Annotated in this window: 58 protein-coding genes and 1 pseudogene (2 of these 59 running past the window's edge); 24 read left to right on the top strand and 35 right to left on the bottom strand. The window is 71.3% G+C overall.

Features of this window, described 5'->3' with window-relative positions:
• Positions 1-3, bottom strand: the 5' portion of a protein-coding gene (locus tag CSX12_RS15505) for a YbdK family carboxylate-amine ligase (protein WP_124896370.1). It extends 1,086 nt beyond the left edge of the window; the window shows 3 of its 1,089 coding nt (coding positions 1-3); the start codon lies at positions 1-3; its stop codon lies off the left edge, out of view.
• Positions 4-10: 7 nt separating this feature from the next.
• Positions 11-277: a Rho termination factor N-terminal domain-containing protein gene (locus tag CSX12_RS15500; protein WP_017201714.1), complete on the bottom strand. Its 267-nt coding sequence runs from the start codon at positions 275-277 to the stop codon at positions 11-13.
• Between the two features lie 121 nt (positions 278-398).
• Here CSX12_RS15500 and CSX12_RS18530 point away from each other — a divergent pair, with 121 nt between their 5' ends.
• The gene (locus tag CSX12_RS18530) at positions 399-563 is read left to right on the top strand and encodes a hypothetical protein (protein WP_017201713.1); all 165 of its coding nucleotides are present in this window, start codon (positions 399-401) and stop codon (positions 561-563) included.
• Between the two features lie 55 nt (positions 564-618).
• Here the strand turns inward: CSX12_RS18530 and CSX12_RS15495 are convergent, their stop codons facing one another.
• Positions 619-825, bottom strand: a complete 207-nt coding sequence (locus CSX12_RS15495; RefSeq protein ID WP_017201712.1) for a CsbD family protein — start codon at positions 823-825, stop codon at positions 619-621.
• 238 nt (positions 826-1,063) lie between these two features.
• Between CSX12_RS15495 and CSX12_RS15490 the strand changes: the two genes are divergently transcribed.
• On the top strand, positions 1,064-1,420 hold the full coding sequence (locus CSX12_RS15490; RefSeq protein WP_241160484.1) for a hypothetical protein: 357 nt from the start codon (positions 1,064-1,066) through the stop codon (positions 1,418-1,420).
• A gap of 21 nt (positions 1,421-1,441) precedes the next feature.
• Here the strand turns inward: CSX12_RS15490 and CSX12_RS15485 are convergent, their stop codons facing one another.
• Positions 1,442-1,789 (bottom strand): hypothetical protein, encoded by a 348-nt coding sequence (locus CSX12_RS15485; protein WP_124896368.1) that lies wholly within the window; start codon positions 1,787-1,789, stop codon positions 1,442-1,444.
• Positions 1,790-2,088: 299 nt separating this feature from the next.
• On the opposite strand from CSX12_RS15485, the gene CSX12_RS15480 reads away from it, so the two are divergent.
• A complete protein-coding gene (locus tag CSX12_RS15480) occupies positions 2,089-2,574 on the top strand; it encodes an FBP domain-containing protein (RefSeq protein ID WP_017201709.1) in 486 nt (161 codons plus the stop codon).
• Between the two features lie 101 nt (positions 2,575-2,675).
• On the opposite strand, the gene CSX12_RS15475 is transcribed toward CSX12_RS15480, so the two are convergent.
• The 6 genes from CSX12_RS15475 to CSX12_RS15450 form a co-directional block, all read right to left on the bottom strand.
• A complete protein-coding gene (locus CSX12_RS15475) occupies positions 2,676-3,512 on the bottom strand; it encodes a PaaX family transcriptional regulator C-terminal domain-containing protein (protein ID WP_124896367.1) in 837 nt (278 codons plus the stop codon).
• Positions 3,502-4,914, bottom strand: coding sequence for an aminotransferase class V-fold PLP-dependent enzyme (locus CSX12_RS15470; protein WP_124896366.1), 1,413 nt, complete (start codon positions 4,912-4,914; stop codon positions 3,502-3,504). The genes CSX12_RS15475 and CSX12_RS15470 overlap by 11 nt, the downstream gene beginning before the upstream one ends.
• A 1-nt stretch (position 4,915) precedes the next feature.
• Entirely contained in the window at positions 4,916-5,866 is a 951-nt protein-coding gene (locus CSX12_RS15465) for an amidohydrolase family protein (RefSeq protein WP_124896365.1), read from the bottom strand.
• Positions 5,866-6,717: a tryptophan 2,3-dioxygenase family protein gene (locus CSX12_RS15460; protein WP_124896364.1), complete on the bottom strand. Its 852-nt coding sequence runs from the start codon at positions 6,715-6,717 to the stop codon at positions 5,866-5,868. The genes CSX12_RS15465 and CSX12_RS15460 overlap by 1 nt, the downstream gene beginning before the upstream one ends.
• A gap of 296 nt (positions 6,718-7,013) precedes the next feature.
• Positions 7,014-8,069, bottom strand: coding sequence for an alpha/beta hydrolase (locus CSX12_RS15455; RefSeq protein WP_124896363.1), 1,056 nt, complete (start codon positions 8,067-8,069; stop codon positions 7,014-7,016).
• Positions 8,070-8,152: 83 nt separating this feature from the next.
• The gene (locus CSX12_RS15450; RefSeq protein WP_124896362.1) at positions 8,153-8,677 is read right to left on the bottom strand and encodes a TetR-like C-terminal domain-containing protein; all 525 of its coding nucleotides are present in this window, start codon (positions 8,675-8,677) and stop codon (positions 8,153-8,155) included.
• 83 nt (positions 8,678-8,760) lie between these two features.
• On the opposite strand from CSX12_RS15450, the gene CSX12_RS15445 reads away from it, so the two are divergent.
• Positions 8,761-9,471 carry an MBL fold metallo-hydrolase gene (locus tag CSX12_RS15445; protein WP_124896361.1) on the top strand — a complete coding sequence of 237 codons (711 nt, stop codon included), beginning with the start codon at positions 8,761-8,763 and terminating at the stop codon, positions 9,469-9,471.
• A 325-nt stretch (positions 9,472-9,796) separates the two neighbouring features.
• On the opposite strand, the gene CSX12_RS15440 is transcribed toward CSX12_RS15445, so the two are convergent.
• The 3 genes from CSX12_RS15440 to CSX12_RS15425 form a co-directional block, all read right to left on the bottom strand.
• Positions 9,797-10,327, bottom strand: coding sequence for an isochorismatase family protein (locus tag CSX12_RS15440; RefSeq protein ID WP_124896941.1), 531 nt, complete (start codon positions 10,325-10,327; stop codon positions 9,797-9,799).
• Positions 10,328-10,539: 212 nt separating this feature from the next.
• On the bottom strand, positions 10,540-11,982 hold the full coding sequence (locus CSX12_RS15430; protein ID WP_124896360.1) for a cytosine permease: 1,443 nt from the start codon (positions 11,980-11,982) through the stop codon (positions 10,540-10,542).
• A 35-nt stretch (positions 11,983-12,017) separates the two neighbouring features.
• Positions 12,018-13,301, bottom strand: a complete 1,284-nt coding sequence (locus CSX12_RS15425) for a M18 family aminopeptidase (protein ID WP_124896359.1) — start codon at positions 13,299-13,301, stop codon at positions 12,018-12,020.
• Positions 13,302-13,555: 254 nt separating this feature from the next.
• Between CSX12_RS15425 and CSX12_RS15420 the strand changes: the two genes are divergently transcribed.
• Together CSX12_RS15420 and CSX12_RS15415 are read left to right on the top strand one after the other, a co-directional pair.
• The gene (locus CSX12_RS15420; RefSeq protein WP_124896358.1) at positions 13,556-14,419 is read left to right on the top strand and encodes an EamA family transporter; all 864 of its coding nucleotides are present in this window, start codon (positions 13,556-13,558) and stop codon (positions 14,417-14,419) included.
• Between the two features lie 107 nt (positions 14,420-14,526).
• Positions 14,527-16,059, top strand: coding sequence for an HNH endonuclease signature motif containing protein (locus tag CSX12_RS15415; RefSeq protein ID WP_124896357.1), 1,533 nt, complete (start codon positions 14,527-14,529; stop codon positions 16,057-16,059).
• A gap of 12 nt (positions 16,060-16,071) precedes the next feature.
• Here CSX12_RS15415 and CSX12_RS15410 read toward each other — a convergent pair whose 3' ends face one another.
• The gene (locus CSX12_RS15410; RefSeq protein ID WP_225855729.1) at positions 16,072-16,728 is read right to left on the bottom strand and encodes a response regulator transcription factor; all 657 of its coding nucleotides are present in this window, start codon (positions 16,726-16,728) and stop codon (positions 16,072-16,074) included.
• Positions 16,729-16,955: 227 nt separating this feature from the next.
• Between CSX12_RS15410 and CSX12_RS15405 the strand changes: the two genes are divergently transcribed.
• Complete coding sequence (locus CSX12_RS15405) at positions 16,956-18,095, top strand: histidine kinase (protein WP_051000783.1); 1,140 nt, start codon at positions 16,956-16,958, stop codon at positions 18,093-18,095.
• A 265-nt stretch (positions 18,096-18,360) separates the two neighbouring features.
• Here CSX12_RS15405 and CSX12_RS15400 read toward each other — a convergent pair whose 3' ends face one another.
• Positions 18,361-19,104: a GntR family transcriptional regulator gene (locus CSX12_RS15400; RefSeq protein ID WP_241160483.1), complete on the bottom strand. Its 744-nt coding sequence runs from the start codon at positions 19,102-19,104 to the stop codon at positions 18,361-18,363.
• Between the two features lie 169 nt (positions 19,105-19,273).
• On the opposite strand from CSX12_RS15400, the gene CSX12_RS15395 reads away from it, so the two are divergent.
• From CSX12_RS15395 to CSX12_RS15370, 6 genes are all read left to right on the top strand, one after another.
• A complete protein-coding gene (locus tag CSX12_RS15395; RefSeq protein WP_124896356.1) occupies positions 19,274-20,203 on the top strand; it encodes a phosphate/phosphite/phosphonate ABC transporter substrate-binding protein in 930 nt (309 codons plus the stop codon).
• Positions 20,204-20,347: 144 nt separating this feature from the next.
• Positions 20,348-21,178: a phosphonate ABC transporter ATP-binding protein gene (phnC, locus tag CSX12_RS15390; RefSeq protein WP_124896355.1), complete on the top strand. Its 831-nt coding sequence runs from the start codon at positions 20,348-20,350 to the stop codon at positions 21,176-21,178.
• A gap of 326 nt (positions 21,179-21,504) precedes the next feature.
• Entirely contained in the window at positions 21,505-23,124 is a 1,620-nt protein-coding gene (gene phnE, locus CSX12_RS15385; RefSeq protein ID WP_241160482.1) for a phosphonate ABC transporter, permease protein PhnE, read from the top strand.
• Positions 23,121-24,257 carry a TIGR03364 family FAD-dependent oxidoreductase gene (locus tag CSX12_RS15380; protein ID WP_124896354.1) on the top strand — a complete coding sequence of 379 codons (1,137 nt, stop codon included), beginning with the start codon at positions 23,121-23,123 and terminating at the stop codon, positions 24,255-24,257. Before phnE ends, CSX12_RS15380 begins: the two co-directional genes overlap by 4 nt.
• Positions 24,254-24,961, top strand: coding sequence for a phosphonatase-like hydrolase (locus CSX12_RS15375; RefSeq protein WP_124896353.1), 708 nt, complete (start codon positions 24,254-24,256; stop codon positions 24,959-24,961). Before CSX12_RS15380 ends, CSX12_RS15375 begins: the two co-directional genes overlap by 4 nt.
• An 11-nt stretch (positions 24,962-24,972) precedes the next feature.
• Complete coding sequence (locus CSX12_RS15370) at positions 24,973-26,061, top strand: alcohol dehydrogenase catalytic domain-containing protein (RefSeq protein ID WP_124896352.1); 1,089 nt, start codon at positions 24,973-24,975, stop codon at positions 26,059-26,061.
• On the opposite strand, the gene CSX12_RS15365 is transcribed toward CSX12_RS15370, so the two are convergent.
• Complete coding sequence (locus CSX12_RS15365) at positions 26,055-26,582, bottom strand: CinA family protein (RefSeq protein WP_124896351.1); 528 nt, start codon at positions 26,580-26,582, stop codon at positions 26,055-26,057. The two genes, CSX12_RS15370 and CSX12_RS15365, sit on opposite strands and share 7 nt — an antisense overlap.
• On the bottom strand, positions 26,579-26,992 hold the full coding sequence (locus CSX12_RS15360) for a CBS domain-containing protein (RefSeq protein ID WP_017201687.1): 414 nt from the start codon (positions 26,990-26,992) through the stop codon (positions 26,579-26,581). Before CSX12_RS15360 ends, CSX12_RS15365 begins: the two co-directional genes overlap by 4 nt.
• Positions 26,993-27,313: 321 nt before the next feature.
• Here CSX12_RS15360 and CSX12_RS15355 point away from each other — a divergent pair, with 321 nt between their 5' ends.
• On the top strand, positions 27,314-27,991 hold the full coding sequence (locus tag CSX12_RS15355; RefSeq protein ID WP_017201686.1) for a DUF6766 family protein: 678 nt from the start codon (positions 27,314-27,316) through the stop codon (positions 27,989-27,991).
• On the opposite strand, the gene CSX12_RS15350 is transcribed toward CSX12_RS15355, so the two are convergent.
• Positions 27,964-28,467, bottom strand: a complete 504-nt coding sequence (locus CSX12_RS15350; RefSeq protein WP_017201685.1) for an FHA domain-containing protein — start codon at positions 28,465-28,467, stop codon at positions 27,964-27,966. The two genes, CSX12_RS15355 and CSX12_RS15350, sit on opposite strands and share 28 nt — an antisense overlap.
• A gap of 70 nt (positions 28,468-28,537) precedes the next feature.
• Positions 28,538-28,894 (bottom strand): hypothetical protein, encoded by a 357-nt coding sequence (locus CSX12_RS15345; protein ID WP_017201684.1) that lies wholly within the window; start codon positions 28,892-28,894, stop codon positions 28,538-28,540.
• 81 nt (positions 28,895-28,975) lie between these two features.
• Between CSX12_RS15345 and CSX12_RS15340 the strand changes: the two genes are divergently transcribed.
• Entirely contained in the window at positions 28,976-29,362 is a 387-nt protein-coding gene (locus tag CSX12_RS15340; protein WP_241160481.1) for an ATP-dependent DNA ligase, read from the top strand.
• On the opposite strand, the gene CSX12_RS15335 is transcribed toward CSX12_RS15340, so the two are convergent.
• Together CSX12_RS15335 and CSX12_RS15330 are read right to left on the bottom strand one after the other, a co-directional pair.
• Positions 29,316-30,074: a 5'/3'-nucleotidase SurE gene (locus tag CSX12_RS15335; RefSeq protein WP_124896350.1), complete on the bottom strand. Its 759-nt coding sequence runs from the start codon at positions 30,072-30,074 to the stop codon at positions 29,316-29,318. The two genes, CSX12_RS15340 and CSX12_RS15335, sit on opposite strands and share 47 nt — an antisense overlap.
• Positions 30,071-31,105 carry a PfkB family carbohydrate kinase gene (locus CSX12_RS15330; protein ID WP_124896349.1) on the bottom strand — a complete coding sequence of 345 codons (1,035 nt, stop codon included), beginning with the start codon at positions 31,103-31,105 and terminating at the stop codon, positions 30,071-30,073. Before CSX12_RS15330 ends, CSX12_RS15335 begins: the two co-directional genes overlap by 4 nt.
• Positions 31,106-31,297: 192 nt before the next feature.
• Here CSX12_RS15330 and CSX12_RS15325 point away from each other — a divergent pair, with 192 nt between their 5' ends.
• Positions 31,298-32,218 (top strand): SDR family oxidoreductase, encoded by a 921-nt coding sequence (locus CSX12_RS15325; RefSeq protein ID WP_017201680.1) that lies wholly within the window; start codon positions 31,298-31,300, stop codon positions 32,216-32,218.
• Positions 32,219-32,267: 49 nt separating this feature from the next.
• Positions 32,268-33,182, top strand: a complete 915-nt coding sequence (locus CSX12_RS15320) for an EamA family transporter (protein WP_017201679.1) — start codon at positions 32,268-32,270, stop codon at positions 33,180-33,182.
• Between the two features lie 51 nt (positions 33,183-33,233).
• On the opposite strand, the gene yidC is transcribed toward CSX12_RS15320, so the two are convergent.
• Positions 33,234-33,998 (bottom strand): membrane protein insertase YidC, encoded by a 765-nt coding sequence (gene yidC, locus CSX12_RS15315; RefSeq protein WP_124896348.1) that lies wholly within the window; start codon positions 33,996-33,998, stop codon positions 33,234-33,236.
• Between the two features lie 63 nt (positions 33,999-34,061).
• Positions 34,062-34,334: a DUF6412 domain-containing protein gene (locus CSX12_RS15310; protein WP_017201676.1), complete on the bottom strand. Its 273-nt coding sequence runs from the start codon at positions 34,332-34,334 to the stop codon at positions 34,062-34,064.
• 95 nt (positions 34,335-34,429) lie between these two features.
• On the opposite strand from CSX12_RS15310, the gene CSX12_RS15305 reads away from it, so the two are divergent.
• A complete protein-coding gene (locus CSX12_RS15305) occupies positions 34,430-35,473 on the top strand; it encodes a nitronate monooxygenase (protein WP_124896347.1) in 1,044 nt (347 codons plus the stop codon).
• A gap of 9 nt (positions 35,474-35,482) precedes the next feature.
• Here CSX12_RS15305 and purU read toward each other — a convergent pair whose 3' ends face one another.
• Entirely contained in the window at positions 35,483-36,334 is an 852-nt protein-coding gene (gene purU, locus CSX12_RS15300; protein ID WP_124896346.1) for a formyltetrahydrofolate deformylase, read from the bottom strand.
• A gap of 85 nt (positions 36,335-36,419) precedes the next feature.
• On the opposite strand from purU, the gene CSX12_RS15295 reads away from it, so the two are divergent.
• Positions 36,420-37,634 (top strand): cation:proton antiporter, encoded by a 1,215-nt coding sequence (locus tag CSX12_RS15295; protein ID WP_124896345.1) that lies wholly within the window; start codon positions 36,420-36,422, stop codon positions 37,632-37,634.
• Entirely contained in the window at positions 37,631-38,101 is a 471-nt protein-coding gene (locus CSX12_RS15290; protein WP_124896344.1) for a glutaminase, read from the top strand. The genes CSX12_RS15295 and CSX12_RS15290 overlap by 4 nt, the downstream gene beginning before the upstream one ends.
• Here CSX12_RS15290 and CSX12_RS15285 read toward each other — a convergent pair.
• The 4 genes from CSX12_RS15285 to CSX12_RS15270 all read right to left on the bottom strand — a co-directional run bounded on the left by CSX12_RS15285 (position 38,053) and on the right by CSX12_RS15270 (position 41,497).
• Positions 38,053-38,820, bottom strand: a complete 768-nt coding sequence (locus tag CSX12_RS15285) for a GMP synthase (RefSeq protein WP_124896343.1) — start codon at positions 38,818-38,820, stop codon at positions 38,053-38,055. The two genes, CSX12_RS15290 and CSX12_RS15285, sit on opposite strands and share 49 nt — an antisense overlap.
• A gap of 40 nt (positions 38,821-38,860) precedes the next feature.
• Complete coding sequence (locus tag CSX12_RS15280; protein ID WP_124896342.1) at positions 38,861-39,550, bottom strand: substrate-binding domain-containing protein; 690 nt, start codon at positions 39,548-39,550, stop codon at positions 38,861-38,863.
• Between the two features lie 61 nt (positions 39,551-39,611).
• On the bottom strand, positions 39,612-39,935 hold the full coding sequence (locus CSX12_RS15275) for a hypothetical protein (RefSeq protein ID WP_124896341.1): 324 nt from the start codon (positions 39,933-39,935) through the stop codon (positions 39,612-39,614).
• Positions 39,932-41,497 carry a PspC domain-containing protein gene (locus CSX12_RS15270; protein WP_124896340.1) on the bottom strand — a complete coding sequence of 522 codons (1,566 nt, stop codon included), beginning with the start codon at positions 41,495-41,497 and terminating at the stop codon, positions 39,932-39,934. The genes CSX12_RS15275 and CSX12_RS15270 overlap by 4 nt, the downstream gene beginning before the upstream one ends.
• 114 nt (positions 41,498-41,611) lie before the next feature.
• On the opposite strand from CSX12_RS15270, the gene CSX12_RS15265 reads away from it, so the two are divergent.
• Together CSX12_RS15265 and CSX12_RS15260 are read left to right on the top strand one after the other, a co-directional pair.
• Positions 41,612-42,859: an ATP-binding protein gene (locus CSX12_RS15265; protein ID WP_241160480.1), complete on the top strand. Its 1,248-nt coding sequence runs from the start codon at positions 41,612-41,614 to the stop codon at positions 42,857-42,859.
• Entirely contained in the window at positions 42,852-43,511 is a 660-nt protein-coding gene (locus CSX12_RS15260) for a response regulator transcription factor (RefSeq protein WP_124896339.1), read from the top strand. The genes CSX12_RS15265 and CSX12_RS15260 overlap by 8 nt, the downstream gene beginning before the upstream one ends.
• A gap of 18 nt (positions 43,512-43,529) precedes the next feature.
• On the opposite strand, the gene CSX12_RS15255 is transcribed toward CSX12_RS15260, so the two are convergent.
• From CSX12_RS15255 to CSX12_RS15230, 6 genes and pseudogenes are all read right to left on the bottom strand, one after another.
• Complete coding sequence (locus CSX12_RS15255; protein WP_017201665.1) at positions 43,530-43,937, bottom strand: DapH/DapD/GlmU-related protein; 408 nt, start codon at positions 43,935-43,937, stop codon at positions 43,530-43,532.
• 80 nt (positions 43,938-44,017) lie between these two features.
• Positions 44,018-44,791 (bottom strand): DNA-formamidopyrimidine glycosylase family protein, encoded by a 774-nt coding sequence (locus tag CSX12_RS15250; protein WP_124896338.1) that lies wholly within the window; start codon positions 44,789-44,791, stop codon positions 44,018-44,020.
• A complete protein-coding gene (locus tag CSX12_RS15245) occupies positions 44,784-45,701 on the bottom strand; it encodes an EI24 domain-containing protein (RefSeq protein ID WP_124896337.1) in 918 nt (305 codons plus the stop codon). Before CSX12_RS15245 ends, CSX12_RS15250 begins: the two co-directional genes overlap by 8 nt.
• Before the next feature lie 22 nt (positions 45,702-45,723).
• Positions 45,724-50,366 (bottom strand): annotated as a pseudogene (locus tag CSX12_RS15240) (ATP-dependent helicase).
• A gap of 94 nt (positions 50,367-50,460) precedes the next feature.
• The gene (locus CSX12_RS15235) at positions 50,461-52,077 is read right to left on the bottom strand and encodes an ATP-binding cassette domain-containing protein (protein ID WP_124896336.1); all 1,617 of its coding nucleotides are present in this window, start codon (positions 52,075-52,077) and stop codon (positions 50,461-50,463) included.
• Between the two features lie 275 nt (positions 52,078-52,352).
• Complete coding sequence (locus CSX12_RS15230) at positions 52,353-53,033, bottom strand: alpha/beta fold hydrolase (RefSeq protein ID WP_040568139.1); 681 nt, start codon at positions 53,031-53,033, stop codon at positions 52,353-52,355.
• Between the two features lie 76 nt (positions 53,034-53,109).
• Here CSX12_RS15230 and CSX12_RS15225 point away from each other — a divergent pair, with 76 nt between their 5' ends.
• The gene (locus tag CSX12_RS15225) at positions 53,110-53,715 is read left to right on the top strand and encodes a DUF4916 domain-containing protein (protein ID WP_017201660.1); all 606 of its coding nucleotides are present in this window, start codon (positions 53,110-53,112) and stop codon (positions 53,713-53,715) included.
• A gap of 20 nt (positions 53,716-53,735) precedes the next feature.
• Here the strand turns inward: CSX12_RS15225 and CSX12_RS15220 are convergent, their stop codons facing one another.
• Entirely contained in the window at positions 53,736-54,812 is a 1,077-nt protein-coding gene (locus CSX12_RS15220) for a low specificity L-threonine aldolase (RefSeq protein WP_124896335.1), read from the bottom strand.
• Between the two features lie 55 nt (positions 54,813-54,867).
• On the opposite strand from CSX12_RS15220, the gene CSX12_RS15215 reads away from it, so the two are divergent.
• Positions 54,868-54,927 carry the 5' end (the start) of an MFS transporter gene (locus CSX12_RS15215; protein ID WP_124896334.1) on the top strand. Its footprint extends 1,386 nt past the window's final position, so only the first 60 of its 1,446 coding nucleotides appear in the window; its start codon is at positions 54,868-54,870; the stop codon falls past the right edge of the window.

Below are 54,927 nucleotides of genomic sequence, written 5' to 3'. Positions count from 1 at the left end.
CACGCAGCCCTCAGTGGTTCCGCAGGGCGGAGATCAGCTCGGACTTCCGCTTGCCGCTGTAGCCCGTCAGTCCGAGTTCCTTCGCGCGCTTGCGCAGCTCGGGGACCGTCCAGTCCTCGTAGTCGCCGTGCTCTCCGCCGCGTCGACCGACCGTGCTCCGGCCCTCCTTCGCCGCGGCGTTCGAGATGCGCGCGGCCTTCTCCTTCGAGGCTCCGTCGTCCCGCAGCTCCTCGTAGAGCTTCGGGTCCTTCAGCGAGTTGTTGCGTCTTCCTGGCATGGCGGTGCTCCTTCGCGCACTCGGAGGGTCGAAGTCAACCCCCTCTGTCTGCGGGGTCCGCCCGGTCTACTGTGAGGACACCGCAGTCGGGCGCTTGCGCCCAGAGAGAAGGGAAAGACCGATGAACATCCTCCTGATCATCGTCATCGTCGTCGCTGTGATCCTTGCGATCACCGGAGGTCTGGTGCAGTCGCTCCAGTTCCTGTTGTGGGTCGGACTCGTCCTCCTGGCAATCGCCGTGATCGCCTGGCTGATCCGAGCCATCAGCGGCAGCCGCAAGGTCTGACCGACCTGTCGAAGGGGAGGCCCGCCCATCCGGCGGGCCTCCCCTTCTTCATGGGTCAGCGGTCGAACGCGTCGCGGACGTTCTCACCGGTCTTCTCGGCGGCGTCCTTCACGTTCTCGCCGGCCTGCTTGGCAGACGCCTTGACCTGGTCGCCCTTGCCCTCGGCTTCGAGCTTCTCGTTGTCGGTCAGCTTGCCGAAGCCTTCCTTGGCCTTGCCGGCCAGCTTCTCGGCGTTGTTCTTGATGTCATCTCCGGCACTCATGTGCTGCTCCTCTCGTCGAAGGATCGATTGTCCTTCGACCCTCGCAGGGCCCCGCCGAACGGTCCACGGGATTGACAATCGGGCGGTGCCGTGTCAACCTCCTTCCCCCCGTCGACGGCGGGCCGAGGAACGGCTAGCCTGGCGCCAGGCGGGTGGTCCTGCCCGCGGACCTCGACGAAGGAAGCGGTGTGCGATGGACTCGATGATGATGGGCGCGATGTCGAAGAACATGGAGTCGATGCCCGACATGGCGATGATGGACATGTCCGTCCTGCAGGCGTGCATGGACGCCTGCGCGGCCTGCGAACAGGCCTGCACGGTGTGCTCGACGCAGATGATGGACTGTGCGCCGGCGTGCATGAACTGCGCCGACATGTGCCACACGATGATGCGGTCGATGCTGCGCATGCAGGGCATGACGCCCGCGTCGATGATGGCCATGCTCGACGCCTGCATCGCGATGTGCCAGATGTGCATGGACGAGTGCATGGAGCACGCCGACATGAGCGAGGTCTGCCGCCTCTGCGCTCAGGCGTGCCAGGCGTGCATGGACGCGTGCACGGCTGTCAAGGACAGGATGATGGCGAGCGCCTGAGCGCCGTCCCGTCCCGCGTCGTCAGAGCACGGCGACGTTGAACTGCGTGCGCCCGACCGCGAGCACCGCATAGCGCGTGTGCAACGCGACCGGCGCGCCGGCTTCGGCCTCGAGCGCGGCGCCCGAGGCATTCCAGAGCACGTGCGTCTCCCCGTCGAGCGTGCGCACGACGAGGTCGCCCGATCCGGCGTCCGCGGTCTCGACGATCCCGTCCACCCATTCGGATGCCGTCGCTGCGGCGACGCGCGCCTGGATCAGGTGGAGCGCGTGTCCCGGCGCGAACGAGGAGCAGCGACCGCCCGTGCTGCACATGCACGCCGCACGCTCCCGCACCGGGACGGGCGAAAGGCGGTTGAGCGGCGTGGACACGGGGGTCTCCTTCGGGTTCGACGTTCCCGGAAGACTACGTCGCCGCGCTCGCGGAGCCCAGGGCGCGGGACACGGAGCGAAACAAACGGGTGTAGGCTCGCCGGGTGCTGTCGTCGATGAGCGCCCCTCGGGCGCGGAACGGAGCCGCAGGCGCTTTCCGCGCCGCGGACAGAGGCTGAGGACCCACCGGAGGCGGAACCCCCGTCCCCGGTGCCGAGCCGTACCCGGCCTTCTCGCCCGGGCCTCCTCTCCTCATCCGACTCGCCGTCTCCGGCGACCACCCCGAAAGCACTCCGCTCATGCGTCCCATCGACGAGCGCGACATCCGCGCCTCCTTCCTCAACGCCTCCCGCAAGGAGGTCTCCGACCTGAACCTTCCGCCCGGCTTCGCCGACCTCGACTTCGACCGGCTGGACTTCCTCGGCTGGACCGACCCGAAGATGCCGCGGCGCGCCTATGTCGTCACCTGGGTCGACGATGCGCCCGTCGGCGTCTTCCTGCAGCGCGCCGAGCAGCGCGTCCTCGCCAGGGCGCAGTGCTCCTGGTGCGAGGACGTCACGCTCCGCAACGATGTGCAGCTGTTCGTCGCCCGCCGTGCCGGCGCCGCGGGGCGCAAGGGCGACTCGGTCGGCGTCCTCGCCTGCGCCGAGTTCGGCTGCAACCGGAACGTCCGCGTCCTGCCGCCGCTGGCCTACCAGGGCTTCGACCGGGAGTTCGCGCGCGACCTGCGCATCCTGCGGCTGCAGGAGCATGTCGCCGGTTTCCTCGCGGAGGTCGCCGGCTGATCCGCCCCGCGCTTCGCTCCCGTCGCACTTCCTGTCGCTCTCGATCCGCTCAGGCGGCGAGAAGTGCGACGGGAGCAGGTTCAGGGGCAGAAAGCTGGCGGCTAGGCGGGGTGTGCGGGAACGGTCACTCTGGCGCGGACGTGCTCCCAGGCGGGGGCTGACAGCTCGGCGGAGCGCCGGGCGAACTCGTCGAAGCTGCGCCGGCCCGGCCAGTCCGCCGGAAGCAGGGACGGGGGAAGCCCGGGGTCGGTGTACGGCAGCACCCGCCAGCGGTCGATGAGCTGCACATGCGCTGCGAAGGGCTCAGCGGGCAGATCCGACAGCGAGTCCTGGAACGCGAGGTGCTCGGCCCGCAGCGCCTCGAGGTCCCACCACTGCGCCGCGGCGTCGGGGAGGGTGCCGGTGGGCGCAGGCGCGGAGGCCTGGAAGAGCGTGGCCCATCGGCGAGCGCCCAGTTCCGCGAGGATCTGCTCGATCTCTCCGCGGAGGTGGCCGGGGCAGATCCACAGCGCGGGGGAGACCACGCCCGCGCCGATCCACTGCAGACGGCGCCGCAGCTGGTGTCGCACGCTTCTGGCGCTCTCCGGGATCGAGAACGACACCAGACACCACGGGTCCTCGTCGGTCATCTCCCGCATCTGGAAGATCCGACGGTCGCCCCGCTCCAGCATCCCGCTCGCGGCCGGGTTCAACCGGTATCCGATCGCGTCGCCGCGCTCCGCCAGCAGGAGCCCCTTCTGCTTGATGCGGGTGATCCCGGTGCGCGTCTGGGCGGCCGGGATGCCGAGATCGCCGGCCAGGGTCACGAGGTCGGCGGCAGCGATCCAGCCGCCGAGCGGGCGCAGGTACAGGCCGATCAGCGTCCGCAGCAGCGAGGCGGTGCTGCCCGGCCGCGCATCGAGGTCGTCCAGCACCACGTCGGCCGGGTCAGCGGTCATGGGACTCCAGGGCGTCGCGGACGGCCAGGACGCCGGTGACGGTCTCCCGGTGAGAGGTGCTGAGCGGGGAGAGGCCGAGGCGGATGCCGTCGGGGAAGCGGAAGTCCGGGATGATGCCGTCGGCCCAGAGCCGCGCCGTGACCGCGCGGAAGTCGGGGTGGCCGATCGTGACGTGACCGCCGCGGAGCGCCGAGTCACGCGGGCTCAGGAGCCGGACGCCGATCGGCGCGAGCAGTTCGTCGTACGCGCGCACCGCGAGATCGGTCAGAGACTGCGACTTCGCGCGCACCGCCTCGATCGTGGACTGCTCGATCAGGTCGAGCATGCCCTGCATCGCCAGCATCGACGTCACCGGCGGCGTGCCGCTGAGGAGTTGGCGGATGTCGGACGACGGCTCGTACTCCGGGCCCATCGCGAAGATGTCGGCCGCGCTCCACCAGCCCTGGATCGGCTGCCGCAGCACGCCCTGCAGGTCGCGGCGCAGGTACGCGAACGCCGGCGACCCCGGGCCGCCGTTGAGGTACTTGTAGGTGCACCCGACGGCCATGTCGACACCCCACTCGTCGAGCTGCATCGGGACGACGCCGACCGAGTGGCACAGATCCCACATCATGAGCGCGCCCGCGTCGTGGGCGGCCGCGGTGATGGCCGGCATGTCGGCGAGGGCGCCCGAGCGGTAGTCGACGTGGCTCAGCGAGACGAGAGCCGTGCGGTCGGACACCACGGCCTCGACGTCGGCGACGGTGACGCCCAGGACCGGGTCCGGTTCGATCCAGCGCAGCGTCATGCCGGTCTCGGCGGCGACCCCTTCGGCGAGGAACCGGTCGGTGGGGAAGTTCCCCGCCTCGATCACGATCTCCGTGCGCCGCCCCTGCCCTTCGTCCCCGTTGGGTCCCTGAGTCTTCGCCCCGTTGGGTCCCTGAGCCTTCGCCCCGTTGGGTCCCTGAGTCTTCGCCCCGTTGGGTCCCTGAGTCTTCGCCCCGTTGGGTCCCTGAGCCTTCGCCCCGTTGGGTCCCTGAGCCTTCGCCCCGTTGGGTCCCTGAGCTTGTCGAAGGGCAGCCCGCATGAGTTTGTAGATCAGCACGCTCGTCGAGTCCGCCACGACGGTCTGTCCCGCCGCCGCGCCGAGGGCCACACGGCCGATGCGGTCTCCGAGTTCCATCGGCAGCGCCATCCACTGCTCGTCCCAGGACCGGATGAGTCGCGTCCCCCAGTCGTCGCGCACGAACGCCGCGAGCTTGTCCGGGATGTCGCGCAGCGGGCGGCCGAGCGAGTTGCCGTCGAGGTACGCGGTCACACCCGGGGCGTCGGCGAAGGCGTCGAGGTGCCCGTGCAGCGGGTCGGCGGCGTCGAGCGTGCGCGCGGCGTCGAGCAGCGCGTCGTCGGAGGATCGATCGGTCATGTCACACCTTCAGGTCGGCGGCGGTCAGCGGTCGGGCGGAGAACGGATCGGCGGTCGCGGGGGACCCGCCGGGGACGAGCAGCAGCGCCGCGGAGGGCGTGAGCGGGTCCACCGGGGCGAGGGCGCGCAGGAGAGCGTCGTCGTCGAGGCCGGCCTCGCGCAGAGCCGTGATCTCGGCGGGGTTCAGGTCGACGGGCGTGGGGCCGTTGCCCATGTCGGTGCCGTAGCGCACGGTCCCCCCGGCGGCGTGGAAGCGGCGCACGTTGTCGATGGCCACGGCGCGCTGGCCGTCGGCGTGGATCGCGAGGGTCGAGATCCACGAGGCGGCTGCGGCCTGGCGGGCGATCTCCTCGTCGTCGAGCCGCTGCGTGAAGGGGGCGTGCGCGAGCACGGCGGCGCCGGCACGGACGACGCGCTCTGCTTCGCCCGCTCCCTCGGCGTGTGCGACGACGGCGAGGCCGCGGTCCGCCGCGAGCGCGACGATCGTGCGGAGGAGCTCGTCGGAGAACACCGGTCCCGCGGTGCTGTTGCTCGTGACCTTGATGCACGAGGCTCCGCCGTCGACCATCTCGGCGACGGCGTCGACGGCGGATGCGGCATCCGCGATCTCCCGCACCGATCCCTCCGGTGCCCAGTCGCGATCGGACGGGTATCCACCGGGCGCGGTGAGGAAGGCGCCCGCGACGTCGATCCGCACGCCGGGGAGTGCTGTCCGTCGGAGCTCGTCGGGGTTGCCGCCGAGGTCGACCACCCGGCCGAGGCGGGAGCCGGCCAGGCCGGCGGGATCCACGAGCTGGAGGTGCACATGGTGGTCGGTGAATCCGCCGAGGACGACTCCGTCGAGTCGCGGGAGTGCGGAGGGGCTCCCGGAGCGCAGCCGCACCCGTCCGTCGGCGAGCTCGACGACGCCCTCGCGCCATCCGGTGCCGTCGAAGAACGTCGCGGCGTGCATCAGCGGCCGATCTCGGTGCGCACCGTGTAGAGCTCGGGGAAGAATGTCAGATCGAGAGCGCGCTGCAGGAAGCCGACGCCGCTGGAGCCGCCGGTGCCGACCTTCATGCCGATCGTGCGTGCGACCGTCTTGAGGTGCCGGAACCGCCAGAACTGGAAGTTGTCCTCGAGGTCGACCAGGTCTTCGCACGCCTCGTACAGGTCCCAGTACCGGCTCGGGTCCTGGTAGATCTCGCGGATCGCCGGCACGAGCTCCGGGGTCTCCCGGTAGGGCTCCCGCACGTCGCGGTCGAGGATCTCGGTCGGCACCGGCAGTCCGCGCCGGGCGGCGAAGCGCAGGAACTCGTCGTACAGGGTGGGCTTCTCCCACTCGGCGGTGAGCAGGGCCAGGTTGGCGGGGTGGTCGGCGAACACCGTCAGCATCTTCTCGTTCTTGTTGCCGAGGGCGAACTCCACCGCCCGGTACTGCACGGACTGGAAGCCGGACGAGTTGCCCAGCGCCCCGCGGAACTGCGCGTACTCGGTGGGGGTGAGGGTGGCGAGCACCGACCACTGCTGCGTCATCACATCCTGGATGCGCTTGACGCGGGCGATGCGCTTGAGCGCTTCCCGCAGGTCGTCGCGGGCGAGCAGCTCCCGCGCGGAGGACAGCTCGTGCAGCAGCTGCTTGAGCCACAGCTCCGTGGTCTGGTGCTGGATGATGAACAGCATCTCGTCGTGGTGCTCCGGCTCGCTCACCGGGTGCTGCGCCGTGAGCAGTTGGTCCAGCGCCAGGTACGAGCCGTACGTCATCCGCCCCGACAGATCGGTCACGATGCCGGACTCGAGGGCGCGCTCGTTCTCGCTGTGCATGCGCCGAACATATCACTTCTGTGCCGACCGTCATAGAAGTGAAATGTTCTCCCTACGCCCGCGCCCGCGTCCGGGGCGTATGCCGGGATGCGCGGACGGATGTCGGGTGATCGGACGGATGTCGGGCCGCATCGCCGTGTGCCGTCCGACATCCGTCCCCACGCCCGACAAGTGTCCCGGGGGGGGGGGCACCGGGGTGCCGGGGCACCGGGGTGCCGGGACACCCGGAGCATCCGGGGGTGTCGGGGTCAGGGGGTGTCGGGGTCAGGGGGTGTCGGGGTCAGGGGGTGTCGGGGTCAGGGGGCGGTGTGCGCGTCGAGGAAGTCGATGGTCTTCTGCAGGGCGGTGCGCGCGTCCGGCATGTCCAGGTGGAACTGGTACTCGTGCGGAAGCGCGGGCTCGTGGGGTGCGGGCCAGAAGAGCGTCGTGACGTCGACGCCGAGCTGGTCGAGGCGCTTCGCCAGGGGGATGGACTGCAGCCAGGTGAGGCCGTCGCCGTTGCCGCCGGAGATGTAGGTGGCGGGGAAGTCCGCCGTGACCCAGTCGATCGTCGACATCGTCGCGCCGGTCGAGTCCTCCGCCCACGTCTTGGTGCCCGAGTACGCCCACATCGCCGACTTGAACCCCCATCCGGGGATGCCGTCGAGCTCGGCGAGCGCTGCCAGGTCGTAGACGCCGCAGTTGAGGACGGTCGCCACGAGCTGATCGGACTTCAGTGACGGTGTGATGCCCATGATGTCGGCGTAGTCGGGACTCGTGATGAGCGTCGCCATCTGGCTCGCGAGCTGCGCACCCGCGGAGTCGCCGGCCAGCACGATCCGGCTCGCGTCGACGCCCAGCTCTGCTGCGTGCTCGTCGATGTACGCGAGGGCCGCGTCGAGCTGATGCACGGCGAGCGGATAGACGCCTTCCGGCCCTATCGTGTAGTTCACGGCGATGGTCGTGTAGCCCTCGGCGGCGAGGATCCGCATGTATGGGTCGACGTTCTCCTTGGCCCCGGAGATCCAGGCACCGCCGTGGATCCAGACCACCGTCGGGAGGGGGCCGGACGCGGAGGCCGGGCGGAAGACGTCCATCGTGGTGTCCGCGCCGCTGTCGCCGTAGGCGACGTCCTTCCGCACGTCGAGCTTCGTCTCGGGCACGTGCTTGTCCATCTCGGCGGCGGTCTCGTCGCCGCCCTTGGCGAACACGGCACGGATCACCATCGCGGAGGGCCACGGCGTGAGCGAGCCGATGATCGCGACCACCGCGACGACGGCGACGATGACGCCGAGCACGATCTTCGTCCGGTGCCACGGCGTGCGCGTCCGTTTCGGGCGGGTGGATGCTGTGGACTGCGCCTGGCTGCTCATGGACCCCTCTCCAGGCAACAGTGTGCCAGTATTCCGGGGCGGCGCGGTGAACGTCGCGCCGGGCCTGCCTGTGAGGCGCGCGCCTAGGCGGCGAGGGACGCCGTGAGACGACGGAGACCGTACTCGAACGCGCGGTCGACATCGCCGCCGAGGCGGAACGCGCCGGAGAGCTCCATCTGCAGGAAGCCGGTGGCCCACGCGGTGACGAGCCGGGCGGCGTCGAGCGCATCGTCCTCGCCGACCTGTGCGGCAGCGGCGCGGATCAACGGTGCCGCCGAGCGCTCCAGGGCGTCGTGCGGTGCCGCGCTCGTGAACATGATCCGGAAGCCCTCCGGATGGTCGCGGGCGAAGTCGCGGTAGGCGTGCGCGATCGCCTCCAGATCGTCGCCGGCCGCTTCGAGGCGGGCGGTGAGCGCGTCGATGGTCGCCGCGGCGACCGCGGCGAACAGAGCATCCCGATCGCGCAGGCGCTTGTAGAGCGAGGGGGCGCGGACGCCCACGCGTGTCGCGACCGCCTGCATCGTGAGACCGCCGGCGCCGCTCGCCTCGAGGATCTCCCTGCCGGCGGCCACGATCTCCTCGACGGATGTGCGTTCCGGTGTCGGCATGTCGGTCCCTCCTCGATGGCTATTGACAATAGCCATGATAGCTACGTAACGTAGCCATCGCAATCTCTCGGAGAGGATCCCCCATGAAGCTCGCCCCGCACCTGCACCGGATCGGCAACGACATCGTCGCCGCCTATCTCGTCGACCTCCCGGAAGGCATCACGCTGATCGACGCGGGCCTGCCCGGTCACTGGCACGATCTGCAGCGCGAGCTCGCAGAGATCGGGCGTCCGCTGTCCGACGTCCGCGGCCTCGTCCTGACCCACGGCGACAGCGACCACATCGGCTTCGCGGAGCGGCTGCGCCGGGAGGCGGGCGTCCCCGTGTTCATCCATGCCGCTGATGCGCACCGGGTGCGCACGGGGGAGAAGCCGAAGACCGCGATGGGGCCGGCTCGTCTGGGGCCGACGCTGGGCTTCTTCGCGTACGGCCTCCGCAAGAACGCGCTGCGCACGCCCCACGTCTCCGAGGTGACGGAGGTTTCGGACGGGCAGGTGCTCGATCTGCCCGGCGCGCCGGTGGTGATCGGGATGCCGGGGCATTCGCCGGGCAGCATCGCGGTGCATGTGCCGGCAGCGGACGCCGTGTTCGTGGGCGACGCTCTCACGACCCGCCACGTCCTGACCGGCCGGACGGGCGCGCAGCCGGCTCCGTTCACCGACGAGCCGGCGGAGGCCCTCGCCTCGCTCGACCGGCTGTCCGCGATCCCCGCGTCGTGGGTGCTCCCCGGTCACGGCGCTCCCTGGCACGGCTCTCCCTCCGACATCGCCACCGCGGTCCGCGCCTCCGCCTGAGTCCCGCCGCACCCGCCGGACACGCCCGTCGCCCGCACACGCCCGGACACGCCCGCCGCACCCGCCCGTCGCCCGCCCGTCGCCCGCCCGCACCCGCCCGCACCCGCCCGTCGCCCGCACAACTTCGGAGATCCGACCCGACACGCCGCAGGGAGCGCGCGAGCACCGGCGTGTCGTCGCGCATCTCCGAAGTTGTGCAGGGCGCAGGGCGTGGGGCAGGGCGGGGGCGTGGGGGCAGGGCGGGGGCGTGGGGGCAGGGCGGGGGCGGCGGGGCAGGGCGTGAGGGCAGGGCGTGGGGGCAGGGCGCAGGGCAGGGTGCGGGGCGTCAGAGTGCGGAGAGGATGGCGGCGGTGTCGCTGATCGTGAGCTGCGGGGGATAGAGGCTCATCACGTGCAGGGCGGCGGCGTGGTTCTCGGCGGTCGAGCCGGCGCAGGCATCGGCGGCGACGATGACGTGGGCGCCGGCGTCCGCTGCGGCCAGGGCGGTGGAGATCACGCAGCAGTCCGTGGAGACTCCGGCGAGCACGACATGCGCCCCGCGTCCGACGACCGCCTCGATCTCGGGTCCCCACTTGCCGAAGGTCGGCAGATCGATGGTCGGATGCGGGGTCAGGGCGGTGGCTTCCGGCACCAGGTCGTAGAGCGGGTGGTTCGGCGGCTGATCGGCGAACGGCCAGGCGGCGAAGTAGTCGCCCCAGGACGTGGAGCGGTCGGCGGTCGGCATCCACCGCGTCACCAGCACCCGGTCGCCGAACGCGTCAGCGAGGGCCCGGATGTGCGGCATCGCCTCACCGAAGAACGGAGAGCCCCACGGGGACTCCGCCGAGGCGAAGATCGCCTGCGGGTCGATCACCACCAGCCAGCTCGCCGCCGCCTGAGCCCCTGTGCCCGGTTCCCCCTGGGTCCCTGTGCCCGGTTCCCCCTGGGTCCCTGCGCCCGGTTCCCCCTGGGTCCCTGCGCCCGGTTCCCCCTGGGGCCCTGAGCCCGGTTCCCCCTGGGTCCCTGAGCCCGGTTCCCCCTGGGTCCCTGGGCCCGGTTCCCCCTGGGTCCCTGAGCCTGTCGAAGGGATCACGCGTTCTCCTGACGACGGATCTTCCCCGCTCTGGCGAAGTACGTCACGAGGAACGACAGCACGAGCGCGACGAAGACGCCGAGGTTCGCGTAGGCCCAGTCGCCGTCGGTCCCGCCGACGAGGAACAGCAGGTAGCCCTGCCAGTTGTTCCACGGCGCCGCTTCCGCGAATCCGTTCAGGACCAGGCCCCAGCCGATCACGCTCGCGACGACCAGGGTGCCGATCGAGGTCCAGTCCCACGCGCCGTAGCGGCCGCGGCTGTCGAACAGCGCTTCCTCGTCGTAGTCCTTGCGACGGCGAAGGATGTCGGCGATCAGGATGCCGGCCCACGAGGCGAGCGGAACGCCGAGCGTGATCAGGAAGCTCTGGAACGGGCCGAGGAAGTCCGTCGCGAAGAACACCACGAAGATCGTGCCGATCGTCAGGATCACGCCGTCGATCGCTGCCGCGGAGGGGCGCGGGATGCGGATCCCGAGGCTGAGCAGGGTCAATCCGGAGGAGTAGATGCCCAGCACCGCGCCGGACACGAGCGCGAGCACGGCGGTGAGCAGGAACGGCACGAGCACCCATACGGGCAGGATCGAGGCGAGAGCACCGATCGGGTCGGCGGCGATCGCGTTCATGAGGTCTTCGTCGGAGCCGCCCAGCAGCAGACCGAAGACCACGAGGATGACGGGGGCCACCGAGCCGCCGATCGTGTTCCAGGCGACGATCGCGCCATCGGATGCCGTGCGCTTCTGGTAGCGCGACCAGTCCGCCGCGATGTTGATCCAGCCGAGACCGAATCCGGTCATGACCATCACGAGCGCACCGATGACCTGTCCGATGCCGCCGTCGGGGCGCGCCATGACGGCGGCGAGGTCGATGCTCGGTGCCGCCAGGATGATGTAGAGCACCGTGACGACGCCCGTGATCCAGGTCAGCACCGACTGCAGCTTCATGATCGTGTGGTACCCGAGCACGGAGGCCGTGACGATCAGGGCGGCGACGATCACGGTCGCGACGATCTTCAGCGCGATGCTGTCGCCGTCGCCGCCGAGCTGGGTGATCACGGTCGCCGTGGCGAGCACGGCCATGATCGCGAGGAACGTCTCCCAGCCGATCGAGGTGAGCCACGAGACGATGCCGGGAACCTTCTGGCCCTGCACGCCGAACGCTGCGCGCGAGAGCACCATGGTCGGCGCCGATCCGCGCTTTCCCGCGATCGCGATGAGCCCGCACAGCAGGAACGACACCACGATGCCGATGACCGAGACGATCGTCGCCTGCCAGAACGAGATGCCGAAGCCGAGCACGAAGGAGCCGTACGACATCCCGAACACGGACACGTTCGCGGCGAACCACGGCCAGAAGAGATCGCGCGGCTTCGCGGTGCGCTCGGACTCGGGGATGATCTCGATGCCCGCGCGCTCGATGAGGCCGGGTGCGTTCTGCGTCATGTGCTCATGATGGCACTGACCGGGGGTGGCGGGGATCAGCCGGCGAAGAACGCCTCCGCGGCGCGGGCGAGGTCGTGCAGGTCGGAGACGCCGGCGAGCTCCCGAGCGGAGTGCATGGACAGGATCGGGATGCCGACGTCGACCGTGCGGATGCCGAGCCTGGTCGCGGTGATCGGGCCGATCGTCGAGCCGCAGGGCACGCTGTTGTTCGACACGAACTCCTGCGTCACGACCCCGGCCGTGTCGCACCAGGTGCGCCAGGACGCGGTTCCGACGGCATCCGTGGCGTACCGCTGGTTCGCGTTGAGCTTCAGGATCGGGCCGGAGCCGAGGACCGGCTGCACGACGGGGTCGTGCTTGGCCGCGTAGTTGGGGTGCACCGAGTGGCCCACATCGCTCGACAGGCACCAGGAGGAGGCGTAGGCCTGCCGTCGGGCGGAGCCGTCGGCGCCCAGGCCCGCGTAGAGCCGCTCGAGCACGTCCTCCAGGAAGGGGCCTGCGGCGCCGGAGCGGGATTCGGAGCCGAGCTCCTCGTGGTCGAAGGCGGCGAGCACCGCGATCGGTCCTCCGTCCTGCGGCTCGTGCGCTGCGAGCGCGACCACGCCGGCGTGCACGGAGGCGAGGTCGTCGAGGCGGCCGGAGGCGAAGAACGCGTCACCCTTGCCGAACACGGCGCCGCGCGCGGAGTCGGCCACCACCACGTCGTAACCGCGGATCTCGGTCGCCGAGATGCCGGCGGACGAGGCGAGTTCGGCGAGGACGTCGGCCTCGGTCGGATCGCCGAGGCCCCACACGGGCTGCGTCTCGGTCTGCTTGTCGAGGGCGAGCCCGTTGTTCACGCCGCGGTCGAGGTGGATCGCCAGCTGCGGCAGGCGCAGGAGCGCCCCGGTGTCCGCGAGCACGACGCGGCCGTCGGCCAGGGCGAGTCGTCCGGCCAGGCGCAGTTCGCGGTCGAGCCAGGAGTTGAGCAGCGGTCCGCCGTACACCTCGACGGCGGCCTGCAGCCAGCCGCGCGAGCCGGTGGTCGGCTGAGGCTTGAGCTTGAAGCCGGGGGAGTCGGTGTGCGCGCCGAAGATCTGCACGGGCGTCGTCGCGGTGGCATCCGCCGGTACGCTCCAGGCGATCGCGGCGCCGTCGCGCACGACGACGTATCGTCCTCCGGTGAGCGCGGGCCAGGCGTCCTCCTCGTGCAGGCGGGTGAAGCCGGCGGATTCGAGGCGTCGGGCGACTTCCGCCGCGGCGTGGTAGCTCGAGGGGGAGGCGGCGATGAAGTCCGCGAGGTCCTCGGCGTGGGAGAGGGCGACCGGGGTGACGGGCATGATGTGCCTTCCTGAAGACGGGCGTGCTTCGAGCGTAGTCGCGGTCGCGGGCGCTCCTGGCGCGCCCTGCTCGTTTGCCGCCCGTTCATCGTCGCGGGTTAGGGTGGTCCTGATAGCGCCTAGGGTTCCGGGGTTCGCGCCCGACTGGTCCGAGCGGCGCCACGGCCCTCCTCCGCAGGAGGGGCGTCATCTGACAGGACAAAAGCCCGGAGGACCCTGTTCGTCGCGCCCGCGTCGGACGGAAGGGTCTCGACGTGTCTCCTCTCGCCTTCGTCCTCGTCTTCGGCGCAGCGATCGCGCATGCGTCGTGGAACATCGTCGCCCACGGCATCAGCCGGGCCGGTGCTCCCTTCCTCTGGTGGGGTGCCGTGGCCAGCACGGCGGTGTGGATCGGGGTCGTGCCGTTCACGGGCGGCCTCGGCACCGAAGACCTCGCGTCCTTCGCGCTCGGGGTCGTGGTGTCGGCGGTGCTGCACGTCGGCTACATGGCGGTGCTGCAGCGCGGATACCGCGAGGGGAATCTCTCGACCGTGTATGCGACCGCGCGCGGCACGGGCCCGTTCCTGTCGGTGATCGTGGCCGTGCTGTTCCTGGGCGAACGGCCGTCGATCGTCGCGTTGATCGGGGTCACCGCCGTGATCGCCGGCGTCGTCGCGATCGGACTCGTCGACCGGAGCAGCGGAGGCGGCGCTCGCCGCCTCGACCCCGGCATCGTGTTCGGTCTGCTCACCGGCGTCGCGATCGCCGTGTACACGATCTGGGACGCGCACGCGGTGCGTACGTGGAGCCTCGCGCCTGTGGCGTTCATGGTCGGGACGACCCTGCTGCAGGTGCCGTTCTACTCGTTCGCGGTGCGGCGTCGGTGGAGAGCCGTCTGGGCGCTCGGCCGCACGCAGTGGCGCCGCATCCTCGTCTTCGGGGTGCTGTCGCCGTTGTCCTACATCCTGGTGCTGACGGCCATCCAGATCGCGCCGGTCGCGCTGGTCGCGCCCTTGCGGGAGGTGAGCGTCGTGCTGGTCAGCCTGTTCGGGGTGGTCATCCTCCGGGAATCGCGCCCCGGCTGGCGGATCGGGGCCTCGCTCGTCGTCGTGGTGGGGATCGTGCTGCTGGCGCTCTGACCGTCGGCGACGCGGCCGCCGAAGTGCATTCCGGAATGCTGCAAAAAGCGGCCTGAACAGGTCTGTTTCGGAGCTCTGATGTCGGTGGTCCGGTGTGGGATGGACGTATGAACCCCCTCGCGGAAACCATGGACCGGGTCGTCGCCGACCTCGATGCCGTGCTGTCCGCCGAACAGCTCGCCGGACTCGACGACGCCGCCCGACGGGATGTCCTCCGGGCCGCCGGAGAGGCGCTTCGTCGCGTGGAGGCCGTCGTCGTGGAGGCGGTCGCCTCCGCCGAGCCGTCCTTCCCCGATACGACCGGCTGCCGATCGATGAACGAGCTCCTGCAGCGGGTGCTCCGTGTGGATGCGCCCGGGGCGTCGCGGGTGACGAAGGCGGCAGCGGCGGTTCGACGCGAGGTGGCGCTGACGACGGGGGAGCGACTCCCGGCGCGGTTCCCGGCGATCCGCGAGGCGATGCTCGATGGCGTGGTCGGAGTGGCCGGTGTCCTCGCGGCGACAGGACCGATCCTGCAGGCCGGCGATCGGATCGGGGTGGAGGATCGGCTCGCCGCCGATGCGGCCCTGGCCGAGCTGGCCCGCGGCATCCCCGACGCCGGCGGCGGCGAGCCGGATGGTGTTGGCGAAGGCGCCGAGTCCGACGGTGCGCCGTCCGCAGCGCCGCCGGCCACTCCCGAAGACATCCGGCAGTACGCCCTGCTGCTCGCGCAGCTGCTCGATCCGGATGGTGCCGAGCCTACGGACGGCAAAGCGCGGAACCAGCGATTCGTCACCATCGGGCGGCTGCGCAACGGCGTGCACCCGCTCCGCGGCAACCTGCTGCCGGAAGTGGCCGCTCAGCTGCAGCTCATCATCGACGCGCAGTGCAGTCCGAAGACGGAGGGGCCGCCCGAACCGGGCGTGATGTTCCGTGCGGAGAGCGAGCCGGCCGGGCGCGGCCCCGAGGCCGGTGCAGCCGGTGCCGGTGCCGGTGCCGGTGCCGGTGCCGGTGCCGACGCAGACTCGGGCGGCACGGACCCTGCCGACTCCGACCGCTGGAACTCCGACCCGCGCAACGTGATCGATCAGCGCACCGCCGCGCAGAAGCGGCACGACGCGCTGGCGGCCGCGCTCGGGATCGCCGCGCGTCATGACGACATGCCCCGGCTGGCCGGGGCGTCGCCGACGCTCGTGGTGCACGCCGATGCGAACGACCTCGCTTCCGGCACCGGGTGGGCGACGGTGGCGGGCTCCCAGGCGCCGGTGCCGATCGGGGTCGCGACCCAGGCCGCGTGCACGGGGGCGATCCAGCGGGTGCTGTTCGACGAAGGCCGCATCGTCGGCACGACCGTCATCGATCGGGTGTTCACGGTGCACCAGCGCCGCGCGATCATCGCCCGAGATGGAGAATGCCTGATCCCCGGCTGCCATGTGCAGGCGTCCTGGTGCGAGATCCACCATGTCGTCGAGCACGCCAGAGGAGGGCCGACCGACACCGACAACGGCGTTCCCCTGTGCTGGTGGCATCACCGCTCCCTGGACCGATCGGGGTGGGAGATCCGGATGGATGGCGGGATTCCGCAGATCCGCGGACCGGCATGGTGGGACCCCGAACGTCGCTGGCGTGTCCCGAGGACGCGGCTGACCGCCGCTGCGTGAAGCCGGGGCGTGTCAGCGGAAGGAGACGAGTCCGGCGTGCGCGGCCGTCACCAGGATCTGCACCCGGTCGCGCAGATGCCATTTGGCCATCATGCGCCCGAGGTGGGCTTTGACGGTTCCCTCCGAGACGATCAGCGTCTTCGCGATCTCGGCGTTCGACATGCCCTGCGCCAGGCACTGGAGCACCTCGGCCTCGCGCTCCGTGAGCGGCTCGAGGGACTCGGCCTCGGTGGCGGCCGGCGTGGAGTCGCGGACGTGCCGGATGAGCATGGATGCGATGCGGGGTGAGAGCGAGCTGGCCCCGCTGTACACCTCCCGCACGCCCGTCACGATCTCCTCAGCGCTCGAGTCCTTGAGCAGGTAGCCGGAGGCCCCGGCGCTGAGCATGGGCAGCACGGTGTCGCTGCCATCGAGCGTCGTCACCGCGAGCACGCGCACATGAGGCCAGCGTTCCGCGATCACCCCGGTCGCCTCGATGCCATCCATCTCCGGCATCTGGACGTCCATCATCACGACATCCGGCTGCTCGCGCTCGACCGTGCTGATCGCCTCCACACCGTCCTCCGCCTGCGCGATGACGGTGATCTCCGGGTCGCGCGACACGAAGTGCGACAGCGCCGAACGGACGAGGGGATCGTCGTCGACGATCACGACACGGATTTCCTGCATGGAGGAAGCCTAACGGCGTGGGAGCTTCACCGAAGGCATGTAGACCTTTGGCTAGCGAGGTCTGGACTTGAGACAGATGTGCGCCCGCAAGTTCGCCGAGAAGATGAATACAGACATCAACGAACGGCTACATAATGGAGGTGAATGTAATGACTTTCTGGCAGCAGGTTGGCAAGTTTTTCGGTCTCGTCCGCTAGCGTACCTGGCGAATAGGAGATAGTGAACCCATGGCCTTCGACCAATCACTCCGGCGATCTGCGGATTCGTTCCGGTTGGGTCGAGGCGAGAAGCTCAGCGCGATCGAGCGGATCGTCGTCCTGGTCATCATCGCCATCACCATCGCCGCAGACGTCATCGGCTTCTTCACCACGCCGGGTGTGAATCCGGCCGCACTCCTCGTGAGCGTCGCATGCACCGCAGCGTTCGCTCTCTACCTCTGGAACACCCTCATCGCGACATGCGCCCTCGGCGTCGTGTTCGCAACCTCTTTCCTCGTCGGGACCGAGTCTCAGGTCTTGACCGCCGCCGCTGTCGCGGCCGGCCTGGTCATGCGCCTGGGGTGGACGTCTCTGATCCTGTCGTACACCGGTGCGTTCCTGATCGCCGCAGCCGTCGTCGCCAACGGCGACGCTGACGCCGAAGTGAACGTCGGACTGTTCCTCGTCTTCGCCACGGTGGCCGGAGCCGTCGGGTTCGCCCTGCGGCTCGCCTTCGCTCGGGGCAGTCGCCTCGAGCGCGAACTCGCGGAACGCGCCGAACAGGAACGGCAGGCCGTCCTCGCCGAGCGACGTTGGATCGCCGGCGAGCTGCACGACAGCATCGCGCACCACCTCACGGTGGTCGCCTTGCACGTGCAGATGCTCGAAGACCCCGAGACCAGCACCGACTCGCAGGAGGCCATCCGTGTCGCGGCCCGCAAGGCCATGACCGACCTCCGCTTCGTGATCGAACTCGCCGACGACGGACCGCAGACCGCGGTCCAGACCGGCGACCTCGCCGCAGCGATCGACGAAGCACAGGGAGAGTTCGAAGCCGCTGGTCACTCCGTGGACAGACAGGGCGACCCCCGCGACGAGCGCATCCCGCGCGCCGTCGAGATCGTCCTGGCCCGCATTGTGCGGGAGTCCGCCACGAACATCCTCAAATACGCCGGCCCCGGCGAGGTGCAGATCCACCTCGACGTGGACGACGAGATCGCCCTTCTCACCCTCCGCAGCCCCCTGCCCACCACGCCGCGTCGCGAGCTCTCGTCCAGCCGCACAGGCCTCGGGCGGATGGCGGAACGGGTCATGGGGGCGAGCGGCGAGTTCAGCGCCGGCGAAGTGGAAGGATCCTGGGTCGTGTCGGCCCGCCTCCCCGTCGTCTGATGGCTTAGAGTGTGTGAGCAGCCGTTTTCGGATCCGCGAGAACCTAGACGAAAGTCTAGAAGAGTCTCGACGTTCGACCCTTCAGAACGGCTTGCGGCCGGGCATAATCTGAAGGCTCCCCAGATAAAGCGTCCCCAGCGCTGCGATCGCGGGCGCGATCTTTCTGGCTTCTGAAATACTTCACGCGCTCGCGATCGCCTTCTGCGTTAACGGCGCGTTTTCTGCGTCGACGGGAGAGTATCGCCCGGATCCGGCGATCCGCCGGCTACGCCCCGACAGCTCGCATGTAGTGTCCGTCCGTCGAGATCCCGGATGCGGCGACCGTGAACCGCACGACCTCGCTCAGGTAGCGGTCCTCCGACGCCTCGAAGATCCGGCCGTCCGCGTCGCGCGACGTCCGGGTGAGGCGCAGGATGGGCGTCCCGCGGGGGACGCGCAGCAAGGCGGCGTCCTGCTCGTCGGCCGCCACCGCGTCGATCACGTGCTGCAGCGCCACGATCGGATGCCCGACAGAGGCCAGGTGCTCCGTGATCGACACCTGGTCGAGATCGACGTCGAACAGGCGCCGCCCCGGGACCTCCGTATAGGAGAGGCGCTCGAGCATCGTCGGCCGGCCGTCCAGCAGCCGCAGCCGCACGACGCTGACGATCGTGTCATCCGCGTCGACGCCCAGCGCCGCCGCCATGTCCCCGGCTCTGCGCAGACTCAGCTCCTGCGTCTGCGCACCGGGGGTGACGCCCAGCTCCCTCGCCCAGCGCGTGAACGGCACCGAGACGTCCACGGCCTGATTGGCCTTCCGCGAGACGACGCGCGCGGGGCGCCCCCGGGTCGTCTCGATCAGGCCCTCGCCGCGGAGAGCGGCCAGGGCGTTGCGGATCGGGCCGCGCGACGTGTGCCACCTCTGGGCCAGTTCGGCTTCCGTCGGCACGTCGTCACCAGGGCGCAGCGTGCCCGCAGCGATCTGCGCGCGGAGGTCCTCGGCGATCTGGGTGTACACAGCTTCAGCCACATAGGTACATTACTTGGTCACCGCGGCGGCCGCCGTCGCGTTCGAGGAGTGTTCATCCAGGCGAATGCTCGGTAAACGAGCCCTGAACTCTTTCGAGTTAGGTACATATCTCGGGAGGACACCTGCGAGAGTCTTCCGTGGATCACCCCTCACACCCTGAAAGGTCCTCATGAAGCTTCGCGCTCTCCCCGCCCTCGCCGGCGCGGCGATCCTCGCACTCGGTCTCGCCGCCTGTTCCGGCTCCGCCGAGGCCACCGGCACCCCCGGCTCCGACGACACGTCGTCCACCAGCGGGTTCGCGGTCGACGAGAACACCCTGGTCTTCGGTGTCGTGCCCGACTCGGTCGACACCGAGACGAACTACCAGCCGCTCATGGACTACATCGCCCAGCTCACGGGCAAGACCGTCGAGTACCACGAGTCGACGGACTACGCGGCCCTGATCGAGGCGGCCGTGGCCGGCAAGGTCGACGTCGCATCCTTCTCCGGTTTCACCTACGTGACCGCCACCAACAACGGCGCCCAGCTCACCCCGATCTCCTCGATCGTGACCGCCGAGGGCCAGGAGCCCGGCTACTACTCGCAGGCGATCGTCCCCGCCGGCAGCGACATCAAGAGCATCGAGGACTTCAAGGGCAAGAAGGTCTGCTTCGTCGACCCGTCCTCGACCTCCGGCTACCTCTTCCCGTCGTACAACCTGCTCAAGGCCGGCATCGACCCCAAGACCGACATCACCCCCGTGTTCGCGGGCAAGCACGACGTGAGCGTGCAGAAGGTCGGCGAGGGTGCGGAGTGCGAGGCCGGCTTCGCGGAGGACTCGGAGGTCGCGAAGTCCGACAAGGTGGAGGTCATCGACGAGACGATGGTGCCCGGCGCCCCGCTCGTGTACTCGTCGACGCTTCCCGACGACGTCTCGCAGAAGCTCATCGACGGCCTCTCCGAGATCACGATCGACGACATCATCGCGGCCGGCATCGACAGCGCCGACACCGACGCCTTCCGCAGCGTGTTCTACGCCACGAAGCCCGTGGACGACGCCTACTACGACCTGATCCGCGACATCTGCAAGGAGACCGAAGCGGAGCAGTGCCAGGGCTGACCCCGCCCGGCGCCCTTCGTCTCGTCGGCTCGTGAGCGAGCGGAGCGGGACGGAGGGCGCTGCTCGCTCGGGAACCGCCGCCGGAACCGGGGCGAGCGCAGCGAGACGAACGACGCCCGCGACACCGATGACAAGGAAGAAGACATGACCGCCTCGGCATCCGACACCCTGATCCGCCTCGACGGGGTGACCAAGACCTTCGGCAGCACGACCGCCCTCCGGGACGTGTCGCTCGAGGTCGCGCGCGGCGAGATCGTCGTGCTCCTCGGGCTCTCCGGCTCGGGGAAGTCCACCCTGCTGCGTCACCTCGACGGCCTCGAGGTTCCCACCACCGGTGCGGTCGAGGTGCTGGGCTCGGCAGTGCCCGCGCTGAAGGGCCGCGCCCTCCGGGAACTCCGCCGTCGCGTCGGGTTCATCTTCCAGCAGTTCGAACTCGTCCCCTCGCTCACCGTGCTCGAGAACGTGCTCACCGGATCGCTGTCCGGCGTGCGCGGACCCCGGCTCGGGCTGTGGGGCTACTCGCGCTCCGCCAAGCTCACCGCGCTCGAGCACCTCGACCGGGTCGGCCTGCTCGACCGCGCCTACCAGCGCAGCGACACGCTCTCGGGCGGCCAGCAGCAGCGCGTGGCCATCGCGCGCGCCCTCATGCAGAAGCCCGCCATCCTGCTCGCCGACGAGCCGGTCGCCTCCCTCGACCCCGAGTCGAGCGAGCAGGTCATGGCCCTGATCCGCGAGATCGCCGCAGACGAAGGACTCACCGTGGTGTGCAGCCTGCACCAGGTCGACCTCGCGATCAGCTGGGCCGACCGCATCGTCGGACTCCGCCACGGCGAAGTGGTGCTCGACACCCCGACCGGCGACCTCACCAAGGCCGAGGTCATGGAGATCTACGGACGCGTCGCGACCACGACCGCCGAGATCCGCGCAGTGCAGGAGGAGCTGGTCGAGGCGGCCGCGCAGGTGGCGGCATCATGACGTCGCTCGACGCTTCGACAGGCTCAGCGACCCACTCGGGGGGTGGCTCAGTGACCCACTCGGGGGGTGGCTCAGCGACCCAGGGGGGTGGCGCTTCGACAGGCTCAGCGACCCACTCGGGGGGTGGCTCAGCGACCCAGGGTGGTGGCGCTTCGACAGGCTCAGCGACCCACTCGCGGGGTGGCTCAGCGACCCACTCGGGGGGTGGCTCAGCGACCCAGGGTGGTGGCTCAGCGAGCAAGCCGGGTGGGGGCGGCGCGGGCGTTGCGGAGCGCGCGCCCAAGCGACCGGTTTCGCCCGAGCGCATCGCGGCCTCGCTCACGCTGGTGGCGCTCGTCGTGCTCGGCATCGTTGCGGTGCGCGACGTCGACATCTCCATCCCGGCGATGGTGCAGAGCTGGGGCAACGCGGAGAACTTCATGGCGCGCGTGGGGGGACTGTCGTTCCCCGAGCCGGGCGACCTCGTCTGGCTGATCGCGCTCACCGTCGGGCTCGTCCTCGTCGGCACGCTGCTCGCGGCGGTGCTGTCGGTGCCGATCGCCTACCTCGCCGCGTCCAACACGACACCGGGGAACGGCTGGCGTGCCGCGGCGCGGTTCATCGGCGTCCTCACCCGTGCGCTGCCCGACGTCGTCCTCGCGATGGCGTTCGTGCTGATGTTCTCGCTCGGCACGCTGCCGGGCATCCTCGCCATCGGCATCCACTCGATCGGAATGATCTCGAAGATGTTCGCCGACGCGATCGAGCAGATCGACGAAGGGCCGCGCCTCGCCATCCGAGCCGCCGGAGGATCGAGGATGCAGGAGTTCGCGTCCGGCATCCTCCCGCAGGTGCTCCCCAGCTGGGTGGCCACCGTGCTGCACCGCAACGACATCAACCTCCGCGGCAGCGTCGTGCTCGGCTACGTCGGCGTCGCCGGTCTCGGTCTCGAGATGTCGTACGCGTTCAAGGCGCTCAATTACGGCAAGGGCCTCGGGATCGCCCTCGTCATCTTCATCCTCTGCATCGTGATGGAGATCGTCTCCAGCATGGTGCGCGGCGCGATGCTCGGCGAGCAGCAGCAGACCCGCTCGTGGATCGATCGCCTCCTGCATCCGCGCCTCGGCGCGCGCACCGCCCCGACGTCGACCGCGCGTCCCGCGTGGGCGTTCAGCCCACGGACGGCGGTGCGTCGCCCCTGGACCGGGCCGCGCGTGCGCCACACGCTCGCCGGTGTCATCGCCGTACTCGTGGTGATCGGCAGCGTCGTCGTCAGCCAGATCAACTGGATGGACCTCTTCACGTTCTGGGCCAAGCTGCCCGAGGTCGCCGCGCGGTTCTGGCCGCCGTCGTTCGGGAACTACGACGCCAGTGCCATGGTCGAGGCGATGCGCGAGACCGTCGCGATCGCGCTCGCCGCCACCGTGCTCACGCTGCTCCCTTCGCTCCTGCTCGGATCCCTCGCCGCCCGCAACGTCGCTCCGAGCTCGGGAGCCCGTGGCACAGCGCGGCTGCTGCTCGTCGGCATCCGCGGCATCCCGGAGCTGATCCTCGCGATCGTGCTCGTCGTCATCACCGGGCTCGGCGCCCAGGCGGGCGTGATCGCGCTCGCGATCGGCGGCATCGGGCTGCTCGGCAAGCTCATCGCCGACTCCTTCGAAGAGGTGGACCGCGGACCGGAACGGGCCCTCCGCGCGGTCGGCGCGACCCGGCTGCAGACCTACACGGCCGCCACGGTGCCGCAGAGGATGCAGGCGCTCATCGGCCACAGCTTCTACATGCTCGACACGAACATCCGCGCGGCGACGATCCTCGGCATCGTCGGCGGAGGCGGCGTCGGGTACTACCTGCTCAACGCCAGCCAGGGCTCGCGCTACGAGACCGTGACGGCGATCGTGCTGATGATCCTCGCCACCGTGCTCGTGGTCGAAGGACTCGCGATGTGGATGCGGAAGGTGTTCCGATGACCGGTCCTGTCGACACGGCCGATGTGGTCGTGGTGGGCTCCGGCATCGTCGGACTCGGCGCGGCCTACGCGGCCGTCCGTCGCGGGCTGCGCGTGATCGTCGTCGATCGCACGGACGCTCCGGTGGGCGCGACGATCCGCAACTTCGGCCACCTGTGCATCGGAGCGCAGGGCGGGGAGGCACGACGCTACGCCGATCTCTCGCGCGAGCTGTGGCTGCGGCTCTCGCGCGACGCGGGATTCTGGCTCCGGGAGTCGGGCACCCTGGTCGCCGCGCGCCATGACGACGAGCTCGCGGTGCTGGAGGCCGCCGCCCGCGAGGGCGGGATCCGGATGCTGGACGCCGCCGAGCTGCTCCGCCTGGCGCCGCTGCGCGCCGGGGGCCTGGTCGGCGGGGCGCACATCGAGAGCGACCTGCAGACCGATCCGCGCACCGCCGCCACCGCGATCGTCCGACACCTCACGGCGCTGGGCGTCGAGTTCCGCTTCCGCACCGCCGTCACCGCGGTGGGAGCCGGCCGGGTCGAGACGACCCGCGGATCGATCGACGGCGGAGAGGTCGTGGTCGCCGTCAATCACGACATCGACCAGCTTCTGCCCGACGTCGCCGAGCGACACGGCATCGCCCGCTGCGCGCTGGACATGGTGCGCGCCGCGGTGTCGTTCCCGCAGCCGCTCGCCGCGCCGCTGCTCACCGGCTGGTCCCTCGTGCGCTACGGGCGCTTCGCCGGTTCGGCCGAAGCCTCGGCGCTCCGCGAGCGCCTGCACACCGAGCGCCCGGACCTCGCCGCCCTCGACCTCAACCAGATGTACACGCAGCTCCCCGACGGCACGCTCATCATCGGGGACTCCCATGCGACCTCGGCCGCACCGGCACCGTTCCAGCCCGAGGCGGCCTTCGCCGCGTTCCTCGCCGAGGCGGAGGCGCTGTTCGACGCGCCGCCGCCGCGGGTGATCGAGCGCTGGCAGGGCGTCTACGCCAAGGGGCCGCAGGAGTTCCTGATCGAGCGCGGCGACGACGGCGTGCTCGTGCTCGCCGCGACGACCGGCATCGGGATGACGACGGGTCTGGGCCTGGCCGAAGACAATCTCACCGCCGCCTTCGGGTGGGCAGCAATGGAAGGAACACCATGACCACTCCTCTCGAACTCGTCGTGCTCGACATGGCAGGGACGACCGTCCGCGATGACGGCGTCGTGGAACAGGCGTTCCAGCGGGCGGCCGAGCGCACCGGCGTCGCGGACCGGATGCCGTGGGACGAAGCGCTCGACCACGTGCGCGTGACCATGGGGCAGTCGAAGATCGACGTCTTCACGCACCTCGCGGGAGGAGACCGCGAGGCGGCGGCCCGCGCGACCGCCGCATTCGAGGATGCGTACGCCGAGATCGTGGCCGAGCAGGGCGTCTCGGAGATCCCCGGCGCGGCCGACGCGATCCAGGGACTCAAGGACGCGGGCCTCGCGGTGGTGCTCACGACCGGGTTCGCCCCGGTGACGCGGGATGCGCTGATCGCCGGCCTCGGCTGGCAGGAGCTCATCGACCTCGCGCTGTCGCCCGTGGACGCGGGGCGCGGTCGCCCGGCGCCCGACCTCGTGCTCACCGCACTGCTGCGCACGCGGACGTCGTCGGTCGCCGCGGTGGCCGTCGCGGGAGACACCGTCAGCGACGTCGAGTCGGGGCGCCGGGCCGGTGCCGGTTTCGTCGCCGGTGTGCTCACGGGTGCGCACGACAGGGCAGCGCTGAGCACGGCAGGCGCTCACGCGGTGCTCGGCGACGTCACCGCGCTGCGCGGTGCGCTCGCCCAGCGTGCGCTCCTCCCGCTCGTCGCGGCCTCCTGAGGACTCGGCCCATGGGAACGCTCCTGATCCGCCCGCCCGGTCACCGGAGGGACGTCGCGCTGCGCCCTTCGGCGACTGCGATGGTGTGGATCGGCGAGGGCCATCCGCACGAGACCATCGCGGTGCCCGGCGTCTCCCTCGCCGACGGCGACGTGCTGGTCGCTGTCGAGATGTCCACCATCTGCGGATCCGACGTCCACACCGTGCAGGGACGCCGCACCGCGCCCGTCCCGCTCGTCCTGGGACACGAGAGCGTCGGCCGGGTGATCGCGACCGGCGACGCCGGGGCGTGTGCCGTCGACGGCTCCCCGCTGCGGATCGGCGACCGCGTGGTGTGGTCGGTGACGATCTCCTGCCGGGCGTGCGACCGCTGTCTCCACGGCATGCCGCAGAAGTGCCGCACCCTGGGCAAGTACGGCCACGATCGCGTCGGCGCGCACGGCGACCTCACGGGCGCCTTCGGCAGCCATGTGCAGCTGCGCGAGGGCACCGCGATCGTGCGCGTCCCCGAGGCGCTGCCCGCGGCCGTGCTCGCGCCGGCCTCGTGCGCCACGGCGACCGCGTGGGCGGCCGTGGCGCGGGCCGCGCGCGACCGCGACCTCGACGGCGCCGCCGTGCGCATCCACGGGGCGGGGCTGGTGGGACTGTCCGCCGCGGCCATCGCAGCCGAGCAGGGAGCGACCGTCGAGGTGCTCGACCCCGACCGCGAGAGACGCGCGCTCGCCGCACGCTTCGGAGCCGGCACCCTCGACCGCGATCCCGATGTCGTCATCGAGGCCTCCGGGCACGCGGTCGGTGACGCGCTGGCCGGCGTGGCCGTCGGGGGCACGGTCGTCCTCGTGGGCAGCGTCTTCCCGGCCGACCCGGTCCCGTTCGACGCCGAGAGCATCGTGCGGCGCCTGGTGACGGTCACCGGCGTCCACAACTACACGGGCGCCGAACTCGCCGAGGCCGTCGCGTTCCTCAGCGGCCGCGGTCGGGCCTACCCGTTCGCGGACGCGGTCGGATCGGTGCGCTCACTGCTCGACATCGATACCGCGCTGGTCGAAGCGGCAGCCCCCGGGGCCCCGCTGCGGGTCGGACTGGTCCCCGGTCACTGAGACGCTGCGTCCTCCGACTGCTCCGCTCCGCGGCGCGGTCCCGCCGGACGCAGCCCCTCCGCGTGGAAGGCGAGCAGTCGGACGGCCGCCTCGACGCTCGCGTCCAGCACCTCCTCCGGGCCTCCGGTGAGCGCCAGCCGACGGTGCCCGGCGCCCTCGGCCGTCGCCCAGCCGAGGTACACCGTCCCCGGGGGATGACCGCCCTGCGGGTCGGGACCGCCGACGCCCGTGGTGGACACGGCGATGTCGGCGTCGAACAGCCGCAGGGCGCCGGTGGCGAGCTGCTCGGCGCACTCCGCCGAGGTGGGATCGGTGCCCGGCGTCAGGCCGAGGACGCGCTCCTTCACCTCGGTGAAGTAGGCGACGATCCCTCCGGCGAACCACTCGGAGGCGTTCTCCCCCGCGCCGACCGTGCTCGCGAGGCCTCCGGAGGTCAGCGATTCCGCCACGCACATGCGCAGTCCGCGGTCGCGGGCGAGTTCGCTCAGGCGCTCGAGGTCGGTGTCTTCGCTCGCGCTCACTTGGAGATCTCCTCCACGGTCTTCCCTGTCGTCGCCGCGGACAGCGAGCGGGCGATGTCGGCCTGGCTGATGATTCCGACGAGTCGGTGGTCGGCGATGACGGGGAGCCGGCGGACCTGGTTCTCCTGCATCAGGCCGAGCGCGACCCGCACGTCATCGTCGGCGCCAACCGTGATGGGGGTTCCCTGCGCCAGCGCCGAGGTGGGGGTGGTCTCCGGATCCAGCCCTCGGGCGATCGCGTTCACCACGATGTCGCGGTCGGTGAGCATGCCCTTGAGCCTGCTGTCCTCGCCGCAGATGGGCAGGGCGCCGACGTCCAGGTCCGCCATGAGCGACGCCGCGATGCTCAGGGAGTCGTTCACCCCGATGCACCGAGGACTCGTGGTCATGATGTCGCGCGTCGTTGTCATCGTCTTCCCCTGTCGTCCCTGCTCTCGTGCGCGGTGTCGTGGGACGACGATATTCGCCGCTCCGGGAGGCGAGCAGGGGGATTGACAAACCCTGCCGTCAAGCCCCTCGCGGCTCGTCCGCGTTCGCACCATGATCCTGAGCGGATGGACGCCGCGAGCACCCGGAGGTCGGGCGCGCTCGGTCGCACGGGACAGGAGGGAGACGGTCATGGCACAAGGGGGAGAGACCGCGGGAATGCGGGTCATGTTCTGGGTCTGGGCGGGGATCCTCGCGGTCGGCCTCGCCGTCATGATCGCGATCCCCCTCCTGGGACGCTGATCATGCGCGATCGCATCCGCGACAACGGACTCAGCCTGTTCTTCCTGGCGATCTTCGTGCTGGCCCTGGTCGGCCAGTCGATCGCCGGCTACCAGATGAACAACGAGGAACTCCTCGATCACGGGCGCCCGCCGATCGATTTCTGGTCGTTCGTCTGGTCATCCGATTTCCTGGTGGATGTGGCGGAGAACTGGCAGTCGGAGTTCCTGCAGTTCTTCCTGTTCATCGCCGCGACCATCTGGTTCATCCAGCGGGGCTCCCCGGAGTCGAAGAAGCCGGGGGATGAGGGACCGGGCAGCGACGCCGACCAACTCGTCGGCCGGCACGCTCGTCCGGACTCCCCGCTGTGGGCGCGCATCGGAGGATGGCGGAGCGCCCTCTACGGCAACTCGCTCCTGATCGTGATGGGCACGGTGTTCCTGCTGTCGTGGCTCGCGCAGTCGCTCGGCGGCCTCGTCGTCATGAACGAGGAGAACGCGATGCACGCCGCGCCCGCTCTCACCTGGCTCGAGTACATCGGCTCAGCCGACTTCTGGAACCGCACACTGCAGAACTGGCAGTCCGAGTTCCTCGCGGTCGGCACGATGGTCGCCTTCTCCATCTACCTCCGCCAGCGCGGCTCATCCGAGTCGAAACCGGTGGGCGCGCCCCATCACGAATCGTCGGTCGAATCCGACTGAGCAGCGGCGTCGTCGGCGTAGTCGGGGCGCGGCGGCTGCAGGGGCTGGTCGGAGAACTCGCCACCGAGGCGGCCGCCATAGGGGCGCCCGTGGTCGGCGAACTCGTCGCGGGCGAACACGAACTCCCACGGACCCGCGGTGAAGCGCGATCCGGTGCGCAGCGTCTCGGTGCGCTCGCCGGGATGCGTGGCGTCGGCGCCGGGGTTCGAGTTCATCTCACCCTCGCCGTGCAGGGTCACCACGTACTCGTCACGCTCGTCATGGACGATCTCGGCGTGCACCGGGTCGATCCCGGCGATGCGCAGTTCGTTGCCCTCGGCGGACCCGATGCGGACCGACTCGGTCTCGATCGCGAACTCGGTGCGGTCCTCGCCGTTCGTGATGCGCAGCCGGGGGTTGCCCGCACCGTACTCGGCGTGCGTGGTTCCCGGCGTGTAGCCCTCGTCGGGGCGGTCGTCGATGTTTCGTTCGGTCATGGCAGTGCCCTCCTCGGCGTCGGGGTTCCCACTCTAGAGGCGGCCCCGAGGGGCCCCGAGGGGGTTGACTTCAGGCGCCCGTGCCGTCCTGCTCCGTGCTGTGCCCCTCGTGGTACTCGCCGCTGCCGATCATGTCGGCGGTGAGCAGCGTGATGCCGCCGCTGGAGTTCGCGGAGTTGGCCATCGCGTTGATCCACTCCGGCCGCAGCTCCGGCACGACCGGGTCCTCGAACACGAAGCGGAGCGGGATCGAGGGATGCAGCCAGATCGTGGACCGACCGACCGGGTCTCCCTCCGGGTGTCGCCAGGATAAAGTGAAACTCTCGTTCCTCCGCAGCTTGGTCGCGATGACCACCTTGAGGTGGGCCAGAGTCAGATCCTCGATCTGGATCGGGTTCTCCGAATTGTGGTAGTAGAGCATGCCCATGGGCCTACGCTACGCACAGAGGGACGATTCCGACAGACCGCGTCGGAGTGGTGCAGGACTGAACAAGGAGACACTTTCGCGATGGGCAAGTTCATCTACGAGGGCGGCGTGAAGACCGAGATCGAGGACCGCGCTCTCACGCACCTCCAGCTCGTGATCACCGCGAAGCTGCGACGTGGAGAGCCGTTCCCGTTCAGCTGGCGCGAGGACGCGAGCGTCGGGGGCGGGCGCACCACCGTCTGGATCCAGCCGGGCAGCTCGCTCGTGTTCAAGTACTTCGGCAGCCGCCAGCCCTCGATCAACCGCGCCTGGATCGAGGCTCTCGCGTTCACCGCCAACGCGCCCAGCGGCCTCTACGTCGTGCCGGAGCCGGCGGAGGCGGGGAGGAGCCGGGCGGAGACGTCCCGGTCACCCCGCCGCTCTAGTCCGCGTCCGCGGTCTCCCCGACCGGGAACGGGCGCGCCGTGATCGAGTCGATGCCGGTCACCGTGACCCAGCCCTCGGCGAGGAGAGCCGCGTCGCTGCCCGCCTCCGGAGTGTTCGGGAGCTCCTCGACCGCGAGCCGGATGTAGTGCTCCTCGGCTTCGGCCATCGTGGTCTGGACGATCCCGAACGGAGCCAGGGTCGCCTCCCTGATGCCTCGCACCACGGCGACGTTGGGGACGTTCACGTTGATCACCGTGCCCTCCGCCGATTCCCGGAGCGCCGGCAGCAGGCGCATCGCGGCCTCAGCCGCGGCGTCCCACTCGAAGACCTCGGGGTGCATGCCCACGTCGAGCGACACCGCCATCCCGCGTGCGCCGTTGAGACCACCCGTCAGGGCGGCGCCCACGGTGCCCGAATGCAGGATCGCGCGCCCGACGTTCGCGCCGTGGTTCACGCCGGAGAGGACGAGATCCACTGCGCCCCCGAACGCACCGCGGGCGGCGATGAGCGCGATCAGCCCGGGGCCGCCGTGCACGGCGTAGGCCGCCACGTCCTCCAGACCAGGCAGCGTCCGGGTGTCGACGGCCACCCGGCCGCCCTCCTCCGCCGCGATGATCGAGGCGCTCGCCCCGCTCGACTGCCGCACCGGGGCGGCGATCACGATGTCGAGGCCGGCGGCGACGGCGGATCGAGCCAGAGCGGCGAGCCCGGGGGCGTCGATGCCGTCGTCGTTCGTGATGAGTGCGCGCGTCATCGGGTCTCCTCCTCGTCTGCCGGTTCCTTCTCGGTCGGCACCTCGTCCGCCGGTTCGGCGAGCGCGGCCAGGCCGTCCGGGCTGACGCGTCCCGCCGGTCGGCTCCCCGCGTCGTCGAGCTCGCGCACGGCGACGCCTTCCCGGAGGCGCAGGATCGCATCGGGGTCGCCGGTGCCCAGACCGTGCCGGGTGACGTTGACCGCGCCCGCCGCTGCGCCGAGAGTGATGGCCTCGCGGGCCGTGTCGCCCCGGGCCAGGCCCGCCACGACGCCGGCCGTCAGCGAGTCGCCCGCCCCGCGGTGCTCCTTCTCCTCGAGCCGGGGAAGGGAGACCTCGACCAGTCCCTCGTCGTCGAGCAGGAGCAGGGATTCCCCGGCCCTGGTCACGATCACCGTGCGAGCTCCGCGGTCGCGCAGCTCCCGCATCGCCTGTGCGAGCGCCTCGACCGAGGAGTCGGCGGCCAGGCCGTCGGCGATCAGCTCCTCGTGGCTGACCTTGATGACGTCGGCGTGGCCCTCCAGCACGGCGGCGAGCCGTTCGCCCGACAGATCGGCGACGACGATCCGGTCATCGCCGCGCAGGTCGAGGGCGAGGCGACGGTATATGTCGGCGGGAAGGGCGTCGTCGCCGGCCGGCCCGCTCAGGATGACGACGCGAGAGTCGGTCCCGGTGCGCAGCACGGCTCCGTAGAGGTCGTCGAGCACGTGCCGTCCGAGAGCATCGCCCTCCTCCTCGGCGACGGCGACCCTGCGCCCCTCGCGGCGGTCGTGCACATACGCCGAGCCCCGGCCGTCGCGCTCCACGGCCACGACCGTGAGGCCTTCGTCGTCCTCGAGCAGGTGCCGCAGCACGCGGCCCACCTCGCCGGTCAGCACGCAGCACATGGTCACCGTGACGCCGAGTCGGCGCAGCATCCGCGCCTGCCAGACGCCCTGGCCGCCCGCGTGGACATGGATCTCCGCACCCTGCGGGTGATCCTCCACGGTGACCGTCAGCGTCGGCGACGGTGCGAAGATCGTGACATCGCTCATGGTCTCCTCCTGTCGTCCCCTCCACGCTACGACCGGGCCGCCGGCGTCCGGAGGGGATTGACCCGACGGGGCGGTCTCGCCTACGGGGCTGTCAACCCCCTGCCGACGCTCGACGACGGCGGGCATGCTCTAACACACGCGGCGCATCGGTGCATCCGACCGACGGCGCACACATCGAGACGAGGAGCGGAAATGACGGACACCACCCCCGGCCCCGAGAACACCCAGGCCTCCCCGGACACCTCCGACCCGCGACACGCGCACCGGGAGGACGGCTTCCCCGCGCAGCACCAGGACCAGCCGGGACTGACCGAGCAGACGACGCCGGAGCCCGACCACGGGGAATCCTCGTACGTCGGGCACGGTCGCCTGGAAGGGCGACGGGCGCTCATCACGGGCGGCGACTCCGGCATCGGTAGAGCGGTGGCGATCGCCTTCGCCCGCGAGGGAGCGGATGTCGCGATCGCGCACATGCCGGAGGAGCAGGACGACGCCGAGGACACCCTGGCCCTGGTCCGCGAGGCCGGACGGACGGGCGTGAGCATCGCCGGGGACCTCCGCGAGGAGGCCTTCGCCACGGACGCCGTCTTCGAAGCGCGTCGGGTGCTGGGCGGGCTGGACGTGCTCGTGCTCAACGCCGCCTATCAGCACGACATCGACGGCTTCGAGAACCTCTCGACCGAGAAGATGCGTCGCGTGTTCGACACGAACCTCGCGGGACTGCTGTTCTCGGCGCGGGCGGCGTACCCCGACCTCGAACCGGGTTCGAGCATCATCGTCACCTCGTCCATCCAGTCATCGCAGCCCTCGCCGGGGCTCATCGACTACGCCATGACCAAGGCGGCGCAGATCGCGTTCGTGAAGGCCCTCGCGGAGGAGGCCGGCCCGCGTGGCATCCGGGTCAACGCCGTCGCCCCCGGACCGATCTGGACGCCTCTCATCCCGGCGACCGGGTGGGGACCGGAGCGGCTCGCGACCTTCGGACAGGACACCCCGCTGGGCCGCGCGGGCCAGCCGGCTGAGCTCGCGGGCGCGTACGTCTACCTCGCCTCCGCCGAGTCCTCCTACGTGTCCGGTACGGTGATCGCCGTCACGGGCGGCAAGGCCCTCTGAGCCCCGGCGCGCGCTCCGCCGACCCGGAGCGCGCGCCTAAGCTTGTCTGGTGCACAGACCCGCGGCATCCGGCACCCTCGTCGGGGTGGCGCTCGTCGTCGGATCGTGCCTGTCGCTTCCGTTCGGAGCGGCCGTGGCGGCGCAGCTGTTCCCCGTGCTCGGGCCCTGGGGTGTGACGTCGTTGCGCGTCGCGATCGCGGCCCTGCTGCTCGTGCTGATCGTGCGTCCGCGGCCCCGACGATGGACCCGCCCGCAGTGGGTCGCCGCCGTACTGTTCGGCGTCTCGCTCGCCGCGATGAACGGGTTCTTCTACGCCGCGATCGACCGCATCCCGCTCGGCCCTGCCGTGGCGATCGAGTTCCTCGGCCCGCTCGTGCTCGCCGCCGTGCTCACCCGCCGGCTCGCGGACGCCGCCTGGGTGGGCGTCGCCCTCCTCGGAATGGTCGTCCTCGGCGTCGACGGCCTGATCGGGGCGGAGCCGCTCGACCCCCTCGGGGTGGTCTTCATCCTCGTCGCCGCCGGGTTCTGGGTCATGTACATCCGGATGAGCGCGCGCGTCGGAGCGCTGATCCCCGGCAGCGGCGGCCTGGCGATGGGACTCCTCGTCGCCGCCGTGCTGCTCATCCCGGTCGGGATCCCCGCCGCGGCGACCGTCGCGGCGGATCCGCAGCTCCTGCTCCTCGCGGCGATCACGGCCGTGCTGTCGTCCGTCATCCCCTACAGCTTCGAGCTCGCGGCGCTGCGCCGGCTTCCGCAGCGCGTGTTCGGCGTGCTGCTGAGCCTCGAACCCGCGTTCGCCACCCTCGCCGGGTGGCTCATCCTCGGGCAGGACGCGACCCCGCTGCGGATGCTGGCCGTCGCCCTCGTGATCGCCGCGAGCGTGGGAACCACGCTGGGTGTCCGGCGGGACCGCCGTGACGGTCCCGCCGGACCCTTCACCGCCCCGATCCCGCTCCCCGACTGAACCCTCGCCCTGGGGGCGGCTCCTCGGCGCGCGGATCGAATCGCCCCACGCTCAGACCCGGACCGCGGCGGGCACGGGGAGCGGGTACCGACGTCGCAGGATCACGCGCTGCACGAGCGTCCACACGACCGTCACCGTCAGGTACAGCGCCGCGGCCAGCGGCACGAACGCGGCGAACACCGCCGTGAGGGAGTGCAGGGCCGAGGCCACTCGCAGCATCGCCGGCGAGTTCATCGGAGAGTCGTCGCCCTCCACCGGCACGGGACGGAACACGCGGCGGGTGACCTCGGCCGCGGCGATCATCACGGCCAGCAGCGCGCCGAACACCACGAAGGTGGCCGGCGTCGCCGTGCCGCCGAACAGCGCGGAGACGAGGCTCGTCCCGAGCGGCGCGCCGAACAGGTCGTGCGTGAGCAGCTCGTTGGGATGTCCGGCGATCTCCGGGCGCAGGAACAGCGTGTACAGGATGCCGACCACGGGCGCCTGCGCGAGCACGGGCAGCATCCCCGCGAACGGCGACGTGTTCTCGCTGCGGTACAGCTCGAGCATCTCCTTCTGCAGGCGCTCGGGGTTCTTCTTGTGGCGGCGCTGCAGCTCGCGCAGCCTCGGCGCGAGGCGCGTCCTGGTCTGCTCTGCCCTGGCCTGGGAGATGCCGACCGGGATGAGCAGCGCGCGCACCAGCAGTGTGACGAGGACGACGGCGAGGGCCGCGGCGGATGCGCCGGCCAGGGGAGTGAGGAGGTCGGAGAGGCCGGCGAGCGCGCCGTAGGCGGCGTTCAGGAGCGCGGCGAGAGGAGGGAAGGCGAAGATGTCCAAGAGAGGGTCCGTTCGTAGCGGCGGGAAGGGTCGGCGAAAGCCGCGCGATCCCGTGCGAACGGACTACGCGGCGGTCGCGACTCCCGGGGCTCGCGGACGGGGGTGCCCCGCCGCATCCGGATCGCTCTGCGTGAGGAGCACCCCGACATCGATCGCCCGCAGCGGGTGCGGCGAGTCGGAGGACGACCCCGGGGTCACGCTCAGCACGATGGCGAGCGTGAGGGCCGTGACGGCGAGCAGCGCGATCGCGAGACCGAGCGCTGCGGCGTCGGGCATCGACACCAGGCCGAGCGCGGTCGCGACGAAGCTCAGCATCTGCCCGAACCACTCGCTCATGCGCGCTCCTCCCTGCTGCGAGAGTAGCACCGTGGTCAGGGGAGTCCGCCCGCCCGATCGGCCCTGATGGTACGCCGCGGGCGTAACGTCGAGGCATGAGCGACCTCCGCACCCTGCTCGGGATCGAGCATCCGATCATCCTCGGCCCGTTCGGCGGGCTGTCCTCCATCGCCCTCACCGCGGCGGTGAGCGAGTCGGGCGGGCTCGGCTCCTTCGGGCTGTACGGCTGCGACGGGGACCGCATCCGCGAGATCGGGGCCGAACTGCGCGCCGCGACCGACCGCCCGTTCGCCGTGAACATCTGGCTGCCCCGCGGCGACGAGGTCGCCCCGAACCCGCAGCACTCCGTGTTCGCGCAGGCGCTGCAGCCGTTCTACGAAGCGGTGGGCGTCGGCGTACCCGCGAGACCTGAGCGGTACATCCCTCCGCTCGACGAGCAGCTCGACGCGATCTGGGAGGTCGTCCCCGCGGTGCTCAGCGTCGTGTTCGGCGTGCCCTCCGCCGAGGTGGTGGACGAGGCGCGCCGTCGCGGCATCCGGATCATCGGGACAGCCACCACGGTGGCGGAGGCGATCGCGCTCGCCGAGGCCGGCGTCGATGCGGTCGTCGCGACCGGCGCCGAAGCCGGAGGGCACCGGGTCTCCTTCCTGCGTCCGGCCGAGGAATCGCTGGTCGGCACCTTCGCCCTCATCCCGCAGGTGGCCGATGCGGTCGACGTGCCCGTCATCGCCGCAGGAGGCATCGGCGACCGGCGAGGAGTGTCCGCCGCGTTCGCCCTGGGAGCATCCGGAGTGCAGGTCGGGACGGCCTTCCTCGCCGCCGCGGAATCCGCTGCGAACGACGCGCACCGTGAGGCGATCCGGTCGACCGCCGCCGACGAGACCGTGCTCACACGCGCCCTGAGCGGACGCCTGGCCCGCGGCGCACGCAACCGCGTCGTCCGGGCGATCGAGGCGAGCGGCACGATCGCGCCGTTCCCGATGCAGAACTGGCTCACCGGACGCTTCCGCACCCCCGCGGGGCAGCAGAACCTCGGGGAGCTGCAGTCGCTGTGGATGGGACAGGCCGCCCCGCTCGCCCGCCACGACACCGCCGCCGAGGTCTTCGCCGAGCTCTCCCGCGGCCTCCCGCACCCCTGACCGGCGGGGCTAGAGGATGACCGTGGAGCGGCCGTGCACGATGACGCGGTCCTCGGCGTGCCACTGCACGGCGCGGGCGAGCACCAGGCGTTCGACATCGGCGCCGCGGCTCTGGAGCTCCGCCGCGGATTCGGAGTGGGTCACGCGCGTGACGTCCTGCTCGATGATCGGTCCCTCGTCGAGGTCCGCCGTCGCGTAGTGGGCGGTCGCGCCGATGAGCTTGACGCCGCGATCCTTGGCACGCGCGTAGGGGTTCGCGCCGATGAAGGCCGGCAGGAACGAGTGGTGGATGTTGATCACGGGCGCCTCGAGGCGGGTGATGAAGTCGTCCGTGAGGATCTGCATGTAGCGGGCGAGCACGACCAGGTCGACGTTGCCGCGCAGCAGCTCGAGCTGACGCTCCTCCATGACGGCCTTGTCGCCGGAGGGGATGTGCACGAACGGCACACCGAATCCGCGGACGGCGTCGGCTAGGTCGGGGTGGTTGGAGACGACCATGGTGATGTCGATGTCGAGCTGTCCGCGCTGGGTGCGCCACAGCAGCTCCATCAGGCAGTGGTCGTACTTCGACACGAAGATCGCGACGCGCTTGCGGCGGGCGACGTCGTGCAGCGACCACTCCATGCCGAAGCGCTCGGCGACCGCCGCGATGTCGGCCTCCAGCGCGGGGCGTGCGGCCGCCAGCCCGTCGAGGTGGATCACGGTGCGCTGGAAGAAGCGACCGCCCTCGGAGTCGGTCGAGTGCTGGTCGAGCGAGATGATGTTCGCACCGTGCTGGGCGAGCACTCCGGCCACGGCGGCGACGATGCCGGGCTGATCGTCGCAGGCGATCAGCAGGCGGGCGGTATCGGGCTGGGACATGGGTGCTCCTCCAGGGTGTGCATCGATTCTGCCGTGGATGCGGCGGACGGGCGAATCGCGGGCGCCGAGTCGCTACCCTGAGACGGTGGAAGCGAGCGACCTCGGACTGGTGCTGATCCCGCTGCTGGCGGTCGCGGCCCCTCTGCTCGCGCGCGGGGTCCGCCCGGTGGTGCGGGTGCCGATCGTCGTGTTCGAGCTGGTGCTCGGGATCCTCGTCGGGCCGGCGGTGCTCGGCTGGGTCGAGCCGGGCCCGCTGCTGGAGAAGCTGAGCGACTTCGGACTGGCACTGCTGTTCTTCGTCGCCGGCACCGAGATCGACTTCCGGCAGGTGTCGGGAAAGCCCCTCGCCCGCGCATCGCTGGGCTGGCTGCTGAGCGTCCTGCTGGGCATCGGGCTCGGCTTCTTCTTCGCACCAGGCGAGGGGATGGTCGTGATCGGGATCGCGCTCAGCTCCACCGCGCTGGGCACCCTGATGCCGATCCTGCGCGACGCGCGGGAGCTGGACACGCCCTTCGGCCGAGCGATCAGCACGATCGGGGCGGTGGGGGAGTTCCTGCCTCTGATCGCGATCTCGATCTTCCTCAGCACGCGGACCACGCCGATCGCCACGGTCGTCCTGCTGACCTTCGTGGTCCTGGCCGGGCTCGCGATCCTGCTCGCGCACCGCGTGCCGCACGGCCGGCTGCATCGGATCGTCCAGGCGACGCTGCACACCTCCGACCAGTTCGGGGTGCGCTTCGTGATCCTCTTGATCGCCGCGCTCGTTGGCCTGAGCGTGATGCTCGACCTCGACATGCTGCTGGGCGCCTTCGTCGCCGGGGCGATCTGGCGCATCATCATGGCCCGTGCGCCGCAGAAGGACGCGGAGGAGGTCGCGAGCAAGATCGAGGCGATCGCGTTCGGCTTCCTCGTGCCGATCTTCTTCCTGTACACGGGCGTCACCTTCGACCTGCAGGCGCTCCTGGCGTCGCCGGTGGCGATGGCGCTGGTGCCGGTCTTCCTGATCGCGCTGCTGGTGATCCGCGGCTCCGCGGCGCAGCTGTCCGCACCCGCCGGGGCGAGCGTCCGCGAGCGGGCGGCGCTGGGGCTGCTCGCTGCGACGGGTCTGCCGATCATCGTGGCCGTCACCGCGATCGGCGTCGATCAGGACATGCTCGACACCGGCACGGCGGCTGCCCTGGTGGGGGCCGGGATGCTGTCGGTGCTGCTGTATCCGCTGATCGGCATGACGCTGCGCGGCGATCGCGCCGAGGTCGCCGGGCCGCGACGGGCGTCCGCATCGACGCAGGGAGAGCTGTGACGACGGCGTCGGCGCTGCTCACCGGCGCCGTCCGGGAACTCGCCGACGCCCCGAAGGAGGGCCTCGGCGAGCAGCGGGACTCGCGCTGGCGCGGCCGCCGCATCGTCCGTGTCGGCGAGGCCTGGCACCTCGGGGTGCTCCTGCTCACTCCGACGCACGCCCTGGCCACGGCGGAGGTGCTGCGCGCCGCCGACCCCGGACGCCGCGGCTACACCGCCGAATCCGCGCGGGAGCGCGCCGAGCGCCGCGCGGAGGCTCTGCGGGGAGGCTTCGACGCCGGCGAGGTGGTGCACGTGGGGTGGAGCGTCATCGATGTGGACGCCGTGGATGCCGGTGGCTCCTCCGGCCCGCTCGCGGTCGTCGACGGTGTGCCGTCCGTGCGCTGGAGCACCGCAGGCGGGTTCATGCCCCTGGAGGCCTACCTGCGCGAGCGCGTGTCGCTGCTGCTCGACTCCGCCGCGGGCTGAGCGCCGGCGAAGGTCTCCGCGAACCGGCGGAGCAGCGCGGCGCCCTCGGTCACGGATGCCGCGAGCACCTGCTGCTGCACCGCGTCGAACTCGTCCGGGTCGAAGTAGCCGGTGGTGCGGTAGAACGTCATCCGGTCGGCGAAGTCCCGGGGCGTGGGCTCAGGGTGGAACTGCGCGGCGTACAGGTGGGTCCCCACGCGGTAGGCCTGCACGGGGCAGGCGGTGTTCGTCGCGAGCAGCACCGCGCCGGGCGGGACCGCTGCCGCGCTCTCCTTGTGGGCCGTGAACACCGTCAGCGCCGGGCCGCTGGGGCCGAAGACGGGGTCCGTGGCCGCCGCGGGGGTGACGTCGATGATGGTGGCGCTCGCGGCCTCGGGGGTGTCGGTCACGACCTCGCCGCCGAGCATGCGGGTCACGACGCCGATGCTGAAGCAGGTGAAGAACACCGCCACGTCGCCGGCGATCGCCGCGCGGGCGAGGTCTGCGAGGTCGGCCTCCACGCGCAGCTGCTCGGCGGACTTCACCGCGTCGGACACGTTGAACGGCGAACCGCCGACCACGACACCGCGGTAGCCCTGCAGGCGTGCGACGTCGAGCGGCTCCTCGAGCAGGTTCAGCCGGTCGACCACGTCCGCGCCGAGCGCTCGCCGGAACGAGGCGTGCTCGGCATCCGCCGCCCCGATCTCGGGTCGCACGCAGACGTAGAGAAGCGAGGCCATCAGGAGATTCTAACGAGCGCGACCGCCCTCGCCCGCGCGGTCACCGGGAGGAGTTCGCGGTGCGCCCGCGCACGATGCCCACGAACGTCTCCACATCCGGCGTGGTGCGCTCACGTGGCCAGGCGAGGGCGACGGTCGACACGGGGCCGCCGGCGAGGACGCGGTGGTCGGCATCCTTGCGGTGATGCAACCGGGCGAGGGACATCGGGACGATCACGATCCCGGTCCCCGAGGCGGCCGTCGCGATCGCGTCCTCGGTGGAGAGCGGGGCGAAGCGCGCGGCCGTGGTCCCCGGCAGGTCGAGCGGGCCGAGCACGTCGTCCGTCAGCCCGATCAGCACCTCGCCCTCCAGATCCGCGGCGGTGAGCTCCTCGGCGGCCATCAGATGCGAATCGGCCGCCGCCACGACGACCGGGACCTCGTCGTACAGCGGGATGATGTGGAGGGAGTCGTCGGCGAGCGGCAGTCGCACGAGCGCCGCATCGACCTCGTCGAGGGCGGAGCGCTGCGTCGCGGGATCGACCGGGACGAGATCGAGCGGCACGTGCGGCATCCGCTGCTTCCAGGCGTCGATCCATCGGCCCGGCGTCGCGCCCGGAACCGCACCGAGACGGAAGGTGCGCGGTGCCTCCGGCTCGGGCTGCGGGGCGTCGAACACGACGGAGCCGGTCTTCTTCTTCGGCTTCTGCGGCGGATACCTCTCGGCGGGAGCGGCCTTGTTCCGGCGCACGGGCGATCCCCTGCCTGCACGCTTCGCGGGCCGTCTTCCCTGATTCGCCATGCGATCAAGGCTACTCGGCGAGGGGGACGGAAGCCTCGGGGTGCGTGGCGGTCGCGGATTCCGCGAGCTTCCGCTGCTCCCGGCGCACGAGTCCGGCCGCGCCGCTGACGAGCAGCAGCACGCCGACGCTCAGCAGCACGATCGTCACGACGGTCGCGGGTGTCAGCCCCAACAGCCCGTCCGCGACGGCCTCACGCCGTTCGGTGTCGGAGAGGATCCAGAGGGCCGTGCCGGCGACGGCGGCGAACAGGAGCCCCCAGATGATGGCGGCCCAGCGGGTGCGGGGCGGGGTGATCGTCTCGGTGGCGGTCTCGGTGATCGTCGGAGTGCTCATCGCAGCTCCTCCTTCTCGGTCTCGTAGATGGTGACGGAGATCGTCCCGCTGCCCTGGTCGATCGTGACGGGCTGCACCGTCGCGGGAGAGCCGCCCTCCGCGGCGATCCGCTTCCGGACGACCGTCCCGCCCCCGGTCTCGGCGGGCGACCAGATGCCGTAATCGCGGATCTCGCCGGTCTCGGGATCCGTGAGGTTCCAGGTGACGATGGTCGTGCGCACGGTGGCGCGCAGATCGAGCTCGACGCCCGGCAGCACGGCGATGAAGGTGTTGCCTGAGCCCTTGTCGATGACGATCGGCCGCGGGTCGCCCTCATACGGGTTGAGGGTGAGGTACGCGTCTCCGAAGGGCTGGCGGACGTGCGCCGGGGTCTCGTTCCCCATCACGACGGAGTTCGCCAGGGTGAGCCCGGGGAAGGCCGCGAACCCTCCGGCCACGAGCCCTCCGATCAACGTGACCACCGTGACGAAGGCCAGATACCCGCTCCGTCGACGGAACGCCCCGGCGACGATCATCCCCAGCGCGAGGATCAGGGCGGCGGAGAACAGACCCAGGGCTCCGCCGAGCGTGTCGCCCCCGGTGGCGAGACCGACGGCGGACCCCGTGATGATCGCGAGCCCGAGGAACGTGGCCACGAAGGCGAATCCTGCGCGCGGGTTCGACGCTCGGCGGATGCGTCGGCGCTCGGCCGCTTCGGCGGCGAAGACGGCGGCTTCGGCCTGACGCTCGCGGCGCAGCTGTTCCCGCGCGGCGCGCTCCGCGTCCTGCTGCTGACGCCGCCACGCCTGATCCTGCTCCTTCCAGGCGGCGTGCTGGGCGCGCCAGGCTTCGAGTGCCGCAGGGTCCTGCGACCCGGGCGGCAGCGGTGCGGGCGGGGCCGGGGGAAGGAAGGCGGTCTCGGCCTCGGGCGAGACGGCGGTCTCGTCGGGGAGCGCGGCGTCGGGGAGAGTGGCGTCCGCCCTCTCGACGCCCGAATCGTCGAGAGGGGCGGACGCGGCCGGGGCCGCCTGATCTGCGGAAGCCATCGGCAGATCCGGCGCGGAAGCACCCGGCGTGCGGCTGGCAGCACGCACGATCAGGAAGAGCAGGGAGGCGACGAGCACGAGTCCGACGATCCAGCCGAGCAGCGCCAGGCTCGACCACCCGTCGTAGCCGAGGCCGAAGAGACGCCCGGTGAGCGGAGCGGTCGGGAACAGGCCGATCACGGCCATCGCGAGGATGCCCCACTGCACCGGCTGGTAGTCGCGCCGCAGCAGGTCGCGGAGGTGGACCCGTCCGTCGAGATCCGGGAGCAGGGCCCAGGCCGCGGCGTAGAGGAAGATGACGGGCAGTCCGAAGAGCGCGGCGACGACGAGCACGCCGCGCACGATCAGGGGGTCGATGCGCAGACGCGCGGCGATGCCGGCGGCCACGCCGCCCAGCCACCCCTCGGAACGGGCGACGCCGAGGCCGGCGACCCAGAGGAGGAAGCGATCCGCGCCGCGCGGGATGGGCCGCCCCGTGGTGCCGGGAGCCGCGTCGGCATGATCGGCGGGTGGCGGGGGCGCAGTGGGAATCGTCATGCTTCGATCCTGGCCGTCGCCCTCGGTGCGCTGCCATGGGGGAAACCCCTGAGCGCCCCCTGATTCCGGGCAGGGGAGCACCCGGAGCGGACGTGCGGATGATTGGATGGCGACATGTCCTCTTCGGTGCACGCTCCGGCGCGACCTCCGCGCGTGGCAGCGCCCCCGCGCCCGCCGCTGACCCGCGATCGGGCGTGCCTGGTCGCCGGGGTCGCTGCGGGGCTCGCCCGTCACCTCGACGCCCCGGTGTGGATGGTGCGGGCGCTGTTCCTCGCTCTGACGCTGTGCGGGGGAGCCGGCGTGCTCCTGTATGCGTGGTGCTGGGCCTTCATGCCCTGGACGGACGGGGAGTCGGCTCCGACACGACGGATGCCGGTCGCGTGGCTGCTTCTGGTGCCCGCCGCGGTCGGGACACTGGTCGTGCTGGTGTGGCGCGGCGGCAGCGACTGGCTGAGCGGCACGATCCCCGCAGGACCCGCCGCCGTGGTCGTGGGCGGCACGGTCGCCTTCGCGACAGGCGCCGGTCTCTGGGCGACGCTCATCGATCGCACCGACACCGCACGCGGTCCGCGGCACACCCTCACGGTCCGCATCCTCGCGGTCGGGCTGCTCGCCCTGCTGTTCGCGGTGCTGCTGTCGTGGCCCGTCGCCGGTTCCGGTGTGGCGCTCGTGCTGGTTCCGCTGGTCGGACTCGCTGCCGTCCTGGCGTCGACGCTGATCCCGCGCTGGCGCGAACTGTCCGGAGAGAGGATCCGCCGTATCCGCGAGGAGCAGCGCAGCCAGATGGCCGCCCACCTGCACGACTCGGTGCTGCAGACCCTGGCGCTGATCCAGAACAGGGCCGGCGCCTCCAGCGAGGCCGCGCGACTGGCCAGAGCGCAGGAGCGCGAGCTGCGCGCGTGGCTCTACGACGGCGATGCTCCCGCCGACAGCGACCTGCCGACGGATCTGCGCGACTACGCCGGGTCGCTGGAGCTCGACTATCCGGTGCGGATCGACGTGGTCTCGGCCGGACTCTCCGCCGAGCGCGCCAGCGGCGAGCTCGCGGCGGCGGCGCGCGAGGCGATCCTGAACGCGGCACGGCACGCGGGTGGCGAGATCTCCGTCTACATCGAGGGCAGCGCCGCCGGGGTGGACGTGTTCATCCGCGACCGCGGCGCCGGGTTCGAGCTCGACGACGTGCCGAGCGACCGTCTCGGGGTGCGGGAGTCGATCATCGGACGCATGCGGCGCGCCGGCGGCACCGGCTCCGTCCGCAGCGACGAGCACGGCACCGAGGTGCATCTGAGCATCACGACGGGAACGCCGCACGACAGGCCTGCATCGCGGCCGACCAGTGTGCGGGAGGAGAGTCGTGGCTGACAGCATCCGGGTCGTGATCGTCGACGACCACTCCATCTTCCGCTCGGGGCTGCGCGCCGACCTCGATGCGAGCGTCGACGTGGTGGGCGAGGCGGCGGACGTGCCGTCGGCGATCGCCGTGATCGGCGAGACGCAGCCGGACGTCGTGCTGCTGGACGTGCACCTGCCCGGCGGCAACGGCGACGACGCTGCGGGCGGGGAGAGCGTGATCCGCGGCTGTCAGCCCTCGGCGACGCGGTTCCTCGCGCTGAGCGTGTCGGACGCCGCGGCGGATGTCGTCCGGGTCATCCGCGCCGGCGCGCGGGGCTACATCACGAAGGGCTCGTCGGGCGCCGAGGTGAGCAGAGCTGTGCACGCCGTCGCCGACGGAGACGCCGTCTTCTCGCCGCGGCTCGCCGGTTTCGTGCTCGACGCGTTCGGAGCCGTCGCGGGCGAAACCGCGACCGCCACCGACGAGCTCGATCGTCTGTCCGCGCGCGAGCAGGAGGTCATGCGCCTCATCGCTCGCGGTTATGCGTACAAGGAGGTCGCTGCGGAGCTTTTCATCTCGATCAAGACGGTCGAGACGCACGTGTCGTCCGTCCTGCGCAAGCTGCAGCTGTCCTCACGCCATGAGCTCACGGCGTGGGCCTCGGAGCGGCGACTGCTCTAGCCCTTCGAGGGGCGGACGTCAGGCCGCGAGCCAAAGGCCCTTCTGGTTGGTCGCGACCGTGAGTCCCGCGGCGACGGTCTCGTCGTCGCCGATCCGTGCGCCACGGACGATGCGCGCTCCCGCCCCGATGTCGGTGCGGACTCCGACGTAGGCGTGGTCTCCGACGGCGGCACCCTGGCCGATGTGCGCGTGGGCGTCGACGAACGCGCCCTCGCCGACCACGGCGTCCTCGTCGATCCACGCGCCGCGTGCGATGGTCGCACCGGCGCCGACGCGCGCGCCCGGTTCGATATAGGCACCCGCCTCGATGTGCGCCTTCGGGTGCACCTTCGCGCCATGCGCGACGAGACCCCGGCCGTTCGCGTGCTTGCGGTACCGCAGCGTCGCGCCCTGGTCGTTCTCGATGTCGACGTAGTTCTTGCCCACGATTCCTCCCGTGTTCCGGAGTTCTCCGGATATATCAACAACCATGGGAGGGGGAGATTCATTCCCTCGGATGAATGCGGTCAGCGCTGGCAGACCGGACACCAGAACGTGATGCGCTCGCGCGTCGGATCGGCGCCCTGCTCTCCGCGGCGGATGAGCGTGCCGCAGCGGCGGCAGGGGCGCCCGGCGCGACCGTACACCCAGGTGCCCTGACCAGGGCGGTCGACGCCGGTGAAGGTGCGGTGACGGCGGTCGCGGTTGGCGCGGATCGTGCGGACACCGAGATCGAGCAGGGCGGCCACGTCGACCTGTGGCGCCGGCGTGGTGGGCAGGATCCCGCGGAGGAACAAGAGCTCAGCCGCATACTCGTTGCCGAAGCCGGCCACGTTGCGCTGGTCCAGGAGGGCGACGTGGATGCTGCGGGTGTCGGCGCTGACGCGTCGCGCCGCCTCCGCGGGATCCCAGTCCGCCGCGAGCGGGTCAGGGCCGAGGTATCCGACGAGCTGGTCCTCCTCCCGGGTGGGGACGACCTCGACCTCGGCGATGTCGACGCCGACCGCCTCCCGGTCGGCCGTGCCGACGATGGCACGGACCTTGAACGCGGGGTGCTTCCATCTCTCACCTGCGCGGTAGACGAACCACGCCCCGTCCATGCGCAGATGCGAATGAACGGTGCTCTCGCCGATCCGCATCAGCAGGTGCTTGCCGCGCGGGATGACTCCGTGCACGGTCTGCCCGGTCAGATCGAGTGTCGCGAAACGGGGCACCCGCAGATCGAAGCGGGTGACCTCGGCGCCCGTCAGAGCCTCGTCGAGCCGCCGTGCGGTGCGGAAGACGGTATCGCCCTCAGGCACCGGCGCCGCCCCGCTGGGTCCCTGAGCCGCCTACCTGGGTCCCTGAGCCGCCTGCCTGGGTCCCTGAGCCGCCGACCTGGGCCCCTGAGCTTGTCGAAGGGCCGCCACGTTGGGTCCCTGAGCTTGTCGAAGGGCCGCCTACCTGGGTCCCTGAGCCGCCTACCTGGGTCCCTGAGCTTGTCGAAGGGCCGAGCATGTGGCGAGCGAGCATTGTGCTGCCCGCGACGGCGACGGGCATGATCACGACCGCCCCGCCGGGGATCAGGAAGCACAGCTGCGTCGCGACGCCGAAGCCGAGCACCCGGGCGCGATTCCCCGCGAACAGGGCGGCGCGGTCGGCCGGGCTGAGGTCGCGGGCGTCGAAGGCGCGACCGGTGAGCTCGCGCGCCAGCAGTCGACCGGTGAGCACGACACCGGCGATCGGCCCGAGGAAGCCGCCCACGGCCGGGATGAGTCCGACCAGCAGCACCACGACCGCGATCAGCAGACCCTGCAGCACCAGCCGCAGGCCCTCGCCCAGCGTCGTCCAGAAGCTGCCGCCGTCGCCGGAGGGCGGGTCGCCGAGGTCGACTTCGATCGCATGCCAGATGCGCTGGTAGAACGGGTCGCCGATGGTGAGGGTCAGCGCGCTGAAGACGACCGCCGCGAGGGCCAGGGCGGCGGCCACGACCACGAAGCCGACGGCCGCGCGCAGCAGCCCGCGCCACGGCTCGATCCACCCCTCGGCGAAGGGGGTGAGCCAGGCCGAGACCGACGGCATCCCCCACACCAGCGGCACGATCGCGGCGGCCAGCACGAGGAACGCGATGATCGCGGGGATGAGTCCGAGCGCCATGAGCCCGGGGCGCGTGCGCCACAGGCCGAATCCGCGCAGCAGGGTGCGGACGCCGGCCGCGAACTCTCGGATCATGGTCTCCAGCGTAGGCGCACGCTCAGACCGCCTTGCGGAGCGTGAAGCCGCGGGGTGTCTGCACGAATCCGGCCTCCTGCAGCGCGAGCGCGAGCTCCGTGCCGTATACGCCCTCGCCGTTGACCTTCTCGACGGTCAGGGTGTCGAGGCGTCGGCTGCGGGCGGTCGCCGCGAGGTCGGCGGCTGCGGCGCGGAGCATCTCCCCGTCGTCGCTGAACGACAGCACCGTGCGGCCACCGCGCTCGAGCGAGAGCACGAGCGCGCCGTCGACGAGCACGACGAGGGCGCCGGCCTTGCGCCCAGGGCGGTGCGACACCCCCTCGAGCTTGGGCCAGCCGAGTGCGGCACCGTACGGGTTCGCGGGATCGGTCGCCGCAAGCGTCACGGCCGTGCGCGGCGGCGGGTCGGCGAGGCCGGCGTAGGTGCGCAGCCGGTCGACCGTGCCGGAGGCGGCGAACTGGGCCGCGCCGAGCTTCTCGATCACGTAGCCGCGGCGGCAGTGGCCGGCCTCCTCGAATCCGGCCAGCACACGGTACGCCTGGGCGAAACCGCCGGGCACGCCCTCGGCCTGCACCGCGCCCCGTGTGACGACGCCGTAGCGATCGAGCAGGAGCCCCGCGGTGACGGTCGCGCGGCGCGAGGCGTCCTTCTCGGTCTCGGGCAGCAGCGACCAGCGTCCGCCGATCGAGGCGGGGCGGGGAGCGGTGCGGGTGAGGGACATCCCGCGATAGGTACGGGCCCGCGGAGCCTTCCGCTTCACCTTGTGCGCCTGCGACCCGCCGGCGAGCAGCGAGCGGATCGGTGCGAAGGTGTCGTTCGTCACGTGCCCCGACCAGGTGAGCGACCACAGCGCCTCCAGCACGGACTGCTCGTTCTCCGCCGCGGTCATCTCCTTGAGCTGGGCGGCGAAGTACGCGCCGCCGATCTGCAGAGACTGGAGGATCCGCGCCTCGAGGGAGTCGACCGCGATCTCGGCCTCGGGCTCGGGCAGCGTGAACGGGGCGAGGTCGGCGGGGTGCAGCGACACCCAGCCGTCGCGCCCGGGGAGCGTCCCGTGTCCGGACCAGATCACCTCGCCCGCCGAGGTCAGCTCGTCCAGCATCGCGGGGAGTAGTCGCGCACCCGGGACGGCAGGACGAGCGACTCCCACGCGCTCGCCGGGATCGGCACTCCGGCGAACTGCTCGATCACGGTGAGCACACCGTCGACGCCTTCCAGCGGCCGCCCGAGGTGCTGCCAGTCCGGCAGGAACCGCGCGTACGCCTCCGGCGACACCGGCTCCACGGACCCGCGGATCGCCGCGAGCGAGCGCATCCGGAGGCGGCGCAGCACCTCGCTGTCGCACCACTCGAGTTCGTCGCCGCTGCCGGCAGCCGTCGGCAGGAAGTAGCCGCTGGTGAGGCGGCCGGCGGTCTCGAGTCTCTGCAGCGTGTGTCGGGCGACAGCGGCGCCGAGGCCGAAGCGGGCGGCGACGGCATCCGTCGTGAACGGGCCGTGGGTGCGCGCGTGACGGGCGACCAGGTCGCCGAGCGGATCCGCGACGGGTTCGAGGAAGGCGACGGGGATGCCGGTGGGGAGGGCTGTGCCCAGCGCGTCCCGCAGCCGACCCGCGTCTTCGATCGCGGCCACACGGCTCGCGCCGGCGACCGTCACCGGGATGGCTCTGCGCGCCGCGATGAGCTGGTCGAGCAGCGCAGCGGCCGTCGCCCCGTCGGTCGAATCGGGGTCGAGGCGCGCAGCGACCTCCTCGGCGTCGAGCGGGCCGAGCATCCGCAGCAGGTCGGCCACGCCCTCGAGTCCGCGCGCGCGGCGGTCGGGATCGAGCCGCTGCGCCTCGCGCTCGAACTGCGCGATGACGTCGGGGTCGAGCAGTTCGCGCAGCTCGACCGTGCCGAGCAGCTCGCCCAGCAGGGCAGGGTCGACGGACAGCGCCGTCGCCCGGCGTTCGGCGAGCGGCGAGTCGCCCTCGTACATGAACGCGCCGACGTAGCCGAAGAGCAGATCGCGCGCGTAGGGCGAGGGTTGGCCCGGTTCGGTCTCGATCAGGCGGATGCGGCGGTCCGCGATCGAGGTGGCGAGCGTGCGGAGGGAGGGGAGGTCGTAGACGTCCTGCAGCACCTCGCGCAGCGTCTCCAGGATCACCGGGAAGGTGGGATGGCGCCGCGCGACCTCGAGCAGCTGCGCCGATCGCTGACGCTGCTGCCACAGCGGCGTGCGCTTGTTCGGATTCATGCGCGGCATCAGCAGGGCGCGAGCGGCGCACTCCCGGAAGCGCGAGGCGAACAGCGCGGACCCGCCCACCTCCTGCGTGACCAGGACCTCGAGCTCATCCGGATCGAACACGAACAGCTCGGCACCCGGAGGCTCGGCTTCGGCATCGGGGATGCGCACGATGATGCCGTCGTCGCTCGCGACCGCGGAGCCCTCGACCCCGAGGCGCTCCCTGACGCGGGCGTTGATCGCCAGTGCCCACGGCGCGTGCACCTTCATGCCGTACGGGGAATGCAGGATGACGCGCCAGTCGCCGACCTCGTCGCGGCCGCGCTCGACGGTGAGGGTGCGGTCGGTGGGCAGGGTGCCCGTCGCCTCGCGCTGCTCGGTCAGATGGGCCATCAGGTTCGCGCGCGCCTGCTCGTCGAGACCGGCGTCGATCAGCCGCTGCTGCGCCTTCTCGGGGGCGGCGGACGACACCTCGCGGGAGAACGCGCCCAGCGCTTCGCCCAGCTCGAACGGTCGGCCGATGCCGTCGCCGTGCCAGAACGGCACCTTGCCCGGCTGTCCGTAGGCGGGGATCACGTTGACGCGATCGTGCGTGATCTCCGCGATCCGCCAGCTCGTGGTACCGAGCGTGAACACGTCGCCGACCCGCGACTCGTAGACCATCTCCTCGTCGAGCTCGCCAACGCGGGCTCCGGTGGACTCCCCGGCCACGAACACCCCGAACAGGCCGCGGTCGGGGATCGTGCCGCCGCTGGTGACCGCGATCCGCTGGGCGCCCGGTCGTCCCGTCAGCGTCCCGGCGTCGCGGTCCCACACGAGTCGAGGGCGCAGTTCCGCGAACTCGTCGGAGGGGAAGCGTCCGGCCAGCAGGTCGAGCGTCGCCTCGTACGCCGAACGGGGGAGCGCCTGGAAGGGGGCGGAGCGGCGGACCGTCTCGAACCACTCCTCGACGCTGATCGCTCCGAGCGCGCTCGCAGCGACGGTCTGCTGCGCGAGGATGTCGAGCGGATTGCGCGGCACCTGGATGGCCTCGATCTTGCCGGCCAGCATCCGCTCGGTGACGATCGCGGTGTGCAGCACGTCGCCGCGATGCTTCGGGAAGAGAGCCGCACGGCTGATCTCGCCCACCTGGTGACCGGCGCGGCCCACACGCTGCAGACCCGAGGCCGCCGAGGGCGGGGCCTCGACCTGGATGACCAGATCCACCGCGCCCATGTCGATGCCGAGCTCGAGGCTGCTGGTCGCGACGACGCAGCGCAGCACACCCGACTTCAGCTCCTCCTCCACCTGGGCGCGCTGCTCCTTGGAGACCGAGCCGTGGTGGGCCTTCGCCAGCACCGGGTCCGCACCGGCGGTCGCTCCGGCCTGCGCCATCATGGCCGCCGGCACGGTCGCCTCCGGCAGGGCCACGCCGATCCGCTCGGAGTAGATCTCGTTCAGTCGTCCGGTCAGCCTCTCGGCGAGCCGGCGGGAGTTGGCGAACACGATCGTCGAGTTGTTCTGCAGGATGCGGTCGACGATCGCCTCCTCCACGTGCGGCCACACCGATCCGGTGACCTCGGTGTACTCGGCGTCCTCCGCACGGAGCTCGGCCCCCGCGCCAGACGCGGCACCGGGAGGCGGCGGGGGATTGGTCATGTCGTCCATCGGCACGACGACGCCGAGCTCGAACGTCTTGGACGCCGGCGGTGCGACGATCTCCACGGGAGCCGCGCCGCCGAGGAACCGGGCCACCTCGTCGATCGGACGCACGGTGGCCGAGAGCCCGATGCGCTGCGCGGGCGGGACCGCACCGGACCCGTCAGCCCGTCCGAGGGTGGGTCCCTGCGCCTGTCGAAGGGCGTGTGCGGAGCGCAGCGCGTCGAGCCGTTCCAGGCTGACCGCGAGGTGCGCTCCGCGCTTGGTGGCTGCGACGGCGTGCACCTCGTCGATGATCACGGTGTGCACGTCGCGCAGGGTCTCGCCCGCGCGGCTCGTGAGCATGAGGTAGAGCGACTCGGGCGTCGTGATCAGGATGTCGGGCGGATCCGAGACGAGCTTGCGGCGATCGCTGGAGGTGGTGTCGCCGGAGCGGACCCCGACGGTGACGGCGGGGGCGTCGACGCCCAGCCGGCGCGCCGACTGCCCGATGCCGACCAGAGGCGAGCGGAGGTTGCGCTCCACGTCGACGCCGAGCGCCTTGAGCGGCGAGATGTAGAGGATGCGGGTGCGGGGGGAATCCTTCTTCGGCTCCTCGGGTGCGGCCATGCGCTCGCGGAAGACGCTGTCGATCGCCCACAGGAACGCGGACAGCGTCTTGCCCGAGCCGGTGGGCGCGACGACGAGCGCGTGCTTGCCCGCGGAGATCGCCTCCCAGGCTCCGGTCTGGGCGGGCGTGGGCGCGCTGAAGGCACCACGGAACCAGTCCTGCGTGGCCGGGGTGAAACGGTCGAGCACATCGCTCATCCCTCCATCATGCGTGCTGCCACCGACATCGGGGTCGTGACGCCGGACCTCGGGGCGGATGCTCCCGAGGCCCGGCGTCGTCGAAGCGGCTGATTCAGGAGCCGAGCGAGACCTCCTGGAGTCTCCCGTCGCCGTCGATCTCGAGTGTCAGGTCGAGGTCGAGCCGGCGCAGGAACGCGTCGTCATGGCTCACGACCAGCACAGCGCCCCGGTAGGCGCGCAGCGCCTCGACGAGCTGGTCGACCGTGTCGAGGTCGAGGTTGTTCGTCGGCTCGTCGAGCACCACGAGGTGCGGAGCGGGGTCGGCGAGCAACAGCTTCGCCAGCGCCACGCGGAAGCGCTCGCCGCCGGAGAGCGCTGCGACCGGGCGCTCCGCCGTGGCGCCGCGGATCAGGAATCGCGCGAGCCGGTTCCGGAGCTCCTTCTCGGGAACGTGCGGAGCCGCCGCGGCGATGTTCTCGAAGACGGAGCGATGCTCGTCGAGACCGTCCACCCGCTGCGGGAGGTACCCGATCAGGTCGGTGTGGGCCTCGGCGTGCAGGCCGCCCTCGAACGGGCGCGCATCCGCGACCAGCCGCTCCAGCAGGGTGGTCTTCCCGGCGCCGTTGCGCCCGATCAGGGCCACGCGCTCCGGGCCCTGGATCACCCAGGCCCGCTCCTCTTCCGCGATCGTCGCGATGCGTCGGCTGCGGGAGACCTGCGGGTCGGGCAGCTCGATCTTCATCGACGCGTCGGAGCGCACGCGGCGCCCCGCTTCGTCGAGGACGGACCGTGCCGCCTCCTCCTTGGCCCCGACCTCGATGCGCAGCTTCCCTGCCGAGACCTCCGCGGCCATCTTCCGACCATGGGCGACGATCTTCGGCACGCGCTTCTCGATCTCGGCCTTCTTGGCCGTCCGCGCACGGTGCGCGAGCTTGACCTCGGCCTCGATCCGCTGGCGCTTCTCCTTGCGGAGCGTCTGAGCGGCCGTGGCCTCGGCCTGTCTCGCGGCATCCTGGTCCGCATCCAGCCAGGCGCGCCACTCGGAGTAGGGGCCGCCGAACACGCTCAGCGTGCGGCCGTACAGCTCGGCGGTGTCGTCCATCAGCTCGAGCAGCGACAGGTCGTGGCTGACGACGATGAGCGTGCCCTTCCAGGCCTGCACCATCGCCGCGAGCTTCGCTCTGGCGTCGCGGTCGAGGTTGTTGGTCGGCTCGTCGAGGAGCGTGATCGGCGCGCGACGGAGCCGGATCCCGGCGATCGCGACGAGCACGGCCTCTCCTCCGGAGAGCTCGCCGACACGGCGATCGAGGAACTCCGGCGCGAGGCCGGCCTCGGCCAGTGCGGCCTCGGCGCGCGCCTCGATGTCCCAGTCGTCGCCGACGGCATCGAAGTGCGCGGGGTCGACGTCGCCGGCCGTGATGGCCCGGACGGCGTCGAGCGCCGCGGACACCCCGAGCAGCTCGGCGACCCGACGATCGACGTCGAGCGTGAGCTGCTGCGGCAGGTACGCGACCTCGCCCGAGGCGGTGACGAACCCGGATGTGGGTGCGAGCTCGCCGGCCATCAGCCGCAGCAGTGTGGACTTGCCTGCGCCGTTGCGTCCGACGAGGCCGGTGCGTCCGGAGCCGAACGCTCCGGACACCGCGTCGATGGCGGTCGTCCCGTCCGGCCAGGTGAAGGTGAGTCGTTCGAGGATGACCGACGCGTGAAGGGGTGCGGGGTGTGACATGAGTGTCTCCTGTCGAGTGCGAGGGTGCACTGACACCGAGCCCCAGGCGGTCCGTGAGGAGTCACAGGACGCGGGGGAGAGGGTCTGCCGTGGAGTCGGCGATCGTCGGGTCAGCGCGCGGAAAGAGGAGCGCGGAGGCGACGGATCAGATCAAAGGACTTCCAGACACGGCGGACAGGACTCCCCGACGATACCCGGGCGTGTCGGCGTTCCGCAACCCCGGGCGTGTCGCGCGCTCATCGCCGCGAAGGGCTCGCGCCCGCGGAGCACGATCCTCAGGCGGGGCGCGGGCCCTCTTCCTGATCCGCGCCGATCCCCTCGATCCACTTGGTGAGGAAGCGGTGCACGTCGGCGAGCTCCTCCTCGGAGATGCTGTGCGTGAGCCCGGTGTAGACCCGGCCGGAGAGGTCGGCGTGCCCGGGCAGCCACTGCGCGGTGTGGTCGACGAGTGCGGGCGGGATGACGTCGTCGTGCGTGCCGCGACCCCAGAAGACCGGAGGGCGCAGCTCGGTCAGCGTCTCGTCTCCGGGGAGGTCGCCCGGAGCCGCGTATCCGCTCAGGGCGACGACCGCGCCGAAACGCTCCGGGGCGAGGCGCAGCGCCTGCAACGACACGGCCGCACCCTGCGAGAAGCCGAGCAGCGCGACCGAGGGGGAATCGCCCGCCGCGGCATCGAGCCAGCGGAGGAACGCCTCGGCGGCGATCGTCACGGCCTCGGGGCTGCGGCCGTCGAGCCCGTCGATGGCGTACCAGGAGCGCCCGGGCATGGGCCACGGCGGGGCGAGGGGAGCGGCGACGGAGGCGACCGCGATGCCGGAGGGCAGATACGGGACGAGTCCGAACAGGTCGTGCTCGTCGGCGCCGTAGCCGTGCAGCAGCACGAGCAGCGGCATCCCTCCGCGGTCGGGGGAAGACCATCTGGTCGCGGTGTCGTCGATCGTCAGGTTCTCGGTCACACCGTCATCCTGCCAGCAGGCACGGACCTCGGAGCCGCCGGTGTCGGTGCGGAGGGACGGCTGGTAGAAAGGACACATGGCGGTGCGCACACCTGATCCCGATCCGGAGCCCGAAGACGAAGGTCTCGGAGCCTTCCCGGATGCGAACCCGCCCGCGCCGGGTGCGAACCCCGGCTGGCTGAGCGAGTTCGAGCTCGCCGAGGCGCGTCGCCGCCTGCCGATGCTCTACGTCGAGGCGATCCCCGTGCGCACGGACGGCTCAGGGCAGGTGACCGAGATCGGCATCCTGCTGCGCTCCACGCCGCTGGGCGAGATGACCCGCACGATCGTGTCCGGGCGGGTCCGCTTCGGCGAGACCATCCGCGACGCGCTGTTCCGGCACGTCGAGAACGACCTCGGCCCGATGGCCTTCCCGCTGCTGCCGCCGCAGCCGCTGCCCTTCACGGTCGCCGAGTACTTCCCGATCCCCGGGGTCAGCGCCTTCCACGACGACCGGCAGCACGCCGTGTCCCTGGCGTTCGTCGTGCCGGTGACCGGCACGTGCGAGCCGCGTCAGGACGCCCTCGAGGTCACCTGGTTCTCCCCGGAGGCCGCGGCATCGGATGCGGTCGCCGCCGAGATGGAGAGCGGTCGCGGCACCCTGGTCCGTCAGGCTCTGGCATACCTGGGGCTCCTGCGCTGACGCCGCGCCCGCGGGCGCGGTCAGGCCGAGGCGTCGCGGGTGAGCGGGGCCAGGGCGGCCACGAAGGCGTCGACGTCCGACTCCTCGGTGTCGAAACCGCACATCCAGCGGACCTCCTTGCGCGCCGCATCCCAGTCGTAGAAGCGGAACACGTCGCGGAGGCGATCGGCCACGCCCTCGGGGAGAGTGGCGAACACACCGTTGGCCTGCGTCGGCTGCGTGAACTCGACGCCGCGGATGGAGCCGTCGGCGATGCCGGCCTCGACCGCCGAGCGCAGGCGTGCGGCCATGGCGTTCGCGTGGCGGGCGTTGCGCAGCCACAGGTCGCCGTCGAGCAGCGCGATCAGCTGGGCCGAGACGAAGCGCATCTTCGACGAGAGCTGCATGTTGAACTTGCGGGCGTACTGCAGGCCGTCCGCGGCGTCCGGGTTCAGGACCACGATGGCCTCGCCGAGCATGGCGCCGTTCTTGGTGCCGCCGAAGGTGAGCACGTCCACCCCGGCGTCCCGCGTGAACGCGCGCAGCGGCAGGTCGAGCGCCGCCGCCGCGTTCGACAGTCGCGCGCCGTCGACGTGCAGCTTCATGCCGCGGGAGTGCGCGTGGTCGGCGATCGTGCGGATCTCGTCCGCGGTGTACAGGGTGCCGAGCTCGGTCGACTGCGTGATCGAGACGACCAGCGGCTGCGCCCGGTGCTCGTCGCCCCAGCCCCAGGCCTCGCGGTCGATGAGCTCCGGGGTGAGCTTGCCGTCGTCGGTGGGGACGGTGAGGAGCTTGAAGCCGCCGATCTTCTCCGGCGCTCCGCCCTCGTCGACGTTGATGTGCGCGGTCGATGCGGCGATCACGGCGCCCCAGCGCGGGAGCATGGACTGGAGACCGGTGACGTTCGCGCCGGTGCCGTTGAACACCGGGTAGGCCTGCGTGCCCTCGCCGAAGTGCTCCTGGAAGACCTCCTGGAGCCGCGCGGTGTACGCGTCCTCGCCGTAGGCGACCTGGTGGCCGCCGTTCGCCGCCGCCATGGCCGCCAGGACCTCGGGGTGGATGCCGGAGTAGTTGTCGCTGGCGAAGCCCCGGATCGCGGGGTCATGCTGGATGCTCACCGCTCAAGCCTAATCGCCCTACCGGATGTCCCCGGCCCGCTCTACCCTCGAAGCCATGGAGCGCACCGCAGCGAAGACGGCCTTCGCCAACGTCCTCGTCAACACGCTGATCGCC

It is taken from the genome of Microbacterium sp. Y-01, assembly GCF_003856715.1.
GTDB classification, from domain to species: Bacteria; Actinomycetota; Actinomycetes; order Actinomycetales; family Microbacteriaceae; genus Microbacterium; species Microbacterium algeriense.
The sequence above is the reverse complement of the archived record's forward strand: the minus strand, read 5'-3'. Positions and strand labels throughout refer to the sequence as shown.

Bases quoted from the DNA above. Each gene is read 5' to 3' on its own strand.
- CSX12_RS15500 (WP_017201714.1), bottom strand. From the start codon at position 277: ATGCCAGGAAGACGCAACAACTCGCTGAAGGACCCGAAGCTCTACGAG.
- CSX12_RS18530 (WP_017201713.1), top strand. From the start codon at position 399: ATGAACATCCTCCTGATCATCGTCATCGTCGTCGCTGTGATCCTTGCG.
- CSX12_RS15495 (WP_017201712.1), bottom strand. From the start codon at position 825: ATGAGTGCCGGAGATGACATCAAGAACAACGCCGAGAAGCTGGCCGGC.
- CSX12_RS15490 (WP_241160484.1), top strand. From the start codon at position 1,064: ATGCCCGACATGGCGATGATGGACATGTCCGTCCTGCAGGCGTGCATG.
- CSX12_RS15480 (WP_017201709.1), top strand. From the start codon at position 2,089: ATGCGTCCCATCGACGAGCGCGACATCCGCGCCTCCTTCCTCAACGCC.
- CSX12_RS15475 (WP_124896367.1), bottom strand. From the start codon at position 3,512: ATGACCGCTGACCCGGCCGACGTGGTGCTGGACGACCTCGATGCGCGG.
- CSX12_RS15470 (WP_124896366.1), bottom strand. From the start codon at position 4,914: ATGACCGATCGATCCTCCGACGACGCGCTGCTCGACGCCGCGCGCACG.
- CSX12_RS15465 (WP_124896365.1), bottom strand. From the start codon at position 5,866: ATGCACGCCGCGACGTTCTTCGACGGCACCGGATGGCGCGAGGGCGTC.
- CSX12_RS15460 (WP_124896364.1), bottom strand. From the start codon at position 6,717: ATGCACAGCGAGAACGAGCGCGCCCTCGAGTCCGGCATCGTGACCGAT.
- CSX12_RS15455 (WP_124896363.1), bottom strand. From the start codon at position 8,069: ATGAGCAGCCAGGCGCAGTCCACAGCATCCACCCGCCCGAAACGGACG.
- CSX12_RS15450 (WP_124896362.1), bottom strand. From the start codon at position 8,677: ATGCCGACACCGGAACGCACATCCGTCGAGGAGATCGTGGCCGCCGGC.
- CSX12_RS15445 (WP_124896361.1), top strand. From the start codon at position 8,761: ATGAAGCTCGCCCCGCACCTGCACCGGATCGGCAACGACATCGTCGCC.
- CSX12_RS15430 (WP_124896360.1), bottom strand. From the start codon at position 11,982: ATGACGCAGAACGCACCCGGCCTCATCGAGCGCGCGGGCATCGAGATC.
- CSX12_RS15425 (WP_124896359.1), bottom strand. From the start codon at position 13,301: ATGCCCGTCACCCCGGTCGCCCTCTCCCACGCCGAGGACCTCGCGGAC.
- CSX12_RS15415 (WP_124896357.1), top strand. From the start codon at position 14,527: ATGAACCCCCTCGCGGAAACCATGGACCGGGTCGTCGCCGACCTCGAT.
- CSX12_RS15410 (WP_225855729.1), bottom strand. From the start codon at position 16,728: ATGCAGGAAATCCGTGTCGTGATCGTCGACGACGATCCCCTCGTCCGT.
- CSX12_RS15405 (WP_051000783.1), top strand. From the start codon at position 16,956: ATGGCCTTCGACCAATCACTCCGGCGATCTGCGGATTCGTTCCGGTTG.
- CSX12_RS15395 (WP_124896356.1), top strand. From the start codon at position 19,274: ATGAAGCTTCGCGCTCTCCCCGCCCTCGCCGGCGCGGCGATCCTCGCA.
- phnC (WP_124896355.1), top strand. From the start codon at position 20,348: ATGACCGCCTCGGCATCCGACACCCTGATCCGCCTCGACGGGGTGACC.
- CSX12_RS15380 (WP_124896354.1), top strand. From the start codon at position 23,121: ATGACCGGTCCTGTCGACACGGCCGATGTGGTCGTGGTGGGCTCCGGC.
- CSX12_RS15375 (WP_124896353.1), top strand. From the start codon at position 24,254: ATGACCACTCCTCTCGAACTCGTCGTGCTCGACATGGCAGGGACGACC.
- CSX12_RS15370 (WP_124896352.1), top strand. From the start codon at position 24,973: ATGGGAACGCTCCTGATCCGCCCGCCCGGTCACCGGAGGGACGTCGCG.
- CSX12_RS15360 (WP_017201687.1), bottom strand. From the start codon at position 26,992: ATGACAACGACGCGCGACATCATGACCACGAGTCCTCGGTGCATCGGG.
- CSX12_RS15355 (WP_017201686.1), top strand. From the start codon at position 27,314: ATGCGCGATCGCATCCGCGACAACGGACTCAGCCTGTTCTTCCTGGCG.
- CSX12_RS15350 (WP_017201685.1), bottom strand. From the start codon at position 28,467: ATGACCGAACGAAACATCGACGACCGCCCCGACGAGGGCTACACGCCG.
- CSX12_RS15345 (WP_017201684.1), bottom strand. From the start codon at position 28,894: ATGGGCATGCTCTACTACCACAATTCGGAGAACCCGATCCAGATCGAG.
- CSX12_RS15340 (WP_241160481.1), top strand. From the start codon at position 28,976: ATGGGCAAGTTCATCTACGAGGGCGGCGTGAAGACCGAGATCGAGGAC.
- CSX12_RS15335 (WP_124896350.1), bottom strand. From the start codon at position 30,074: ATGACGCGCGCACTCATCACGAACGACGACGGCATCGACGCCCCCGGG.
- CSX12_RS15330 (WP_124896349.1), bottom strand. From the start codon at position 31,105: ATGAGCGATGTCACGATCTTCGCACCGTCGCCGACGCTGACGGTCACC.
- CSX12_RS15325 (WP_017201680.1), top strand. From the start codon at position 31,298: ATGACGGACACCACCCCCGGCCCCGAGAACACCCAGGCCTCCCCGGAC.
- CSX12_RS15310 (WP_017201676.1), bottom strand. From the start codon at position 34,334: ATGAGCGAGTGGTTCGGGCAGATGCTGAGCTTCGTCGCGACCGCGCTC.
- CSX12_RS15305 (WP_124896347.1), top strand. From the start codon at position 34,430: ATGAGCGACCTCCGCACCCTGCTCGGGATCGAGCATCCGATCATCCTC.
- purU (WP_124896346.1), bottom strand. From the start codon at position 36,334: ATGTCCCAGCCCGATACCGCCCGCCTGCTGATCGCCTGCGACGATCAG.
- CSX12_RS15285 (WP_124896343.1), bottom strand. From the start codon at position 38,820: ATGGCCTCGCTTCTCTACGTCTGCGTGCGACCCGAGATCGGGGCGGCG.
- CSX12_RS15275 (WP_124896341.1), bottom strand. From the start codon at position 39,935: ATGAGCACTCCGACGATCACCGAGACCGCCACCGAGACGATCACCCCG.
- CSX12_RS15270 (WP_124896340.1), bottom strand. From the start codon at position 41,497: ATGACGATTCCCACTGCGCCCCCGCCACCCGCCGATCATGCCGACGCG.
- CSX12_RS15265 (WP_241160480.1), top strand. From the start codon at position 41,612: ATGTCCTCTTCGGTGCACGCTCCGGCGCGACCTCCGCGCGTGGCAGCG.
- CSX12_RS15245 (WP_124896337.1), bottom strand. From the start codon at position 45,701: ATGATCCGAGAGTTCGCGGCCGGCGTCCGCACCCTGCTGCGCGGATTC.
- CSX12_RS15235 (WP_124896336.1), bottom strand. From the start codon at position 52,077: ATGTCACACCCCGCACCCCTTCACGCGTCGGTCATCCTCGAACGACTC.
- CSX12_RS15225 (WP_017201660.1), top strand. From the start codon at position 53,110: ATGGCGGTGCGCACACCTGATCCCGATCCGGAGCCCGAAGACGAAGGT.